This window comes from Xanthomonas sp. LMG 12460, assembly GCF_009192895.1.
Taxonomy (GTDB): domain Bacteria; phylum Pseudomonadota; class Gammaproteobacteria; order Xanthomonadales; family Xanthomonadaceae; genus Xanthomonas_A; species Xanthomonas_A sontii.
Genome location: NZ_NKUH01000032.1, coordinates 1 through 49,061, shown reverse-complemented (window position 1 = coordinate 49,061; position 49,061 = coordinate 1). Strand labels below are relative to the sequence as shown.

General features: G+C 65.9%; 43 protein-coding genes and 1 pseudogene. 20 read left to right on the top strand and 24 right to left on the bottom strand.

The features are described from left to right. Positions 1 to 91: 91 nt before the first annotated feature. The 3 genes from CEK66_RS07700 to CEK66_RS07690 are packed head-to-tail and all read right to left on the bottom strand — an operon-like array spanning position 92 to position 5,211. Positions 92 to 3,265: a multidrug efflux RND transporter permease subunit gene (locus tag CEK66_RS07700; protein WP_152236464.1), complete on the bottom strand. Its 3,174-nt coding sequence runs from the start codon at positions 3,263 to 3,265 to the stop codon at positions 92 to 94. A gap of 12 nt (positions 3,266 to 3,277) precedes the next feature. Beyond that, positions 3,278 to 4,561 carry an efflux RND transporter periplasmic adaptor subunit gene (locus CEK66_RS07695; protein ID WP_152236463.1) on the bottom strand — a complete coding sequence of 428 codons (1,284 nt, stop codon included), beginning with the start codon at positions 4,559 to 4,561 and terminating at the stop codon, positions 3,278 to 3,280. Then, complete coding sequence (locus tag CEK66_RS07690) at positions 4,558 to 5,211, bottom strand: TetR/AcrR family transcriptional regulator (protein ID WP_152236462.1); 654 nt, start codon at positions 5,209 to 5,211, stop codon at positions 4,558 to 4,560. The genes CEK66_RS07695 and CEK66_RS07690 overlap by 4 nt, the downstream gene beginning before the upstream one ends. A gap of 241 nt (positions 5,212 to 5,452) precedes the next feature. Here CEK66_RS07690 and CEK66_RS07685 point away from each other — a divergent pair, with 241 nt between their 5' ends. The 5 genes from CEK66_RS07685 to CEK66_RS07665 all read left to right on the top strand — a co-directional run bounded on the left by CEK66_RS07685 (position 5,453) and on the right by CEK66_RS07665 (position 14,353). Continuing rightward, positions 5,453 to 10,570 carry an NAD-glutamate dehydrogenase domain-containing protein gene (locus CEK66_RS07685; protein WP_226978529.1) on the top strand — a complete coding sequence of 1,706 codons (5,118 nt, stop codon included), beginning with the start codon at positions 5,453 to 5,455 and terminating at the stop codon, positions 10,568 to 10,570. 278 nt (positions 10,571 to 10,848) lie between these two features. Further along, complete coding sequence (locus CEK66_RS07680; RefSeq protein ID WP_148828601.1) at positions 10,849 to 11,475, top strand: hypothetical protein; 627 nt, start codon at positions 10,849 to 10,851, stop codon at positions 11,473 to 11,475. Positions 11,476 to 11,676: 201 nt separating this feature from the next. Continuing rightward, complete coding sequence (locus tag CEK66_RS07675; protein ID WP_026143327.1) at positions 11,677 to 12,447, top strand: NAD kinase; 771 nt, start codon at positions 11,677 to 11,679, stop codon at positions 12,445 to 12,447. 131 nt (positions 12,448 to 12,578) lie between these two features. Beyond that, the gene (locus CEK66_RS07670) at positions 12,579 to 13,544 is read left to right on the top strand and encodes a 5'-nucleotidase (RefSeq protein WP_017907609.1); all 966 of its coding nucleotides are present in this window, start codon (positions 12,579 to 12,581) and stop codon (positions 13,542 to 13,544) included. Then, positions 13,541 to 14,353: a fused MFS/spermidine synthase gene (locus CEK66_RS07665; protein WP_152236461.1), complete on the top strand. Its 813-nt coding sequence runs from the start codon at positions 13,541 to 13,543 to the stop codon at positions 14,351 to 14,353. Before CEK66_RS07670 ends, CEK66_RS07665 begins: the two co-directional genes overlap by 4 nt. Positions 14,354 to 14,493: 140 nt before the next feature. Here CEK66_RS07665 and CEK66_RS07660 read toward each other — a convergent pair whose 3' ends face one another. From CEK66_RS07660 to can, 8 genes are all read right to left on the bottom strand, one after another. Next, a complete protein-coding gene (locus CEK66_RS07660; RefSeq protein ID WP_152236460.1) occupies positions 14,494 to 15,030 on the bottom strand; it encodes a DUF2939 domain-containing protein in 537 nt (178 codons plus the stop codon). A gap of 108 nt (positions 15,031 to 15,138) precedes the next feature. Further along, positions 15,139 to 15,825 (bottom strand): DUF2461 domain-containing protein, encoded by a 687-nt coding sequence (locus CEK66_RS07655; protein ID WP_152236459.1) that lies wholly within the window; start codon positions 15,823 to 15,825, stop codon positions 15,139 to 15,141. Then, positions 15,822 to 17,261 (bottom strand): exodeoxyribonuclease I, encoded by a 1,440-nt coding sequence (gene sbcB / locus CEK66_RS07650; protein WP_152236458.1) that lies wholly within the window; start codon positions 17,259 to 17,261, stop codon positions 15,822 to 15,824. The genes CEK66_RS07655 and sbcB overlap by 4 nt, the downstream gene beginning before the upstream one ends. Before the next feature lie 83 nt (positions 17,262 to 17,344). Then, on the bottom strand, positions 17,345 to 18,709 hold the full coding sequence (locus CEK66_RS07645) for an NAD(P)/FAD-dependent oxidoreductase (RefSeq protein ID WP_152236457.1): 1,365 nt from the start codon (positions 18,707 to 18,709) through the stop codon (positions 17,345 to 17,347). A gap of 46 nt (positions 18,710 to 18,755) precedes the next feature. Next, complete coding sequence (kynU, locus tag CEK66_RS07640) at positions 18,756 to 20,027, bottom strand: kynureninase (RefSeq protein WP_152236456.1); 1,272 nt, start codon at positions 20,025 to 20,027, stop codon at positions 18,756 to 18,758. Between the two features lie 139 nt (positions 20,028 to 20,166). Beyond that, on the bottom strand, positions 20,167 to 22,311 hold the full coding sequence (locus CEK66_RS07635; RefSeq protein ID WP_152236455.1) for an FUSC family protein: 2,145 nt from the start codon (positions 22,309 to 22,311) through the stop codon (positions 20,167 to 20,169). A gap of 31 nt (positions 22,312 to 22,342) precedes the next feature. Further along, entirely contained in the window at positions 22,343 to 22,864 is a 522-nt protein-coding gene (locus CEK66_RS07630; protein ID WP_152236454.1) for a 3-hydroxyanthranilate 3,4-dioxygenase, read from the bottom strand. A gap of 37 nt (positions 22,865 to 22,901) precedes the next feature. Then, on the bottom strand, positions 22,902 to 23,564 hold the full coding sequence (gene can / locus CEK66_RS07625; RefSeq protein ID WP_017910923.1) for a carbonate dehydratase: 663 nt from the start codon (positions 23,562 to 23,564) through the stop codon (positions 22,902 to 22,904). A 194-nt stretch (positions 23,565 to 23,758) separates the two neighbouring features. On the opposite strand from can, the gene CEK66_RS07620 reads away from it, so the two are divergent. From CEK66_RS07620 to CEK66_RS07580, 9 genes are all read left to right on the top strand, one after another. Then, positions 23,759 to 24,298 (top strand): glycosyl hydrolase 108 family protein, encoded by a 540-nt coding sequence (locus CEK66_RS07620; protein WP_152236453.1) that lies wholly within the window; start codon positions 23,759 to 23,761, stop codon positions 24,296 to 24,298. A gap of 70 nt (positions 24,299 to 24,368) precedes the next feature. Further along, complete coding sequence (locus tag CEK66_RS07615) at positions 24,369 to 24,947, top strand: DUF2589 domain-containing protein (protein ID WP_173003349.1); 579 nt, start codon at positions 24,369 to 24,371, stop codon at positions 24,945 to 24,947. Between the two features lie 13 nt (positions 24,948 to 24,960). Then, positions 24,961 to 25,593 (top strand): DUF2589 domain-containing protein, encoded by a 633-nt coding sequence (locus tag CEK66_RS07610; RefSeq protein ID WP_026143450.1) that lies wholly within the window; start codon positions 24,961 to 24,963, stop codon positions 25,591 to 25,593. A gap of 46 nt (positions 25,594 to 25,639) precedes the next feature. After that, a complete protein-coding gene (locus CEK66_RS07605) occupies positions 25,640 to 25,900 on the top strand; it encodes a hypothetical protein (protein WP_017910927.1) in 261 nt (86 codons plus the stop codon). Beyond that, on the top strand, positions 25,900 to 26,358 hold the full coding sequence (locus CEK66_RS07600; protein ID WP_148828591.1) for a hypothetical protein: 459 nt from the start codon (positions 25,900 to 25,902) through the stop codon (positions 26,356 to 26,358). Before CEK66_RS07605 ends, CEK66_RS07600 begins: the two co-directional genes overlap by 1 nt. Continuing rightward, positions 26,351 to 26,539, top strand: coding sequence for a hypothetical protein (locus CEK66_RS07595; RefSeq protein WP_152236452.1), 189 nt, complete (start codon positions 26,351 to 26,353; stop codon positions 26,537 to 26,539). The genes CEK66_RS07600 and CEK66_RS07595 overlap by 8 nt, the downstream gene beginning before the upstream one ends. A gap of 41 nt (positions 26,540 to 26,580) precedes the next feature. Next, positions 26,581 to 27,363, top strand: coding sequence for a hypothetical protein (locus CEK66_RS07590; protein WP_152236451.1), 783 nt, complete (start codon positions 26,581 to 26,583; stop codon positions 27,361 to 27,363). A gap of 48 nt (positions 27,364 to 27,411) precedes the next feature. Next, positions 27,412 to 28,458 carry a hypothetical protein gene (locus CEK66_RS07585; RefSeq protein WP_152236450.1) on the top strand — a complete coding sequence of 349 codons (1,047 nt, stop codon included), beginning with the start codon at positions 27,412 to 27,414 and terminating at the stop codon, positions 28,456 to 28,458. Positions 28,459 to 28,792: 334 nt separating this feature from the next. Beyond that, positions 28,793 to 29,503 carry a response regulator transcription factor gene (locus tag CEK66_RS07580; RefSeq protein ID WP_017912470.1) on the top strand — a complete coding sequence of 237 codons (711 nt, stop codon included), beginning with the start codon at positions 28,793 to 28,795 and terminating at the stop codon, positions 29,501 to 29,503. Positions 29,504 to 29,578: 75 nt separating this feature from the next. On the opposite strand, the gene CEK66_RS07575 is transcribed toward CEK66_RS07580, so the two are convergent. Genes CEK66_RS07575 through asnS form a run of 4 tightly spaced genes read right to left on the bottom strand, consistent with a single transcriptional unit; the run spans position 29,579 to position 32,240 of the window. Next, entirely contained in the window at positions 29,579 to 30,199 is a 621-nt protein-coding gene (locus CEK66_RS07575) for an FMN-binding negative transcriptional regulator (RefSeq protein ID WP_017915420.1), read from the bottom strand. Between the two features lie 7 nt (positions 30,200 to 30,206). Beyond that, entirely contained in the window at positions 30,207 to 30,521 is a 315-nt protein-coding gene (locus tag CEK66_RS07570) for a hypothetical protein (RefSeq protein WP_017907181.1), read from the bottom strand. After that, the gene (locus tag CEK66_RS07565; RefSeq protein ID WP_017907180.1) at positions 30,518 to 30,823 is read right to left on the bottom strand and encodes a hypothetical protein; all 306 of its coding nucleotides are present in this window, start codon (positions 30,821 to 30,823) and stop codon (positions 30,518 to 30,520) included. The genes CEK66_RS07570 and CEK66_RS07565 overlap by 4 nt, the downstream gene beginning before the upstream one ends. A 22-nt stretch (positions 30,824 to 30,845) precedes the next feature. After that, positions 30,846 to 32,240 (bottom strand): asparagine--tRNA ligase, encoded by a 1,395-nt coding sequence (gene asnS / locus CEK66_RS07560; RefSeq protein ID WP_152236449.1) that lies wholly within the window; start codon positions 32,238 to 32,240, stop codon positions 30,846 to 30,848. A 137-nt stretch (positions 32,241 to 32,377) separates the two neighbouring features. Between asnS and CEK66_RS07555 the strand changes: the two genes are divergently transcribed. The 6 genes from CEK66_RS07555 to zipA all read left to right on the top strand — a co-directional run bounded on the left by CEK66_RS07555 (position 32,378) and on the right by zipA (position 39,086). Then, on the top strand, positions 32,378 to 32,725 hold the full coding sequence (locus CEK66_RS07555; protein ID WP_017907178.1) for an iron-sulfur cluster assembly accessory protein: 348 nt from the start codon (positions 32,378 to 32,380) through the stop codon (positions 32,723 to 32,725). 353 nt (positions 32,726 to 33,078) lie between these two features. Further along, on the top strand, positions 33,079 to 33,513 hold the full coding sequence (gene rpsF, locus CEK66_RS07550) for a 30S ribosomal protein S6 (RefSeq protein WP_010342529.1): 435 nt from the start codon (positions 33,079 to 33,081) through the stop codon (positions 33,511 to 33,513). 11 nt (positions 33,514 to 33,524) lie between these two features. Then, complete coding sequence (gene rpsR / locus CEK66_RS07545; RefSeq protein ID WP_002804494.1) at positions 33,525 to 33,755, top strand: 30S ribosomal protein S18; 231 nt, start codon at positions 33,525 to 33,527, stop codon at positions 33,753 to 33,755. A gap of 194 nt (positions 33,756 to 33,949) precedes the next feature. Then, positions 33,950 to 34,399 (top strand): 50S ribosomal protein L9, encoded by a 450-nt coding sequence (gene rplI, locus CEK66_RS07540; RefSeq protein ID WP_010342531.1) that lies wholly within the window; start codon positions 33,950 to 33,952, stop codon positions 34,397 to 34,399. Between the two features lie 331 nt (positions 34,400 to 34,730). Next, entirely contained in the window at positions 34,731 to 38,234 is a 3,504-nt protein-coding gene (gene smc, locus CEK66_RS07535) for a chromosome segregation protein SMC (RefSeq protein ID WP_152236448.1), read from the top strand. A gap of 114 nt (positions 38,235 to 38,348) precedes the next feature. Further along, positions 38,349 to 39,086 carry a cell division protein ZipA gene (zipA, locus tag CEK66_RS07530; protein ID WP_152236447.1) on the top strand — a complete coding sequence of 246 codons (738 nt, stop codon included), beginning with the start codon at positions 38,349 to 38,351 and terminating at the stop codon, positions 39,084 to 39,086. Between the two features lie 91 nt (positions 39,087 to 39,177). Here the strand turns inward: zipA and CEK66_RS07525 are convergent, their stop codons facing one another. From CEK66_RS07525 to CEK66_RS07495, 9 genes and pseudogenes are all read right to left on the bottom strand, one after another. Beyond that, on the bottom strand, positions 39,178 to 40,395 hold the full coding sequence (locus CEK66_RS07525; RefSeq protein WP_152236446.1) for an FtsX-like permease family protein: 1,218 nt from the start codon (positions 40,393 to 40,395) through the stop codon (positions 39,178 to 39,180). Between the two features lie 3 nt (positions 40,396 to 40,398). Then, entirely contained in the window at positions 40,399 to 41,733 is a 1,335-nt protein-coding gene (locus CEK66_RS07520) for an ABC transporter permease (RefSeq protein WP_152236445.1), read from the bottom strand. Further along, on the bottom strand, positions 41,720 to 42,742 hold the full coding sequence (gwsS, locus tag CEK66_RS07515) for a grasp-with-spasm system SPASM domain peptide maturase (protein WP_152236444.1): 1,023 nt from the start codon (positions 42,740 to 42,742) through the stop codon (positions 41,720 to 41,722). Before gwsS ends, CEK66_RS07520 begins: the two co-directional genes overlap by 14 nt. A gap of 210 nt (positions 42,743 to 42,952) precedes the next feature. After that, positions 42,953 to 43,951 carry a grasp-with-spasm system ATP-grasp peptide maturase gene (gene gwsG / locus CEK66_RS07510; protein ID WP_152236443.1) on the bottom strand — a complete coding sequence of 333 codons (999 nt, stop codon included), beginning with the start codon at positions 43,949 to 43,951 and terminating at the stop codon, positions 42,953 to 42,955. Positions 43,952 to 44,003: 52 nt separating this feature from the next. Beyond that, on the bottom strand, positions 44,004 to 44,177 hold the full coding sequence (locus tag CEK66_RS20335) for a hypothetical protein (protein ID WP_193312600.1): 174 nt from the start codon (positions 44,175 to 44,177) through the stop codon (positions 44,004 to 44,006). 65 nt (positions 44,178 to 44,242) lie between these two features. Next, entirely contained in the window at positions 44,243 to 46,318 is a 2,076-nt protein-coding gene (locus tag CEK66_RS07505; protein ID WP_226978530.1) for a peptidase domain-containing ABC transporter, read from the bottom strand. Between the two features lie 35 nt (positions 46,319 to 46,353). Beyond that, positions 46,354 to 46,614 (bottom strand): hypothetical protein, encoded by a 261-nt coding sequence (locus tag CEK66_RS07500; RefSeq protein ID WP_152236441.1) that lies wholly within the window; start codon positions 46,612 to 46,614, stop codon positions 46,354 to 46,356. A gap of 271 nt (positions 46,615 to 46,885) precedes the next feature. After that, positions 46,886 to 47,042, bottom strand: a pseudogene (locus CEK66_RS20590) (IS5/IS1182 family transposase); the annotation flags it as partial. Between the two features lie 416 nt (positions 47,043 to 47,458). Beyond that, positions 47,459 to 48,589 carry a pyridoxal phosphate-dependent aminotransferase gene (locus CEK66_RS07495; protein ID WP_152236440.1) on the bottom strand — a complete coding sequence of 377 codons (1,131 nt, stop codon included), beginning with the start codon at positions 48,587 to 48,589 and terminating at the stop codon, positions 47,459 to 47,461. Positions 48,590 to 49,061 lie beyond the last annotated feature (472 nt).

Below are 49,061 nucleotides of genomic sequence, written 5' to 3'. Positions count from 1 at the left end.
TGCCTTCAACAAAGAAGCGGCCTTGCGGCCGCTTCTTTGTTTTTGCTTCTAGCCTTTGCGGGTCCCGGGTCCCGGGTCCCGGGTCCCGGCTTTACCGGTCAGGTTGATGCCGCGCCAGGCCGGCTTCCTGCATCTGCGTGAACTCCTTCGACGGCTCGTCCAGCTTGTCGCCGAGCATGCGCCGCACCATCACGAAGAACAGCGGGATGAACAGCACGCCCAGCACGGTGGCGAACAGCATGCCGCCGATCACGCCGGTACCGATGGCGTGGCGGGCGTTGGCGCCGGCGCCGGTGGAGATCGCCATCGGCAGCACGCCGAGGATGAAGGCGAACGAGGTCATCAGGATCGGGCGGAAACGCAGGTGCGCCGCCTCGGCCGCGGCCTCGCGCAGGGTCTTGCCCATCGCCCGCTGCTCCACCGCGAACTCGACGATCAGGATCGCGTTCTTGGCGGCCAGGCCGATCACCGTGATCAGGCCGATCTTGAAGTAGATGTCGTTCGGCAGGCCACGCAGCAGCGAGAACGCCACCGCGCCGAGCACGCCGATCGGCACCACCAGCAGCACCGACACCGGGATCGACCAGCTTTCGTACAGCGCCGCCAGGCACAGGAACACCACCACGATCGACAGCACCAGCAGCAGCGTGGCGGTGTTGCCGGCGATGATTTCCTGGTACGACATGCCGCTCCAGTCGAAGCCGAAGCCCGGCGGCAGGTCGTTGTTGACGATGTCCTCCATCGCGCTCATCGCCTGGCCGGAACTGCCGCCCGGCGCCGGGTTGCCGACGATGTTGATCGCCGAGTAGCCGTTGTAGCGGCTCAGCGACGGCGAGCTGTAGATCCAGTCCGAGCTCACCACCGTGCTCAGCGGGATCATCTGCGGCAGGCCGCTGCTATCGGAGGCGGAGCTGCTGGGCACGTAGAAGTTGCGCAGCGACTCCGGACCGGTGCGGAACGGCGCGTCGGCCTGCATGTTGACGCGCTTGATGCGGCCTTCGTAGAAGAAGTCGTTGACGTACACCGGCGCCAGCATCAGCTGGATCGACTGGTAGATGTCGTTGACCGACAGGCCCATCGACTGCGCCTGCACGCGGTCCACCTTCAACTGCAGCTGCGGCGAGTTCTCCAGGCCGTTCGGACGCACGCCGGCCAGGGTGTCCTGGCGCTGCGCGGCCTTGCCGAGCACGATGTTGCGTGCCTGCAGCAGGGCTTCCTCGCCCTGGCCGCTGCGGTCCTGCAGCCACATGTCGAAGCCGCCGAACTGGCCCAGGCCGTTCACCGTGGGCAGGTTGACCACGAAGATCTGCGCGTCCTTGATGCCGTAGAACATCCCGTTCAACTGCTGGATCAGGTCGCCGGCGGCGATGTCGCGCTCGTCCCAGGGCTTGAGCCGGATGAAGCCCATGCCCACGTTCTCGCCGCGGCCAAGGAAGCTGAAGCCGGCCACCTGCAGCATGCCTTCGACTGCCTTCTGCTGCTGCAGCACGCCGCGCATCTGCGCGAACACCTCGTTGGTGCGGGTCTTGGTCGCACCCGGCGGCAGCTGCACGATCGCCAGCGCGAAGCCCTGGTCCTCTTCCGGCAGGAAGCTGCCCGGCATGCGCGTGAACAGGAAGCCGCACAGCACCACCAGCAGGGCGAACACCGCCATCCAGCGCGGCGCGCGGCGGATGGTGTTGCCCACCGCGCCGACGTAGCGGTGCGCCAGCTTGTCGTAGTACTTGTTGAAGGTGCGGTAGACCCAGTTCGGGTTGTCGTTGTGGGTGGGCTTGAGGAACGCCGCACACAGCGCCGGGGTGAAGCTCAGCGCCAGGAAGGCGGAGAACGCCATCGACATGGCGATGGTGATCGCGAACTGCTTGTAGATCGCGCCGGCCGCGCCGGGCTGCATCGCCGACGGAATGAACACCGCCGCCAGCACCACGGTGATGGCCACCACCGCGCCGGTGATCTGGGTCATCGCCTTGTGCGTGGCTGCCTTCGGCGCCAGGTGCTCCTCGGACATGATGCGTTCGACGTTCTCGATCACCACGATCGCGTCGTCGACCACGATGCCGATCGCCAGCACCATCGCGAACAGGGTCAGCTGGTTGATGGTGAAGCCGATCGCCCACATGCCCAGGAAGGTGCCCAGCAGCGCCACCGGGATGACCAGGGTGGGGATGATGGTGGCGCGGAAGTTCTGCAGGAACACCAGCATCACCAGGAACACCAGCACGATCGCCTCGGCCAGGGTCTTGACCACTTCCTCGATCGAGATCTTGACGAAGGTGGTGCTCTCGTACGGCGTGAACCAGGTGACGCCCTGCGGGAAGCTGGGCTGCAGCTCGTCCATCTTGGCCTTGACCGCCTCGGACACGCTCAGCGCATTGGCGCCCGGCAGCAGCTGGATGGCGAAGGCGCCGGTCGGCTTGCCGTTGTACTGGGTATCGAAGCCGAAGTTGGTCGGGCCGAACGCGACCCGGGCCACGTCCTTCAGCCGCACCACAGTGCCGTTGCCGTCGGCGCGCAGGATGATGTTCTCGAACTGCTCGGGCGAGGTGAAGCGGCCCTCGGCGCTGACCGTGGCGGTGAACGACTGGCCCTGCGGCGCCGGATCCGAACCGAGCGAGCCGGCGGCGAACTGCACGTTCTGCGCGCGGATCGCGTTGTACACGTCGGTGGCGGACATGTGGTAACCCTGCAGCTTCTCCGGGTTCAACCAGATGTCCATGGCGTACTCGGCACCGAACTGCTGGGTGCTGCCGACGCCGGGCACGCGCGAGATCTGTTCCAGCACCCGCGACCCGACGATGTCGTTGAGCGCGTCGCGGTCGATCGATGGGTTGTCCGAACGCAGCGCGATCACGCTGAGGAAGCCGGCGTTGGCCTTGGCCACCACCACGCCCTGCGCGGTCACTTCCGAGGGCAGGCGCGGGGTTGCCAGCGACACCTTGTTCTGCACCTGCACCTGGGCGATGTCCGGGTCGGTGCCGGTCTCGAAGGTCAGGGTGATGGTGGCGCTGCCGCTGGAGGACGACGACGAGCTGAAGTACAGCAGGTGGTCGATGCCGGTCAGCTGCTGTTCGATGACCTGGGTGACCGAGCGTTCGGTGGTGCTGGCGCTGGCGCCGGGATAGGTGGCGTTGACGGTGACCTGGGGTGGGGCGATCGAGGGATACGACTCGACCCCGAGATTGAGGATGGCGATCACGCCGCTGAGCGAGATCAGGATCGCCACCACCCAGGCGAAGACCGGGTGTTCGATGAAGAACTTAGGCATGGGGGGAGTCCGTTACTGCTTCGGCTGGTCGGAAGGCGAGGCGGCGTTCGGCGCATCGCCGTGCGCTGCGCCCTGCGCCGGGGCGGCGCCCTTGGCCGGCGCCGCGGCGCCTTGGGCGCCCTGGCCGGGAGCCGCGCCGGCAGCGGGGCCCTGGCCCTGCGCGGCGGCATTCGGATCCCACGGCTTGGCCACGGCCGGTGCGCCTTCCTTGACCTTGGGCAGGCCGCTGACCACGACCTGGTCGCCGTTCTGCAGGCCGCCGCTGACGATCCACTTGTCGCCCTGCTGGCCGACCGTGGTCAGGTCCTTGCGCACCACCTTGCTGTCTTTGCCGACGACCAAGGCATAGGCGCCCTTGGCGTCGCGCAGCACGGCCGCCTGCGGGATCAGGTACACGTCCTTGCGCTGGCCCAGGTTGGCCGAGAAGCTGACGAAGGCGCCGGGCAGCAGCACCCGGTCCGGATTGGGCAGCAGCGCGCGCAGCGTCACCGAGCCGGTGCTCGGGTCGACCGCCGCGCCGGAGAAGTCCAGGGTGCCGGCATGCGCATAGGTGCTGCCGTCGCCGAGCTTGATCTGCACGGTGGACTTGTCCTCGGCGTTGAGGGCGACGTTGCCTTCGGTCTGCGCCTGGCGCAGCTGCGCCAGTTCGTCGGAACTCATCGAGAAGTTGACGTACAGCGGGTCCAGCTGGTCGATCGTGGTCAGCAGCGTGCTGTCGCCCTGGCCGACCAGCGCGCCCTCGGTGACCTGCTGCTTGCCGGCGCGGCCGGCGATCGGCGCAGTGACGGTGGCGTAGCCGAGGTTGATGCGCGCGGTTTCCACCGCCGCACGGGCCTGCTGCACCGACGCGGCGGAGCTGCGTTCGGTGGCCTCGGCGTTGTCTAGGTCGGACTTGGACACGTAGGCCTGCGGCGCCAGGCTGCGCGCGCGGGCGGCGGCGGCCTTGGCGTTGGCGTAGGTGGCTTCGGCCGCGGCCAGCTGGCCCTGCGCCGAGGCCAGGGTCGCACGCAGCGGCGCCGGGTCGATCTGGAACAGCGGCTGGCCTTCCTTGACGTCGGTGCCTTCGGTGTACAGGCGCTTTTCCAGCACGCCGGGCACGCGGGCGCGCACATCGGCGCTGCGGAACGCGGACAGGCGGCCGACCAGTTCGCGCTCAAGCGGCACGGTCTGCGGCTGCGCCTGCAGTACGCCCACTTCCGGCGGCGGCATGGCCTGCTGTTGCTCCTGTTTCTTGCAGGACGCCAACACCACCACGACGGCGCAGGCCAGGGCGAGAGAACGCAACGGGGAGGTCATCGGGTGGTACTCCGGTCTGGTTTTGTAGAAGGAAGGAAAGGGGCGGCGGCGAACGCGCGCAAGAAGCCGTCCACGGCGAACTCGGCCCAGGCGCGCTGCGCGGCGGCGTCGCCGCGATGCGCGCTGTGGAAGCGCTGACGCTCGAAATCCATGCCGACGATCATGCTCAACAGCAGCTCGGCCATGAAGTGCGGATCGTCATGCCGGAGCTGGTCGCGCGCCATGGCGCCGCGCAAGCGCTCGCTCAGGCGCTGCATCAGCGCGCCGGCGCTGTCGCGGAACATGGCGCGCGCTTCTTCGGGGAAGTGCCGCGACTCGGCGGCGATCAGCTGGCAACTCTGCAGCACACGCGGTTCCGACAGCTGTTCCAGGTACTCGCAGGCGAAACGCAGCAGGCTGCCGCGCAGGTCGTCCTGCACCGGCTCCAGGTGCGCGGTGGCCAAGTCCAGGTGATCCTGCATCGCGCGCCGCAGCAGACCCTGCTTGCTGCGGTAGCGGCTGTACAGGGTCTGCTTGGAGCAGCCGGCACGTGCCGCCACTGCATCCATGCTCAGGCCCATGCCTTCCTCGGCCAGCAATTCGCGCACGGCAGCGTACACGCGCTGGTCGCGCGCCTGGCGCTGTGCGGCGGAGGCGAGGGGAGTGCTCATCGATTGTGGACTATACCGTCCAGTTTAGAATTAGAACAGCCTTGACACAGGGGTGTTCTTGCTGACAACAGCGTGGCTGGCAAAGCATGGTGACCGCCGCGTGATGATGGTGTTGCGGTCGCTTTGCGCGATCTGGCGCGTCGCCGCGGCCGCTCCATTGGTTTGCGATGCAGCAAGGTAGTTGAACGGAGCACCGGTACAATTCCGGCTTTCCCATCGAGCATCGTTGCTGCTCTCCGTCATGAAACCCAAACACGCCGCTTCCCGTTCCAAATCTTCGGCCGCCACCCGCACCTCCGCGACCCCGTCCGCCACCAAGCCGGCCAAGGCGCCTGCCAAGACCAAGGCGGCCGCCAAGCCTGCGGCCAAGGCCGCCGCCCCGCGCAAGGCCGCGACGCCGCCCAGGCTGGCCGCGACCGTGCCGGCGACCGCCAAGGTGATCGACGCGGCGCCGGCCGCCAGCGCCTTCAGCCTGGCCTCGGTGTTCGCGGCGCTGCGCAAGCGCTATCCGGCCGCGCGCCAGGAGGAGGCGCAGACCTTCGCCGAAGAGTTCTACAAGCGCATGGAGGAGGACGAGTTCCCCCACCACAGCGCGCAGGAGTGGGCGGCGCTGGCCGCGTCGATGCTGGAGTTCGCACGCAAGCGCAAGCCGGGCACGGTCAACGTGCGGGTGTTCAACCCGAACCTGAAGGACGACGGCTGGGAGTCCTTGCACACGGTGCTGCAGATCGTCAACGACGACATGCCGTTCCTGGTCGACTCGGTGAGCATGGCGCTGGCCGAGCTGGGCATCGGTGTGCACGTGCTCGGCCACCCGGTGCTGCGCATGCAGCGCGACAAGGGCGGCACGCTGGAGAACGTGGGCGAGGGCAAGGCGGAATCGCTGATGGCGCTGGAGATCGACCGCCAGCCGCCGGAAGACATGGCGCAGGTGGAAGCGGCGATCCGGCGCATCCTCGGCGATGTGCGCAACATCGTGCGCGACTGGGGCGGCATGCGCGAGAAGATGCTGGCGCTGGCCGACGACCTGACCACGCGGCGCCTGCCGGTGGACGACAAGGGCCGGCGCGAGGCGCAGGAATTCCTGCGCTGGGCCGCGGCCGACCATTTCACCTTCTTCGGCTACCGCGAGTACCGGGTGGAGAAGCAGGGCGGCGAAGACGTGCTGGCGCCGCTGGAAGACAGCGGCCTGGGCCTGCTGCGCGGGCAGGACAAGTCGCCGGCGCGGCCGGTGCGCACGCTGGCCGCACACGGTCTCAGCGAGTCCGGCACCAAGGAAGCGCTGATCCTGACCAAGACCAATGCGCGCTCGCGGGTGCACCGCAGCGGCTACATGGACTACATCGGCGTGCTGGAATTCGACGCCAAGGGCCGCATCGTCGCCGAACAGCGCTTCCTCGGCCTGTTCACCTCCAGCGCCTACAACCGCCGCCCGTGGGAGATCCCGCTGGTGCGCGAGCGCTTCGACTACGTGATGCGCAAGTCCGAGCTGACCCCGAGCAGCCACAGCGGCAAGGCGCTGCGCCATATCCTGGAGACGCTGCCGCGCGAGGAGTTGTTCCAGTCCAACGAGGAAGAGCTGTACCGCACCGCGATGGGCATTCTGGGCCTGCAGGAGCGGGTGCGCAGCCGCCTGTTCCTGCGCCGCGACAAGTACGGCCGCTTCATTTCCGCGCTGGTGTACATCCCGCGCGAGCGTTTCAACACCGACGTGCGCCTGCGCATTGAGGCCTTGCTGAAGGACGCGCTGCACGGCGAGTACATCGATTCCAACGTGGTGCTGGGCGAATCGCCGCTGGCGCAGCTGCACATGATCGTGCGGCCCAAGCCGGGCGAGGCGCTGGAGTTCGACACCACCGAACTGGAATCGCGCCTGGCGCACCTGCTGCGCAACTGGCACGACGACCTGCGCGAGGCGCTGGTGGCCAGCTGCGGCGAGCGCGATGGCCTGCGCCTGGCCGCCGGCTACGGCCGCGCGCTGCCGGCCGGCTACATCGAGGAGTCGACCGCGCAGATTGCCGCGCGCGACGTCGAGCGCCTGGCCGCGCTGCGCGGTCCGGAAGACCTGCACCTGAGTCTGCAGGCGCTGCGCCGCGACGGCGCCGACAGCCTGCGCCTGAAGCTGTACCGCCAGCACGACGACCTGCCGCTGTCGGACGTGCTGCCGATGATGGAGAACCTGGGCCTGCGGGTGATCTCCGAGCGTCCGTACCGGCTGGTGGTCGATGGCACGCCGCTGTCGATCCAGGACTTCGAGGTCGAGCCGCTGGCCGGCAGCATCGATGTGGCCGCGGCCGACGCGCCGCTGTGCGAGGCGTTCGTGCGGATCTGGCGCGGCGACGCCGAGAACGACGGCTTCAACCGCCTGATCGTCGGTGCCAGCCTGAGCTGGCGCCAGGTCGCGGTGCTGCGCGGCTACTGCAAATACCTGCTGCAGACCGGCGTGCCGTTCTCGCAGGCTTACGTGGAAGAGACCTGCAACCGCTATCCGCTGCTGGCGCGGCTGCTGGTGGAGCTGTTCGAGGCGCGCTTCGATCCGGCCACCGGCAACGAGAGCAAGGCACAGATCGCCGAGGGACAGGCCGCGCTGACGGCGCAACTGCACCCGCTGGCCAAGGACGATGCCGCGGCGCTGAAGGCGCTGCAGCCGGTGATCGATGCGCGCAGCGGCAGCCGCGACGCGCAGCTGGAGGCGGTCTCGGCCGCGCTGCTGAAGCTGTTCGACCAGGTGGCGAGCCTCGACGAGGACCGCATCCTGCGCAGCTTCAAGGGCGTGATCGAGGCGACCCTGCGCACCAGCCACTACCAGCGCACCGCCGATGGCGGGCTGGGTCACTGCATCAGCTTCAAGCTGGATTCGGCCAAGGTGCCGGACCTGCCCAAGCCGCGTCCGTACCGCGAGATCTTCGTGTACGGCCCGCGCGTGGAAGGCGTGCACCTGCGCTTCGGCGCGGTGGCGCGTGGCGGCCTGCGCTGGTCCGACCGGCGCGAGGACTTCCGCACCGAGGTGCTGGGCCTGGTCAAGGCGCAGATGGTCAAGAACACGGTGATCGTGCCGGTCGGCGCCAAGGGCGGCTTCTTCTGCAAGCGCCCGCCGGTCGGCGGCGACCGCGACGCGGTGCTGGCCGAAGGCATCGCCTGCTACAAGCTGTTCATCCAGGGCCTGCTGGACATCACCGACAACATCGTCGGCGGCAAGATCGTGCCGCCGCCGCAGGTGGTGCGCCACGACCAGGACGATCCGTACCTGGTGGTCGCCGCCGACAAGGGCACGGCCACCTTCTCCGACATCGCCAACGGCCTGGCGCTGGATCACGGCTTCTGGCTGGGCGACGCGTTCGCCTCCGGCGGCTCGGTCGGCTACGACCACAAGGGCATGGGCATCACCGCGCGCGGCGCCTGGGAGTCGGTCAAGCGCCACTTCCGCGCGCTGGGCCGCGACTGCCAGAGCGAGGACTTCACCTGCGTGGGCATCGGCGACATGTCCGGCGACGTGTTCGGCAACGGCATGCTGCTGTCGCGCCACATCCGCCTGCTGGCCGCGTTCGACCACCGCCACATCTTCCTCGACCCGAACCCGGACGCGGCGGCGTCCTTCGCCGAGCGCGAGCGCCTGTTCAAGCTGCCGCGCTCCAGCTGGGCCGACTACGACGCCAAGCTGATCAGCGCCGGCGGCGGCATCTACCCGCGCACGCTCAAGTCGATCGAGATCAGCGCGCCGGTGCGCGAGGCGCTGGGCCTGGAGCCGGGCGTCAAGCAACTCTCGCCGAACGACCTGATGAACGCGATCCTCAAGGCGCCGGTGGACCTGTTCTGGAACGGCGGCATCGGCACCTACGTCAAGGCCGCCAGCGAGACCCACGGCGACGTCGGCGACCGCGCCAACAACGGCCTGCGCGTCAACGGCGGCGAGCTGCGCTGCAAGGTGGTGGGCGAGGGCGGCAACCTCGGCCTGACCCAGCTCGGCCGTATCGAGGCCGCGCAGGTCGGGGTGCTGCTCAACACCGACTTCATCGACAACTCGGCCGGCGTGGATACGTCCGACCACGAGGTCAACATCAAGATCCTGCTCAACGACGTGGTGCAGGCCAAGAAGCTGACCCTGGACGCGCGCAACAAGCTGCTGGCGTCGATGACCGACGAAGTGGCCGAGCTGGTGCTGTGGGACAACATCCGCCAGAACCAGGCGCTGAGCCTGATGGAGCGGATGAGCGTCACCCGCCTGGGCTCCAAGCAGCACTTCATCCGCACCCTGGAGGCGCAGGGCCTGCTCGACCGGCAGATCGAATACCTGCCCTCGGACGCGGAAATCTCTGCGCGCAAGGCGCGTGGCCAGGGCCTGACCCGGCCGGAACTGGCGGTGCTGCTGTCCTACTCCAAGCTGGTGGCGTTCCAGCAGCTGCTGGAGTCGGACATCCCCGAGGACCCGTACCTGTCCAGGGAGCTGCAGCGCTACTTCCCGCAGCCGCTGCAGAAGAAGTACGCCGATGCGATGGAGCGGCACCGCCTCAAGCGCGAGATCATCGCCACCGCGGTGACCAACACCACCATCAACCGGATGGGCGCCACCTTCCTGATGCGCATGCAGGAAGACACCGGCCGCAGCATCGCCGAGGTCGCCAAGGCCTACACCATCAGCCGCGAGACGCTGGATGCACGCGCGCTGTGGACGCAGATCGACGCGCTGGACGGCAAGGTGCCCGAGTCGGTGCAGATCGACGCGCTGGAGGTGATCTGGACGCTGCAGCGCGCCTTCGTGCGCTGGCTGCTGTTCCGTCCGGGCCCGATGCCGGGCATCACCGCCGCGGTGGAGCGCTACTACGAGCCGTTCAACGATATCCGCGTCGCCTCCGGCGTGCTGCCCGATTCGCAGCGTCCGCGCTACGAGGCCCTGGTGCAGGAGTGGCAGGACAAGGGCCTGCCGCCGGCGCTCGCCCAGCAGCTGTCGGAACTGCGCTTCCTGGAGCCGGCGTTCGACATCATCGAGATGGCGCGCAACCGCAAGCTCAAGCCGGTGGAGGTGTCGAAGGTGCACTTCCGCCTTGGCGAGGCGCTGCAGTTGCCGTGGCTGTTCGAGCAGATCGACGCGCTGGAGGTCAACGGCCGCTGGCATGCGGTGGCCCGCGGCGTGCTGCGCGACGAACTGGCCAAGCACCACGGCGTGCTGGCCGGCCAGGCGCTGAGCCTGCCGGGCGGCACCGCCGAGGCCAAGGTGCAGCACTGGCTGCAGCGCGACGACAGCAGCCTGCGCTTCACCCTGAGCATGCTGCAGGAGCTGGCTGCGCAGAAGACGCTGGACTACCCGACGGTGTCGGTGGCGGTGCAGCGACTCGGCCAGCTTGCGGCGCACGGCGTCTGAACGATCGCGCCGATGGCCAGGCCCGCGCGCGCGGGTCTGGCCCACTGCGGTACCGCGTCGCCCGATGGCGACGCATGGCGCGTGGCAGGCGATTGCTGTCACGCGTCGGTGGCGGGGATCCGCGCTCGCCCCACGTTCTTCGTTGGAGCCAGGCCGGCGGCGCACCGCTGCGGCGACCGACCGCGTCATGCAAGGCCGCGGGATTCTGACAGCCCGCGCTGATACGATCCGCGCCATCGGGCGAGCACACGGCTGCAGCGCCGCATTTCGAGGCGTACATGCTGTACCTGGCCATCCCCGCAGTGCTCCTGTTGTTGATCGTCTTCCTGGCACTGCAGCCTCCGCTGGAGCTGCGGCTGCAGCGTGCGCTGCAGCAGGCACGGCAGGGCGACCTGCGACGCTTGCGTGCACTTGCCAGGAAATCGGTGGGCGATGCCGCGTATGCGCTGTTTCTGCAGCTGGACGCCAACGGCGAGCAGGCCGCGGCACTGGCAGCACTGAAGCGTGCGGTCTATGCGCGCACCTGGCTGGACATCCGTGGCTGCAGCGTGGCCATGCGCGCGTACGGCCGCCGTCGCTTCCTGGGCGTGGGCACCATCCCGGACCATGCCGCGCTGCTGGCCGAATGGAGCCGTCCCGGCTGGTGCTCGGGTGCCGGCTGGGAACCCGAACTGGCCTGGATCCAGGCCTGCGGCCCGGAAGCGTGCCGGGATCTGGCGCGTGCCTGGTATTGGCTGTGCCTGGCCGATGCGCGCACGCAGGAGGGGATGGGCGAGATCCGGTCCGTGGAACTGGCGCAGCAGGTGCGGGAGCATCTGGGCCCGTTGGTGCCGGCATCGGTGCGCCAGGCGATGCAGGAGCAGGCGACGGAGACTGCGTGCCGCGACTTCGTGTCCGGCAGATAAGGCGGGCGGAGCGACTCGGCCCGGTACCGGGCACCGGCCTGCAATGGCTGTCGCCGCAGGTCCCATCACAGCGCGGTGCGGACGCGGCATGCAACTGCCGCGGATTGGCCGCTGCCTCGGCTGCAAGCGCGTGCCGCCGGTTCGCCGCCGCGCGCCGGTCATGGCGCCCCGGGTATGATCGGGGCCATGAATGCTTCCGTCCTGCCGTCCTCGCCCCGCATCTGTTTCCTCGCCAGCGTCGCGCCGGAGGCGCAGCACGCGCGTACCCAACTGGTCGGGCGCTACGGCGATTGCGAGCCGGCCGACGCCGATGTGCTGTGCGCGCTCGGCGGCGACGGCTTCATGCTGCAGACCCTGCATCGCCACGGCAGCCTGGGCAAGCCGGTGTTCGGCATGAAGCTGGGCACGGTCGGCTTCCTGATGAACCAGTTCCGCGACGACGACCTGGTCGCGCGCCTGGCCCTGGCCGAGCCGGCCAAGCTGCGTCCGCTGGAAATGCTGGCGCAGACCGAATCCGGCGCCACCACCGGCTCGCTAGCCTACAACGAGGTCTCGCTGCTGCGGCAGACCCGTCAGGCCGCGCACGTGAGCATCGATCTCAACGGTCAGACCCGGGTCGATGAACTGATCTGCGACGGCGTGCTGGTGTCGACCCCGGCCGGCAGCACCGCCTACAACTCCTCCGCGCACGGACCGATCCTGCCGCTGGGCTCGCACACCCTGGCGCTGACCCCGATCGCGCCGTACCGGCCGCGGCGCTGGCGCGGCGCGATCCTCAAGGCCGACATCGAGGTGCGCTTCCGCGTGCTGGATCCGTACAAGCGCCCGGTCAGCGTCACCGCCGACTCGCACGAGACCCGCGACGTGGTCGAAGTCACCATCCGCGAATCCCGCGACCGCCTGGTCACCCTGCTGTTCGATCCGGAGCACAATCTGGAGGAGCGGATCCTGAGCGAGCAATTTATGGTGTAGGGCGGGGAGTGAGGAATCGGGAATGGGGAATCGCAAGAGCGGTTTCCGTGTCTCCCGTTTCCCCTGCTCGGTTCCTTGCCTGTAGACCGCTTTACCTATTCCCCATTCCCGATTCCCCACTCCCAGCCAAAATGTCCGACAACTCCCCCCGTCTGCTCACCGTCGCGGTCACCTCGCGCGCCCTGTTCGATCTGGAAGAGGGCCATGCCCTGTTCGAGCGCGAGGGGGTGGAGGCGTACAGCGCGTATCAGCGCGAGCGCGAGGACGATGTGCTGGCGCCCGGGGTGGCGTTCCCGGTGGTGCGCAAGCTGCTGGCGCTGAATCAGGGCACGCCGCCGGAGACGCCGCCGGTGGAGGTCATCCTGCTGTCGCGCAATTCCGCCGATACCGGGTTGCGCATCTTCAACTCGATCCAGCACTACGGGCTGGGCATCGTCCGCGCCACCTTCACCTCCGGCGAGGCGACCTGGCCCTACGTCAAGCCGTTCGGTACCGATCTGTTCCTCTCGGCCAACCCGGAGTCGGTGCGGCGCGCGCTCAGCCACGGCATCGCCGCGGCGACCATCCTGCCCAAGCCGCCCGGCGAGCATGCGCAGGAAGCGGCCGCGGCCGCCGGCGCGATCGACGCCGATCGTCTGTCCACGCAGCTGCGCATCGCCTTCGATGGCGATGCGGTGATCTTCGGCGACGAGGGCGAGCGCTTCTCGCGCGAGCAGGGCGTGGAGGCGTTCGGTCGCTACGAACGCGAGAACGCGCGCGAGCCGCTGACCGGCGGGCCGTTCCGCAATTTCCTGTCGGCGCTGCATGCGCTGCAGTCCGCCTTCCCGGCCGGCGAGGCCTCGCCGATCCGCACCGCGCTGGTCACCGCGCGCTCCGCGCCGGCGCACGAGCGGGTGATCCGCACCCTGCGCGAATGGGGCGTGCGCCTGGACGAGGCGCTGTTCCTCGGCGGCCGCCACAAGGGGCCGTTCCTGCAGGCCTTCGGCGCGGACATCTTCTTCGACGATTCGCAGCACAACATCGACAGCGCCGCCCGCGAGCGCGTCGCCGCCGGGCATGTGCCGCACGGGGTCGCCAACGACATCGCCAAGCCGTGAATGCGGCGCCCGGCGGCGGCCGCTGGGCCGCGCTGCGCCGCCTGCTGCGGCACGGAGCGGGCGTGCCCGCCGACCTGCGTCCCGGGCGGCCTTACGTGCGCCACGGCTGGCGCTACACCAGCCTGCAGTTCAAGGGCGAGGTGACCCAGAGCCGCATGTACACCTGGTGGCCGGACGTGCTGCAGGTGGGCTACACGCGCAGCATGCTCGGTGCGCTGCTGCTGCGCCCGGACCCGCGGCGGATCGGCATCGTAGGCCTCGGCGGCGGTTCGCAGGCCAAGTTCTGCTATCGGCACCTGCCGCAGGCGCGGATCGAGGCGATCGAGGCCGACGCCGACGTGCTGACCCTGCGCGCGGCCTTCCGCATCCCGGACGACGATGCGCGCTTCGAGGCCGTGCACGGCGACGGCGCGCGGTTGCTGCGGCAACGGCGCGACCGCTATGACCTGCTGTTGCTCGACGCCTACGACGCCGACGGCATCCCGGCCGCGCTGCTCAGCCGCGGCTTCTACGAGGACTGCCACGCGGCGCTGGCACCGGGCGGGGTACTGGCGGTGAACCTGTACGACACCGACACGCGCCGCCACCTGGCGCATCTGCGCGCGCTGTTCGGCGGCCGCGTGCTGCGCCTGGACGAGCCGCAGATGGACAACCAGGTGGTGTTCGCCTGGACCGGTGCACTGCCGGCGCTGGATGCGCACGCGGCCTTGGCCCGCCTGCCGTGGTCGGCGCGTTGGCAACTGCGCATGCCGTTCCGGCGCGTGCAGCAGGCGCTGGCGGGCAGGACGGGGGCGGACGGGGTGCGTTAGCCGGGGCTGCGCTGTCCGGGGATGGCTGCGTCGGCCAGACGGTTCAGTCCACGCCATGCCGCCGCCGGTGCAAGCGCGACGGGGGAGACAATGCATGCGGTCCCGGGCGACACCACGCGCCAGGACGATGGCAAGTCGCCCTACAACGGCAACAGGATGTTGCTGAGCTTCCAGCGCAGGCCCTCGCGGGTGAATACGAAGGGCACGGCGGTACCGTCGGCGGTGTGCACGGTGGCGACGAAGCGCGTGGTCGATTCGAAGCGGTGCTCGGCCTGGCGCAGTGGTTGTGGCGGGCGCGGCGCGGCGTAGGTATCGCCGCCGACGGTGTCGCCGCTGGCGCGTTTCCACAGCGCGTCGCCCTGCATCAGCGCGCCGATGCCGGTCGGGGTGACCAGCGCATCCACGCTCATGCCGCCGAGGCCGCCGGCCAGCGACAGCAGCGCCCCGCCGAACAGGCTGGACTGCAGGTCGGGGCCGGCGCGGCGCACCAGCGCATCGTCCACCTGGGCCTTGAGGTTGACCCGCAGCGTGGGAAAGTCGACGTAGCGCTCCAGTGCCGCCGCATCGCGCTCGCGCAACGCCTGGTCGATGCCGCGGATGGCCAGGTACGGCCCAGCGACGACGTAGCCGCCGAGGGCGAGCAGGGCGAGGAACAGCAAGGTCAGCCATTTCTTCATCGCATGTCTCCTTGCGTGTGGGCGTTCTGCAGGAGCGGATCAGCCGCGACGCGTGACCGGGAATGCCTGTCGCCGCTGAAGCCGTTCCGACGGGGAAGCACTGCCGTTCTAGAACTCCAGGTCCAGCGCCGCGCACAGATAGTCCACGAACGGGCCCAGCGTCTGCAGGTCGGCGGCGACCTGCGCGCGCAGCCGCGGGCCGGTCATGGTCGCGTCGTCGAGCTGGCGCCAGAACACCCAGTTCTTGTGCTTGAGGTCGTCGATGTAGTCGAAATCGGCCGGGAAACCGCGCGGCGGCCGCACCAGCATCTCGCTTTCCTCGAAGTCGAAGCGGCGGCGCAGCGCCGGCGCATGCGCGGCGGCCTTCCAGCTGCCGGGATTGTCGAAGATGAACTGGCGCACCTTGCGCTGCGTGTCCGGTTCCGGATGCCACAGCCCGGCGCCGACGAAGCTCTCGCCCGGCTGCAGGTGGATGTAGAACGAGGGGGCCGGCACCTGCTTGCGCCGCTCGTGGAACAGGCGCGCACCCTGCCAGGTCTTGTACGGCGACTTGTCGTGGGAGAAGCGCGCGTCGCGGTGGATGCGGAACAGCGAGCCGCCGACGCCGCGCGGGTCGGCGCGGAAGTGCTCGCTGACCTGGGCCAGGTCCGGCTGCAGGTCGGTGATCAGGCGCAGGAACGGCTGGCGCACGTGTTCTTCGTACTTGTGCCGGTTGTCGTTGAACCAGGCCTTGTCGTTGTGCCGTGCCAGGGCACGCAGGAACTTGAAGCTGGCGTCGCTGAAATAGCTGGTCATAGGCTGCGTTGCAGGTCGTGGCCCCAGGCGGCCAACTGGTCGAGCAGGGCTTGCTTGGTAGCATCCTGCGGGTGAGCCAGGCGTAAACCGGCCAGTTCCGCGTAGAAGGCGTCGAAGCTCAGTTCGGACAGGCCGCTGTCCTGCTGCAGGCGCTGCCGCCGGTAGTCGTCCCAGCGCGCCTGTTCGGCGATGGACAGGCTCTGCGGCCAGTTGCGCGCGCGGTAGCGGAACAGCAGCTCGGGCAGGCGCGGATCGCGGAACTGGCCTTCCAGCGCGGCCAGTTGCGCCGGCGGGGTGGCGCGGACCTGAGCCATCGTGCGCTTGTCGCCATCGGCCAGGAAGCCGTCGTACAACGAGGCGTCGACATCGGCCGGCACCGCGGCGCGCTCGCTGGCGAACACCCGCCGCACCTTCTCCGCCAGCGCCGGGCCGGCTTCGCGCAGGCGCTCTGCCTTGGCCAGGAGTTGCGCGGGGTCCAGCCGCAGCCGGGCGAAATCCGCTTCGCGCAGGTGCGCCCAGGCGACCAGCGCCGGTGCCTTGTTCAGATGCACTTCCTTGAGCGGGATACGCTGTTCGCCCTCGGGCAGGTCGGCCTGCGGGGTGTACAGGCGGTCGGCGATCTGTTCCGGCGTATAGCGCAGCAGCGGCTCGATGTCGCCTTCCAGGTCGAACACCAGCACCCGGCTGTCGATGCGCGGATGCCGCGCCAGCGGCAGCACCGGCGCCGCGCACAGGCGCGTGGCCGGATAGCGCATCGACACGTGCAGTACCGGCTGCATCGCCACCGCGTCGAGCAGGCCGCCGCAGAAGCGCTTGTCGCGCAGCTTCAGCGCGTACTCCCACAGCCGCGGCTGGCTGCGGCGGAAGTGCCGGGCCATGCCGATGGTCGCGTACACGTCGGACAGCGCCTCGTGCGCATCGCCGTCGCGCACGCCGTTGGCCAGCGCCAGTTGCTCCAGCTTGAACGAGGTGGCGCCGTCCTCGCGCTGCGGCCAGACGATGCCCTCCGGGCGCAGCGCGTGCATCAGTCGCAGCATGTCCAGCAGATCCCAGCGCGAGTTGCCGTTGCGCCACTCGCGTTCGTAGGGATCGTGGAAATTGCGGAACAGACCATGGCGCACGAACTCGTCGTCGAAGCGCAGCGAGTTGTAGCCCAGCGTGCAGGTCTGCGGCCGCGCCATCTGCTCGGCGATGCGTGCGAACGTCTCGGCTTCGCTGACGCCCTCGCGCAGTGCCTGCTGTGGGGCGATGCCGGTGATCAGGGTGGCGACCGGCGAGGGCAGCAGGTCGTCGGCCGGTTTGACGAAGAAACTGATCGGCTCCTCGATCACGTTGAGCTCGGCATCGGTGCGCACCGCGGCGAACTGCGCGATGCGCGTGCGCCGCGGATCGGCGCCGAAGGTTTCCAGGTCGTAGAAGAGGAAGCTGTCGGGCATGACGAATCGAATGGTGCGAGGCAGGCGAGTCTAGGAGCGTGGGGATGCTTGTAGGAGCGGGTGTCCGGATAGGCTACGCCGGTTCAATGCGCCCCCTCCAGCGGTGCCAGCCGTGCGTGCACGATGCGCTCCAGCCAGTGCCAGTCGATCCGCGACAGATCGCTGTGGCCCTGCGTGGCCTGGACCAGGATGTCGCGCTGCACCTCGCTGCGTTCCAGCGCCTGCGCGTACGGCGTGCGCAGGAAGGTGACCATGGTGTAGTGCGGCACGAAGCGGGTCGGATGCCGCGCCTGCAGGGCCTGGCCGAGTTCGCGCTGCAGCAGGAAGCCGGCATCGCCGACGCGGTCGCGCATTTCCACGTAGTTCTCCAGCGCCATCTGCTGGATCGCGCCGGCATTGGGCTTGCGCTCGGCCTCGAAGGCGGCATAGGCGCGCGCCAGGTCCGGCTCGCGCTGCAGGTGCGCGGCCAGCGCCGCGCAATCCTCGAACGCGCAGTTCATGCCTTGCCCGTGGAACGGCACCATCGCGTGCGCGGCGTCGCCCAGCAGTACCGCGCGGCCGTCCAGGTGCCAGCGCTCCAGGCGCAGCGTGCCGAGCAGGCCCGGCGGATGCTGCTCCCAATGCTCGGCCAGTTGCGGCATCAGCGGCAGCGCATCGGCGAAGTCGCGCGCGAACAGCGCCAGCGCCTCGTCGCCGCTGCGCACGGTGGCGAAGCTGGGCTCGCCCTTGTTGGGCAGGAACAGGGTGACGGTGAAGGTGCCCTCATCGTTGGGCAGGGCGATGCACATGTAGTGACCGCGCGGCCAGATATGCAGGGCGTTGGCTTCGATGCGGAAGCCGCCGTCGGCGCCGGGCGGGATCTCCAGTTCCTTGTACGAGTGGTCGAGGAACTCGATGTGCTCGGCCATCGGCGCCTTGCGCTGCATCGCCGCGCGCAGCGCCGAGCCGGCGCCGTCGGCGCCGATCATGCTGTCGAAGCGGATGTCGTGCGGCTGGTCGTCGCGGTCGTCGATGAAACGCGCATAGCCGGCATCGAAATCCACCGTGTGCAGGCGCCGGTAGAAATGGATGCGCGCCCCGGCCTGTTCGGCCAGTTGCAGCAGGGTGATGTTGAGGTCGTTGCGGTGCACCGACCAGATCACCTCGCTGTCGTCGCGGCCATAGCGCTGCAGCTGCTGGTGGCCGTCGGCGAAATGCACCATGCGCCCGCGCATCATCACCGCCTTGGCCATCACCGCGGCATCGGCGCCGGCCTGGCGCAGCACGTGCAGGCCGCGTTCGGCCAGGGCCAGGTTGATCGAGCGGCCGCGCTCGTAATCGTGCACGCGCGGGTCGCCACGACGCTCGTAGACGGTGACCTGCCAGCCCTGGCGCGAGAGCAGGATGGCGAGCAGGGAGCCGGCCAGGCCGGCGCCGATCAGGGTGATGCTGCGGGGGGATGCGTTCAATGCGGTGTCCGGAAGGCGCGGCAGGCCGCCGCGCGAAGAAGGCGGCTCAGACGCCGGCCCAGGTTTCCACTTCCTCGACGAAGCGGTAGACGTCGCGGTAGCGGTTGTACAGCGGCACCGGGCTGATCCGGATCACGTCCGGCTCGCGCCAGTCGCCGAGCACGCCGACCGATTGCAGGTAATCGAACAGGGCGCGACCGCGCTCCCGCCCGCCGGCCACCCGCAGCGACAACTGGCAGCCGCGTTGCGCCGGGTCGGACGGGGTGATGATCTGCAGGGTGTCGGCCAGGCGGGCGCGGATCAGCGTCTCCAGGTAGCCGGTCAGTTGCTGCGATTTCTGCCGCAGCGCGTCCAGCCCGGCACGCTCGAACAGGTCCAGCGAGGCGCGCAGCGGGGCCATGCTCAGGATCGGCGGATTGCTCAGCTGCCAGCCGTCGGCACCGGGCGCGGCGACGAATTCGGGCGCCATACGGAAACGGGTGCGCTTGTCGTGGCCCCACCACCCGGCGAAGCGCGGGGTGTCGCCGTGGCCGTGGCGTTCGTGCACGAAGGCGCCGGCGACCGCGCCGGGGCCGGCGTTGAGATATTTGTAGTGGCACCACACCGCGAAGTCCGGCGCGGCATCGTGCAGGTGCAGCGGCACGTTGCCGATCGCGTGGGCCAGGTCGAAGCCGACCGCGGCGCCGGCCGCGCGCGCCAGCCGCGCCACCGCGGCCAGGTCGAAGGCCTGGCCGGTGCGGTACTGCACGCCCGGCCACAGCACCAGCGCCAGGCGCGGGCCGTGCTCGGCGATGGCGCGCTCGATCGCCGCCAGCGACACGGTGCCATCGACGCCGTCGGGCTGCACTTCGATCAGGTCGGTGGCCGGGTCGAAGCCGTGGAAACGGATCTGCGAGGCCACCGCATGCTGGTCGGACGGGAACGCGCCGGCCTCGATCAGGATCGCAGGGCGCTCGCGGGTGGGCCGGTAGAAGCTGACCATGAGCAGGTGCAGGTTCACCGTCAGCGTGTTCATCGCCACCACTTCGTGCGGGTGCGCGCCGACCAGCCGCGCCAGCGGCGCGGCCAGCAGTTCGTGGTAGGTCATCCACTGGGTGTCGCCGTTGAAATGGCCTTCCACCGCCAGCGACGACCACTTGTCCAGCACCTCCTGCACCGCGGCGCGCGCGCTGCGCGGTTGCAGGCCCAGCGAGTTGCCGACGAAATAGGCCTGGTCGGCGCCCTGATGCTGCGGGAACAGGAACTCCTGGCGCAGGGCCCGCAGCGGATCGGCGGCGTCGAGGGCGATGGCGTGCTGGCGGGACAGGATCTCGTTCATCGGCATTGGATTCCGGGAAGCAGGGCGAGAGTCTAGAGCGTGTAGGACGACGGGAGGTGAGTGCGTGGCACGGCGCGGGGCAAGGCCGCGTGGCCCTCTGCAGCAGCGGCCGCACGGCCAGGGTGAGGCGACGGCGCGTTCACCCGCTGCGGTGCGCGGTCACCTGCGGTTGTTCCTTGGCGGCCGCGGCAGCCGGCAACAAGGCGCTGCGGACCAGGTGGGTCAGGGTACCGACGCTGTCGGCGACGCGGTCGCTGGTGTCGGCCAGTGCGGGCAGCGCGCCGCCGTCGCTGCCATCCTGCGTCTGCGCGGCCAGCGCCTCGGCCAGGCGCCGCTCGTCCGCGCGCAGGCTGGCCTGCGCGGGCGGCGTGCCGCTGCGCAGGCTGTCGGCCAGTTCGGTCAGTGCGGCATGCGCCTGTTGCCGGAACTGCTGCAGTTCCGGCAACGGCGGCAGCGGCGGCGCATCGCGCAGCACCGCCTCCAGCGCCAGCGAGGCGCGGATCAGCCGGTTGCCGTTGGCCAGCACCGATTCGGCCAGGGTCAGTTCGCGCAGGTTGCGCTTGCGCCGCGGCTCGCCGCGCAGGCGTTCGATCGAGGCCTGCGCGTTGGTGCGCGCGGTGCGCGAGGCCGCGCGGGTGTCCGGCAGCGTCTGCAGGCGGCCTTCCAGCACCGCATCGAGATGGTCGCGGTAGGCGAGCAGCAACTGCGCCAGGATCGCGCGGATGTGCTTGCGTTCCCAGGTCGGCCACAGCGCGTAGGCGGCCAGCGCCAGCGCGCTGCCGAGCACGGTGGCCTGGATGCGCTCGCCGATCGCCTCGCCCGGCGCCATGCCCTCGAACGACAGCAGCAGCACCAGCATGCCGGTCAGGCAGGCCACGCCGAGCCCGTAGTTGACCTGGGTCAGCAGGCGGAACCCCAGACAGAACACGGTCAGCAACAGCAGCCGCACCACCGCCCCGTCCATCACGAAGTGGGCCAGCACGGTGGCCAGCAGCAGCCCGCCGAAGGTGCCGGCCACGCGCAGCGCGCCGAAGCTGAGGGTGCCGCCGAAATCCGGCTTCAGCACGATCGCGGTGGTCATCGGGATCCAGTAGCCGTGCGGGATCGCCTGCCAGCGGGCGAACAGCACCGCCAGCGCCAGGCACACGCCGCAGCGCAGCGCGTGGCGGAACGCCACCGAGGACAGCTTCAGATTCGCCCTCAAGGTCTGCAGCGGCGCCAGTGGACGCAGCGCCGCCGGCAACTGCGCCTCGGCCAGTTCGGCCTGGATCTCGCCGCGGCTGCTGGCCCAGCGGCCATTGCGCGCCAGCGCGCGCAGCTGGCCGCCCAGGCCCTGCGCACGGGCCACGGCGATGCGCAGCAGGCGGCGTTCGCGGGTGTCCTCGGTCTGCGCCTGCACTTGCGCCAGCGCATCCACCAGATCGTCGAATCCGGTCATCGACGCAGTGGCCGCGTCTGGGTCCTCGGCGCTGTACAGCGCGTGCGCGAGCTGGTCCAGCACCACCGCGCTGCGTTCGAGCACGCGTTCGATCGGCAGCCGCGCGGGCGATCCTGCGTCCAGGCGTCCGTGCAGGTCGGCCAGGGTCAGCAGCTCCAGCCGCGCGCGTTCGCACAGCTCGGCGATGACCCGGAACGCCTGCACCGCACGTCCGCGCGAGCGGTGCTCGCCGTGCAGCATCACCATCGCCTCGAGCACCGCCTCGGTGGCCGGCGGCGCCGCGGTCGCGCCGGGCCGCTGGCGGGCGATGCCGGCCAGTTGCCGCATCAGGTCGGCCAGGGCGAAGCGTTCCGGGCGGTAGCGCTGCAGCGGCCAGGCGGCCAGCGCCATCAGCATCTGCAGCACGCCGCCGGCGAAGATCAGCGTGGCCACGCCGACGCTCTGCAGTGGCGGCAGGCGCACGTCGGCGCTGACCACCAGCAGGATCATGCTGGTCAGCCCGACCCGCGCCGCCACCGGGCCCAGCGCCACCAGCAGGCCGCCGCCCAGGCCGAGCAGCAGCGCGCTCAGCGCCAGCGCCACGGTGTGCGCGCCGATCAGCATGCCCAGCAGCGCGGCCACGCCTGCCGCCAGCGCGGCCATCAGCATGCGCTGCATCCGCGCCCGGTACGGGCCGGGCTGGTCGGAGAACATGGTGTTGAGCGCGCCGGTGGACACCGCCAGACCCAGCTCGGCATGGCCGGCGGCCACGCCCAGCGCCAGCGGCGCGACCACCGCGGCGGTGTTGCGCAGGGCCACGCGCACCGGCACGTCGCGCGGCTTGAGCGCGATCAGGCTGCGCAGCATCGCGAGCCGGAACGGCGCGGGGGCAGGGCGGTCACGGCGCGTCGGCCGCCGGCCGCGGATGCACGTGGCCGCAGCGGGCGCAGGTGCGCAGCGATTCGGAGGCGTAGAAGCGCGCGAACACCGGCGGGAAGTCGGTCTCGATGTCCTGCAGCGGGAAGTAGGCTTCGTACAGCAGGTGGTTGCAGCGCTCGCAGAACCACAGCAGGCCGTCCTGCTCGTGCGGCAGGCGCCGCCGCTCGATCACCAGGCCGACCGAGTTCGCGCCGCGCTGCGGCGAGTGCGGCACCTTCGGCGGCAGCAGGAAGGTCTCGCCGGCGCGGATCGGGATCTCGCGCACCGCGCCGTCTTCCTGGATCTTCAGCACCATCTCGCCTTCGAGCTGGTAGAACCACTCCGGGCCTTCGTCGTAGTGGTAGTCGCTGCGCGCGTTCGGCCCACCGACCACCATCACGATGAAGTCGCCGGCGTGGATGCACTTGTTGCCCACCGGCGGCTTCAGCAGATGCCGGTGGGCGTCGATCCAGGCGTGCAGGTTGAGCGGGCCGGGGAGCATGCGGATCCTTGATCGAGGTGGCGGAACGGCGCGCCGCTCAGCGGTCCTCGCGGTCCTGGCTGATGCGCGCCAGGGCGGCATCGTAGCGCGGCGCCAGGTCGTCGATGCGGTCGAGTTCCATGCCCAGGTCGTGCACGCGGCCGTCGCGCAGGCTGTAGACCCAGCCGTGCACGGTCAGTTCCTGGCCGCGCGCCCAGGCGTCGAGCACGATCGAAGTGCGGCTGACGTTGACCACCTGCTCGAGCACGTTGAGCTCGCACAGGCGCGCGTGCTGCACATTGAGGTCGCCGGCCTGCTGCAGGCAGTGCTCGTGCTTCTCGGCCACGTCGGTGACGTGGCGGATCCAGTTGTCGACCAGGCCCAGCCGCGCACGGGTCAGGCCCGCGTGCACGCCGCCGCAGCCGTAGTGGCCGACCACCAGGATGTGCCGCACCTTCAGCACCTCGACCGCGAACTGGATCACCGACAGGCAGTTCAGGTCGGTGTGCACGACCACGTTGGCGATGTTGCGGTGGACGAACACCTCGCCCGGCGCCATGTCGATGATCTGGTTCGCCGGCACCCGCGAGTCGGAGCAGCCGATCCACAGGTACTCCGGGGTCTGCTGCTTGGACAGGCGGCTGAAGAACTCCGGATCCTCGCGGTTGATGCGTTCGGACCAGGAGCGGTTGTTGTCCAGCAGTTGTTCGATTTTGCTCATAGCCCGGCATTATTCCAGAAGCCCGCGGCCGGTGCGCGGCGCGCGCCGACGCCGCTGCCCGGATCGCGGGGATCCGCATGCACACGGCGTCTCAGTGCGCAGCCGCCGCCGGATCGGGCTTTTGCCGATCCCGCCGATGCGGCGCGCTGCGCAGACTTCCTCCACGCCCACACCGGGCATCAGCGGAGGATCCCATGGCCGACTTCAACGCTTTCTTTCCGACCCTGCTCAAGCACGAGGGCGGCTTCGTCAACGATCCGGTAGATTCGGGCGGCGCCACCAACAAGGGCATCACCCTGGCGACGTTTCGCTTGTACGCCAAGAGCCTGCTGCAACTGGAACCGACCCTGGACAACCTGCGCGCGCTCACCGATGCGCAGGCCGGGGTGATCTACAAGACCTGCTACTGGAATGCGGTGCACGGCGACGAGATCGCGCTGCAGCCGCTGGCCAACATCCTGTTCGACTTCCAGGTCAACGCCGGCAACAACGCCATCAAGCTGCTGCAGCGCGTGCTCAACGCGCAGACGCCGGCGCTGCAGCTGCCGGAGGACGGCAAGTTCGGCCCGGCCACCCTGGCGGCGCTGAAGGCCGCCGACCAGCGCGATCTCTATGCCCGCTACAAGCAGGGCCGGCGCGATTACTACCAGCGCCTGGTCGCGGCCAGGCCGCCGCTCGCCAAGTTCCTCAAGGGCTGGCTGGCGCGCACCGACTCCTTCCCCGACCTGAGCTGAGCGCGCGCGCGGCAAGCGCCGCCGATCCGCTGCCGTCGCCGACGGCGGCCTTCTTTCTCCAGGAGCGACCATGGCTGGACCGACCGCATTGAACGACCTGATCGAAGCGCTGGCCGGCGCCGTGATCGAGGCGCAGGACCGCATCGAGCAGCACCAGATGGCCAACCTCGGCGATTACTTCGACGAGTTCCACCGGCCCAAGAGCGTGATCATCCGCCTGCCGTCGCAGCACCCGCAGGCCGCCGAAGGCGACGAGGACTACTACCGCGCGCCGCTGCTGCCGCTGGTCTCGACCAACGTGCTGCGGATCAAGGACGTGGAGATCAGCTTCGATGCGCAGCTCGGCGACCTCGGCGGCCTGCAGTCGGCCGACGGCTTCTTCGCGCCGGAGTCGCCCGGCCCGCGCGGTGCCTGGCAGGCCAAGCGCACCGCCACCCGTTCCAGCGTGCGCGTGGATACCAGCGCCAGCGCGCGGAGCCAGCGCCAGAGTGCCGTCCACGTCGTGTTGCGCGTGGAGGGGACCGAACCGACTGACGGAGCGGCCAGATTGCTGAACCATCTGGCGCAGACGCAGGGCGTGTTCAAGACGGTCATGGCCGACAAGCCGGACGTCGCGGGCACGGACGATGTAACCAATCCCACCAACTGAAGGAGTCACTGCAATGGCTGACGAACTCGTCAATATGTCAAGTCAATTCAAGGGTCTGCCGATGGGCGACCTGATCGGCGGCCCGCTCGATGCGGCCTGCGACGCGCAGGTCAAGCTGGCCCGCGCCACCGCCGATTTCATCCGCGTCATCGGCTTCCTGCCGCCGGACAACCCCGACCCGAAGAATCCGCAGGCAACCGGCGCCACCCGTACCGCCAGCTTCCGCTTCAAGCGGCCGGTCGACGACCCGGACAAGGCCGGCGGCATCGCCGAGGAGGAGGTCGAGCTGGAAGTGCCGCTGCTGGCCATCGTCAACGTGCCCAGCCTGAGCATCCAGACCGTGGACATCACCTTCGACATGGAAGTGAAGTCGTCCTTCTCCTCGAAGGAGAAGACCGATGCCTCGGCGTCGATGTCGGCGGACGTGGAATACGGCTTCGGCCTGTTCAAGGCCAAGGTGCATATCCAGGGCTCGGTCTCCACCAGCAAGGAGAACACGCGCAGCTCGGACAACTCGGCCAAGTACCACGTCTCGGTGCATGCCGCGGACAAGGGACCGCCGGAAGGTCTGGCGCGGGTGCTGGACATCCTGCAGACCTCGGTGGCGCCGCGCAAGATCGGCAAGCCCGAGCCGGTTCCCGCGTAAGTCCATAGCGGTCCGTTGAACCATCTCGTCGGGGGACTCGTCAACGATGTTCGACCTTACTGAAGTCAAGTTCGTCAAGCGGGTCGTGGTCGGCAGCGACAACCCGACGCAGATGCAATCGCCCGAGCAGATCGAAGCCGCGCGGGCCTTGCTCAACCGCTGCCTGAGCGATTCGCCGAAGGGCGCGATCATCGGCACCGAGAAGAATTTCGCCGTGCTGCAGATCGGCGAGCACCAGGTGGTGATGCAGTGGCTGTGCTACCACGTCGGCTTCCCGCGCAAGCCTGGCTGGATGAAGGACGACTGATGGCCAGCCTGCGCTGCGAGTTCGACCTGCTGCTGCAGGGGCTGTCGGCGGCCCTGCTGGATGCGCAGCGGCGCTGCCGCGCGCGTCACGCACAGGCCTTGCGCGCCTGCTTCGGCGCAGGCGAGACCCTGCCGGTGGCGACGGACGCGGCCGAGCCGCCGTCGCTGCAGATCCCGTTGTGGGAGCTGCGCGCCTGGCAATTGCCGCAGATCGGCGAACTGGCCCTGGCCTTCGACGTCGAACTGGACGTGGAGGAGGTGCCGGACGAGGCGCCGCGCCTGCTGCTGCAGGTGTTGCCGCGCCGGCCGCGGCGGCCCGGGCACCGCCTGCAGATCCTGTTCCGCGGCACCCACACCCCGGTCGGCGAGGTGCTGTTCGACGGTCAGCGGCTGAAGCTGTGGCAGCTGTCCGATGCGCCCGCCCCGCACGATCCCGCCCAGGAGACCGCACATGCGTAGACACGGCTTCATCCTGTCCCGGCACGACACCGACCTGTGGTGCCGAGAACTGCACATCGACCTGCGCTCGCTGGCCCGCGCGCAGCGGCTGCGCCGGCGTCGACGCCGGGCGCTGTGGCTGCTTGCCGTACTGTGCATGGTGGCGGCCGTGGTGGCGCTGCTCTGGTTCGGTCTGTCCTGACCGTGCCCATCGTTTCCTTTCGTATCCAACAGGAGAGTCGCATGCGTATCCGTTCGCGTGGTGTTGCGCGTTTCCCGCTCTGGCTGGCGCTGTGCCTGGCCATGCCGTTCGCCGCCGGTGCCGCACCGCAGGCGCCGACGCCTGCTGCGCCGGCCGCAGCGGCCAACGCAGACGCGCTGCCGCCCGGCGAATGGAGCGGCACCCTGGCGCTGGATGCGCAGCGCCTGGCCGCCGTGCGCCTGGTCCAGCGCGAGGGAAATGCCAGGCTGATATTCGCCTCGCCGTTGAACTGCGTGTTGCTGGTCAAGCCGCAGCCGGGTAACGGTTTCGCACTGGAGTCGATCAATGGCGGGGCCTATTGCGACAAGCTCATGGGCAAGCCGCTGCGCCTGCAGCGCAGCGGCGACGACCTGCGCTTGAACGTCGACGGCAAGGATCTGCCGGTGGTGCTGCATGGCGATCCGGGTCAGCCCAGCCCGCTGCAGGGCAAGTGGCGCGGGATGGCGCGCCCCGAGCGCGGCGATCGGGACGTTGCCGTGGACCTGAGCGTCGCCGCGACGCCGCAGGCACCGGGCAAGCCCTCGGTGCAACTGCGCTACGGCGCACCACGCGAGTGCGCAGTGCAGGCGTATTACGCCGGCATGCGCGAAGGAACGTCGGTGTATTCGCTGGATATTGCCCGTGGCGGCTATTGCGATCTGCTGAGCGACGGCCAGTTGACCCTGCGCGCCAGAACGGACGGCAATCTCGAACTGCAGGTCCTGGACCGCACCGGGACGCGTCGGGACAGCGCGCTATTGGAACGCGTCCCCGCCAACCCGTAATCCGTCGCGCAGACGCGCCGGCCGTCGTTTCCGTCCAGGAGTCGTGCGATGAACCTCGTCTGGATCAAGACGCTGGCCGGCGCCGCGTGGCGCCGGCTCACCGCGGCCCGCCGTGCCGGACCGCGGCTGCCGCCGCCTGGCATCCTGCCGCAACTGCGCGCCGAATGCGAAGCGATGGCGCGCTATGCGCTGGAGCACGGCATGGCGGTGCCGCCGGAGTTGATCGCCCGCCTGTCGGCGCTACTGGGCGCCGGCACGCCGGACGCCGATGGCGGCGACATCGAGGTGCACGCGCACGAACTGGCGGTCACCCACCGGCGGCTGGCGCAACTGATCCGCCCGGCCACGCCGCAGGCGGTGTTCCTGCTCGATGCCGAGCGTCGCCGCCCGCACTGGGCGACCCTGCTGGGCCCACTGCCGCTGGTGCGCGCGCTGACCACGACCTCGCTGCTGTTCCTGTTCGCGGTGGTGGCGACGGCCCTGTCCAGCAAGGTCAGCGCGGACAACGTGCGCCTGGGCTTCCTGGATTCCTCGGGCAGCGTGCTGCTGTGGAATGCGCTGTTCCTGCTGTTCTGCGCCGGCCTGGGCGCCTCGTTCTCCTCGCTGTTCCAGGTGCACCGCTACGTCGCCGACGCCAGCTACGACCCCAAGTACGACGCCTCCTACGGCGCGCGCATGATCCTGGGCCTGATCGCCGGGCTGATCCTGGTCGAAGTGTTGCCGCCGGATCTGTTCGAAAGCGGCAGCATGCGCAGTTTCGGCAAGCCGACCCTGGCGATGCTGGGCGGCTTCTCCGCGACCGCGGTGTACCGCCTGCTGCAGCGTCTGGTCGATCTGATGGAGACGCTGGTGCGTGGCGATACCTCGGCGCAGGCGCAGGCGTCGCTGGAAGTGCAGCGCGCCAGCAACGACAACGAGCGCATGCGCTGGCAGGGCGAGTTGGCCGCGCAGTTGATGGCCCTGCAGCAGTCGATCGAGGCCGGCACACCGCCGGCGGCGATCCAGCAGCGGCTCGCCGAGTTCGCCCGCGGGATGCTGCAGGTGGAAGCCGCGCGTCTGCCGCCGCCGCCATCGCCATCGCCGGCAGCGGAATGAACCCGCCGGCGCGGCACCGGCGTATCGCCGGTGTTTCCATCATCGTTCGTCGGCGCAGGATTTCGTTCTGCGTCACAGCGCGTGCGCGGTAGCACGGGATTCTGTCTACGAACCGAGACGAATGCGGCAATCCGCACAAGTTCAGCCGTCGTCGCCATCCATATCAGCCTGAAACCGATGGCCGCCATGACGCAGCGTGACAAGCTGAGAACGTAATGCAAGCGCAGGTTCAGCGCTGTCGCATCGATTGAAAAAGGGGCGCGTCGCGCTGCAGGGGGACGCGGGTTGCCGCGCGGTCGCGCGTTGGGAGTTCCATTGCCAACACAGGTAGAGAATGAACACACGTATCGTGATTGCCGCCGAACGCAGCATTGTGCTGGAGGGCATGGTGGCCCTGCTCAACAACACGCCGGACATCGACGTGGTCGGCCACGCGGTCGACGGACTGGAGTGCGTGCAACTGGTGACCCGACGGCAGCCGGATATCGTGCTGATGGACGTGATGCTGCCGGGCCTCAACGGCATCGAGGCCACCCGCCGGCTGCTGCAGCGCAGCCCGCGCAGCAAAGCGATCTGCATCGCCGCCTCCGATGCGGCGGCCAATGTGCGCGCAGCCATCGACGCCGGCGCCAAGGGCTACCTGGCGCGCAACAGCACCTTCCACGAATTGCTGCGCGCGATCCAGCAAGTCGGCAACGATCAGCTGTACATCAGCCCGCAACTGTCGCAGTCGCTGGTCAGCGAGTACCGCTGTCCGCCCGGCGACGCGGTCTCGGCCTACACGCTGCTGACCTCGCGCGAACGCGAGATCGTGCAGTTGCTGTCCGAGGGGCTGTCGACCAAGGAGATCGCCGCGCGCCTGCACATCAGCGTCAAGACCATCGGCACCCACCGCGAGCACATCATGCTCAAGCTGGGCATGCAGAGCATCGCGCAATTGACGCGCTACGCGATCCGCGAAGGTCTGTCGCCGCTGGAGGGAGGCAGGGCCAGTGCGCGCCATGCCGGGCACGACCGGCAGGGACCGGCCAGCCGTTGTGGGTGAGGCGGCGCGCGCCGCCGCGCGTCCCGTGGCGGTGCGCACAACTGCATGGTCGGCCGCGCTGCGTGGCGGCGTGCTTCAGTCCGGACGTCGCGCGTGCATCAGCGCCGCGACGGCCTGCGCGCCGGTGTCGGCCTGGCCCTGCAGCGCCTCGCGTACCGCGGCCTGGTTCGCCGGCGGATGGTTCTGGCTGAGCTTGAACTTCAACTCGACCCGCTCGACCTCCAGGCGGAAGCCGACGATGCCGCGCAACTGGCGCCGGTGCGCGTCGTTGTCCGGCTCGTAGCGCCAGTCGCTGCCCAGCGCGCGTTCGTGGCGTTCGCTCAGCCGCGCCACCACGTCGGCCAGCAGTGCTTCGTCGTCGCTGGGGTGCAGTTGCCCGTGCAAGTGCGCGGTGGCGTAGTTCCAGGTCGGCACCCGCGCCATCGCCTCCTTGTCCGGATACCAGCCCGGGGAGACGTAGGCATGCGGGCCGTGCACGATCAGCAAGGCCGGCCCGGCGTGTCGGGCTTGCGGGTTGGCCCGCGACCAATGGCCTTCGACCAGGATGCGTTCGCCGTCGCGCCGGTACAGCACTGGCAACGGCGTGGCGCAGGGCAGGCCGTCGGCGACGGTGACCAGGGTGGCGAACGGGTGGTCCGCGATCAGCGCATCGAGCGCGCCCAGGTCGTGTTCGGCGAAGGCGGGTGGAACGTGCATCCCCGGATCAGGCGCGCGCGCCCAGGGTCTGGGTCATGCGCCCGCGCAGGCCGGCGTCGTCGTCGGCCTGCGGCGGCGCCACCTCGCCCAACGAGAAGCCGCGCGCCCGCGCATCGTCCTCGTCCAGGCCATCGAAGGCGACGAATTCGGCATCGAACAACGCCGCGCGGGCGGTGTCCTCGCTGTCGTAGCTGAGAGTGTTGCCGTCGCTGTCCAGCACCTCGGCGGTGCCGGCGTCGCGCACGCGCAGGCGTGCCCACACCAGCAGGCGGCCGAGGCTGGCCAGGTACCACTGATCGTGGGAGGGAGAATCTGAGGTCATGGAATCACCAGGGAAAGCAGCCAGAGCAGGGCGGCCATGCCCAGGCCGAAGAAGATGGTCATCAGCGACAGCCAGGCCGGCGTGGCCAGCCCGGAGAGCCCGCGGTCGCCGAGCGGACGGTAGCGCCGCGCCAGCAGCCAGCCGAGCGCGACCGGCTTGAGGAAGGCACCCGGCCCGAACGCCGCCACCAGCGGCGGATGGCGGTCGCGGATGTGCACCAGGGTCAGCGGCCAGAAGATCAGGAACGCGCTGGCCCCGGCGATCGCCACGCCGACGAAGCACAGCGCGAAGAACAGGATCATGGCGCGCGCTCCCCGTGCCGGCTCAGAACTCGGCGCTGCCCGGCGCGCGCGGGTAGGGGATGGCGTCGCGGATGTTGCTCAGCCCGCACACGTACACCACCAGGCGCTCGAAACCCAGGCCGAAGCCGGCATGCGGCACCGTGCCGTAGCGGCGGAAGTCGCGGTACCACCCGTAGTGCTGCGGATCCAGGCCGAACTGCAGCATGCGCGCGTCGAGCACGTCCAGGCGCTCCTCGCGCTGGCTGCCGCCGATGATCTCGCCGATGCCGGGCGCCAGCACGTCCATCGCCGCGACGGTCTTGCCGTCGTCGTTCAGGCGCATGTAGAAGGCCTTGATGTGCTCGGGGTAGTTGGTCACCACCACCGGGCGGCCGACGTGCTGCTCGGTCAGCCAGCGCTCGTGCTCGGTCTGCAGGTCCAGGCCCCATTCCACCGGGAACTCGAACTTCTGCCCGGACTTCTGCAGCAGGCCGATCGCGTCGCCGTACTCGATGCGCTCGAACGGCGAGTTGATGAAGGTCTCCAGCTTGCTGATCGCGGTCTTGTCCACGCGCTCGGCGATGAACGCCAGGTCGTCGGCGCGCTCGTCCAGCACCGCGCGGAACAGATACTTGAGGAAGTCCTCGGCCACGCGCGCGTCCTCGGCCAGGTCGGCGAAGGCGATCTCCGGCTCGATCATCCAGAACTCGGCCAGGTGCCGGGTGGTGTGGCTGTTCTCGGCGCGGAAGGTGGGGCCGAAGGTGTAGACCTTGCTCAGCGCCAGGCAGTAGGCCTCGACGTTGAGCTGGCCGGACACGGTCAGGAAGGTCTCCTTGCCGAAGAAGTCGCGGCCGAAGTCGACCTGGCCCTGCGCGTCGCGCGGCAGGTTGGCCATGTCCAGGGTGGAGACGCGGAACATCTGCCCGGCGCCTTCGGCGTCGGAGGTGGTGATGATCGGCGTGCTGATCCAGTTGTAGCCGTTCTGGTGGAAATAGCGGTGCACCGCCTGCGCCAGGCAGTTGCGGATGCGGGTCACCGCGCCGAACAGGTTGGTGCGCGGACGCAGGTGCGCGACCTCGCGCAGGAACTCCGGCGACATCGGCTTGGGCTGGATCGGATAGGTCAGCGGATCCTCGACCCAGCCCACCACCTCGACCGCGCTGGCCTGGATCTCGAACGACTGGCCCTTGCCCTGCGACTTCACCAGCACGCCCTTGGCGATCAGCGCGCAACTGCCGGTGAGCCGCTTGACCTCGTCGAAGTTGGGCAGGGCATCGGTCGCCACCACCTGGATCGGGGCGAAGCAGGAGCCGTCGGACACGTTGATGAAAGCCAGTCCGGCAGATCCGCGCAGCGTGCGCACCCATCCCCGCACCGTGACTTCGCCGCCTTCCGGGATCTTCCCGGCCAGCGCATGTGCAACGCTCACCACCGTCATGACTTGAATCCTCGCCGCAGCGACTCGATATGGAAGGGGCAAGTGTACTGGCTGGAGCGCAGCGCTTGCGAGGCGTGGCGGCGATTGGCCGCCAACCTTCCTATAATGTCCGCTCGCAGTCGCCGGAGTCGTTCGTCATGGCCATCCGTCTCACCCCCGTCGCCCATGCCCGCGTGCAGCGCTTCGTCGCGCAGACGCCTGGCGCGCTGGGCTTGCGTTTCGGCGTGGAGCGCACCGGCTGTTCGGGGTGGGGCCACGTCACCGACCTGGCGCGCGAGGCGCGTGCGGACGACGCGGTGTTCGAGCAGGACGGCGTGCGCATCTATGTCGATGCCACCAGCCTGCCGCTGGTGGACGGCACCGAGATCGACTTCGCCAAGCAGGGCCTGGGCGAGACCTTCGTGTTCCGCAATCCGAATGCCACCGCCGAGTGCGGCTGTGGCGAGAGTTTCACCACCGACGCCGCGCACGCCGGCGCGGCCTGAGCGTCGCCGCTGCGGCGGCGCGACCTCCTTGTGGGATGAGCTCTAAAGCCGGGACCCGGGGCCCGGGACCGGGGGCCCGGAAGAGCGGTCCGGATGCGCTGCCTGGTGCAGGAGGGTTGAGACACGTCGCCTCGAAAGGCAGGGTGGCCTCGCTTTTCCGGGTCCCGGGTCCCGGGTCCCGGCTTCATCGAGTCAGGACACCACCCGGCCGCCCTTCACGGCACCTTGTCCGCAGCGGCACTTCTGCGCCATAATGTGCGGCTTCCTGCCTTCCCGGCAGGAGTCCTTGCCCCACCGCCGTCGCACCGCGGGGGGCTGTCCGGCCGCAAGGCCACATCCGAAAGGTACACACCATGAGTCGTCATTACGAAATCGTGTTCCTGGTCCACCCGGATCAGAGCGAGCAGGTCCCGGCCATGATCGAGCGCTACAAGTCGCTGGTCGAGAACGGCAAGGGCACCATCCACCGTCTGGAAGATTGGGGCCGTCGCCAGCTGGCGTACCCGATCCAGAACCTGGTGAAGGCCCACTACGTCATGCTGAACATCGAAGTGGACCAGGCCGTGCTGAGCGAGCTGGTCGAGAGCTTCCGCTTCAACGACGCCGTGCTGCGCCACCTGGTGATCAAGCGCGACGGCGCCGACACCGAGCAGTCGCTGATCATGAAGAGCAAGGACGAGAAGGCCGACAAGCCCGAGCGCGGTGAGCGCCGTCGTCGCGACGACGAAGAGGGCGATGCGCCCGCCGCCGCCACCGAAACCGACGGCGACGCCGCCGAAGCCGCCTAAGGAGCACGCTCATGTCCAAGTTCTTCCGTCGTCGCAAGTTCTGCAAGTTCACCGCCGAGGGCGTCAAGGAGATCGACTACAAGGATCTCAACACCCTGCGCCAGTACCTCACCGAGAACGGCAAGATCGTGCCGAGCCGCGTGACCGGCACCAAGTCCAAGTACCAGCGTCAGCTGGCCACGGCGGTCAAGCGCGCGCGTTTCCTGGCGCTGATCCCGTACACGGACAACCACGACGTTTAATTCCGGGCCTCCCGGAATGCAACACGGCCCGCACCTCCCGGTGCGGGCATTCAACTGAAGTCTGGCGATCAAAGAGTGCGGTGCCGATCGGGCGCAAATCCCGATTCCCGAATCCCCAATCCCGGCTTCTCCTATTCGGACAGCACCCGTTGCGGCGGCCGCGTGCCGACGCTAACGAATAACGGAGCAAGACCATGCAACTGATTCTTCTGCAGAAAGTGACCAACCTGGGCGGCCTCGGCGACAAGGTCGACGTCAAGCCGGGCTACGGCCGCAACTACCTGGTGCCGCAGGGCAAGGCCGTGCCGGCCACCGCCGCCAACATCGCCGAGTTCGAAGCCAAGCGCGCCGAGTACGAAGCCAAGGCCAAGTCGATCCACGACGACGCCGAAGCCCGCGCCGCCAAGCTGGAAGGTGCCAGCGTGACCGTCAAGGCCAACGCCTCCACCGAAGGCAAGCTGTACGGCTCGGTCGGCCCGCGCGACATCGCTGAGGCCTTCACCGCCGCCGGCATGCCGCTGGAGAAGGGCGAAGTGGTGCTGGGCGAAGGCGCGTTCCGCAACATTGGCGAGTACGAGGTGCTGGTGCGCCTGCACGCCGACGTGGAAACCACGGTCAAGGTCGTGGTCGAAGCCGACGCCTGATCCCTGCGTCATCGCTGTACCGACACGGGCACCGCAAGGTGCCCGTGTCGTTTTTGCCGACCGGCGCCGCCCTCGGCGGGCCATGCGGCCCTGGCCGGGCGCGGCCGGCGCAAGACCCGCCGGCTGCGAGTGCGACCGCCGTCGCATCGCCGCCGCCCGGCGCAGGCCGCCCCAGCCTCGCGCGGGGGCCGCTATACTCAGCGTCTCGTGTCCGATGTCGGCCCGGCGGTGTAGCCGCATCAATGGGTTGGAAGCAGGACCTCACCTGGATCTTCATTAGCGGCAGCGCAGCTCGGAATGCCGGCGGCGTCTGCCATGGATTGCCCGCACCATGCGCCTGTCGACCATCAAGCTGTCCGGCTTCAAGTCCTTCGTCGATCCGACCACGCTGCACCTGCCGACCAACATGACCGGCATCGTCGGTCCGAACGGTTGCGGCAAGTCGAACATCATCGACGCGGTGCGCTGGGTGATGGGCGAAAGCTCGGCCAGCCGGCTGCGCGGCGATTCGCTGACGGACGTGATCTTCTCCGGTTCCTCGGCGCGCAAGCCGGTGTCGCAGGCCACGGTGGAACTGATCTTCGACAACACCGACCACACCATCGCTGGCGAGTACGCCTCGTTCAACGAGATCTCGGTCAAGCGCCAGGTCAGCCGCGACGGCAGCAGCAGCTACTACCTCAACGGCACCAAGTGCCGGCGCCGCGACATCACCGATCTGTTCCTGGGCACCGGCCTGGGCCCGCGCAGCTACTCGATCATCGAGCAGGGCATGATCAGCCAGATCATCGAGGCGCGTCCGGAGGACCTGCGCGTGTACCTGGAGGAGGCCGCCGGCATCTCCAAGTACAAGGAGCGGCGCAAGGAGACCGAGACCCGCATCCGCCACACCCGCGAGAACCTGGAGCGCCTGGGCGACCTGCGCGAGGAGATCGGCAAGCAGCTCGAGCACCTCAAGCGGCAGGCGCGCCAGGCCGAGCAGTACCAGGCGCTGCAGGAAGAGCGGCGGATCAAGGACGCGCAGTGGAAGGCGCTGGAGTACCGCGGCCTGGACGGACGCCTGCAGGGCCTGCGCGAGGCGCTGGGCCAGGAAGAGACCCGCCTGCAGCAGCTGATCGCCGAGCAGCGCGATGCCGAGGCGCGCATCGAGACCGGCCGCGTGCGCCGCGAGGAGGCCGCCGAGGCGCTGAGCACCGCGCAGGCCGAGGTCTACAAGGTCGGCAGCACCCTGGCCCGGATCGAGCAGCAGATCCAGCACCAGCGCGATCTGTCGCAGCGCCTGCACAAGGCGCGCGACGAGGCGCAGCTGGCGCTGGCCGAGCTCGGCCAGCACATCGGCACCGACGAGGCCAAGCTGGCCCTGTTGCGCGAATCGGTGGACGTGGCCGGCCCGCAGCTGGAGCAGCTGCAGGAAGACAACGAATACAAGCAGGAAGCGCTGCGCGAGGCCGAGGCGCGCCTGGCCGACTGGCAGCAGCGCTGGGAATCGCATCAGCGCAACACCGCCGAAGCCTCGCGTGCCGGCGAAGTGGAGCGCACCCGCGTCGATTACCTGGACCGGCAGTCGCTGGAGGCCGAGCGCCGCCGCGAGGCGCTGCTGGCCGAGCGCGCCGGGCTGGACCTGGACGCGCTGGCCGAGGCGTTCGCGCAACTGGAACTGCAGCACGAGACCCAGCGCGCCGCGCTGGACGGGCTGACCGAGCAGGTCGAGGCGCGCAAGCAGGCGGTCGCGGCGCTGCAGGACCAGCAGCGCACCGCGCAGGCCGAACTGGCCGACGTGCGCAAGCAGGCGCAGGCCGCGCGCGGCCGGCTGTCGTCGTTGGAAACCTTGCAGCAGGCCGCACTCGGCCAGGAGCAGGGCGCGGCGGTGGCCTGGCTGCAGGCGCGCGGGCTGGATTCGGCGGCGCGCGTCGGCGAACGGCTCAACGTCGAGAGCGGCTGGGAGAACGCCGTCGAAGGCGCGCTCGGGCAGTTGATCGAAGGCGTGCTGGTGGAGGCGCCGGAACAACTGGTCGACGCGCTGGGCGAACTCGGCGAAGGCCGCATCGCCCTGGTCAGCGGCGAGGAGGCGGCCGAGACGTTCGCGCCGACTTCGCTGGCGGCCAAGGTGCAGGGGCCGATCGCGATTCGCCGGCTGCTGGCGCGGCTGCACGCGGCCGAGGATTTGAGTGCGGCGCGGGCGCTGCTGCCGCAGCTGGGCGAGGGCGATTCCATCGTCACCCGCGACGGCGCGCGCCTGGGCCAGGGCTGGCTGCGCGTGTCGCGGTCCGGCGCGGCCAAGCAGGGCGCACTGCTGCGCGAGCGCGAGATCCAGAGCCTGCGCGGCCAGATCGAGACGCTGCAGGAGCGCGAGGCCGATCTCGAACACCGCCTCGGCGAGATGCGCGCGCAATTGCTGGCCGGCGAGCAGCAGCGCGAGGACGCGCAGCGCCAGCTGTACCAGGCGCACCGCAGTGCCTCCGAACTGGCCGGCCAGTTGCAGAGCCAGCAGGGCAAGGTCGACGCCGCGCGCACCCGCATCGAACGCATCGAGCTGGAGGTCGCGCAGCTGCTGGAAACCCTGGACAGCAGCCGCGAGCAGGCGCGCGAGGCGCGTTCCAAGCTGGAAGACGCGGTCACCAGCATGGGCGACCTGGAATCGGTGCGGCATGCGCTGGAAAGCGAGCGCCGCCAGCTCACCGAAGCGCGCGACCTGGCCCGCGACGCCGCACGGCGGGTGCGCGAGGCCTCGCACGCCCTGGCCCTGACCCTGGAGTCGCAGCGCACCCAGATCGCCTCGCTGAGCCAGGCGCTGGAGCGGATGGGCAACCAGCGCGGGCAACTGGACGCGCGCCTGGGCGAACTCAGCGCGCAGTTGAACGAGGGCGACTCGCCGGTGCTGGCGCTGGAGGCCGAACACCAGGCCGCGCTGAGCGAGCGCGTGCGCACCGACCGCGCGCTCGGCGAGGCGCGCGCGCTGCTGGACGGCATAGACAACGAACTGCGCGCGCTGGAGCAGACCCGCCAGCAGCGCGACGAACAGGCGCTGGCGCAGCGCGAACGCATCGCCCAGCGTCGGCTCGACCAGCAGGCGCTGGTGCTCAGCGCCGAGCAGCTGTCGGCGGCGGTGGTCAAGGCCGGCTTCGTGCTCGAGGACGTGATCAACGGCCTGCCCGAACATGCCGACCCGGCCGAGTGGGAGCAGGCGGTGCAGCAGATCGATGGACGCATGCGCCGGCTGGAACCGGTCAACCTGGCGGCGATCAGCGAGTACGGCGAGGCCGCGCAGCGCGCCGAGTACCTGGAAGCGCAGGACGTCGACCTCAATACCGCGCTGGAGACCCTGGAAGACGCCATCCGCAAGATCGACCGCGAGACCCGCGGCCGCTTCAAGGACACCTTCGACCGGGTCAACTCCGGCGTGCAGGCGCTGTATCCGCGCCTGTTCGGCGGCGGCCACGCCTACCTGGAACTGACCGGCGAGGACCTGCTGGACACCGGCGTGGCGATCATGGCGCGGCCCCCGGGCAAGCGCGTGTCGAGCATCTCGCTGCTGTCCGGCGGCGAGAAGGCGATGACTGCGGTTGCCCTGGTGTTCGCGATCTTCCAGCTCAACCCGGCGCCGTTCTGCCTGCTCGACGAGGTGGACGCGCCGCTGGACGAGGCCAACGTCGGCCGCCTGGCGGCGATGGTCAAGGAAATGAGCGAGAAAGTGCAGTTCCTGTTCGTCAGCCACAACAAGGCGACGATGGAGGCGGCGCATCAGCTCAGCGGCGTCACCATGCGCGAGCCCGGCGTCAGCCGCCTGGTCAGCGTGGACCTGGAGGAGGCCGCGCGTTTGGCGGGCGCGGCCTGACGTGACATGCTAAAGGACGTGATGCGCGTCGAGGCTTGGTTCCCGTGTTGGCCGACCCGATGCGCACCCAGCAGATATTTCCCCCCTGTGTACCCTTGCCGGAGTAACCCCTGAATGTCCGACATGGCAATGCTACGCATCGGCATCCTCGCCGCCGGCTTGCTGTTGATTGCGGCGATCTTCCTGTTCGGCCGCCCGAAGAAACCGAGCCAGGGCCGGCGCGTGGAGCCGGTCGATCCGGCCGCGCCGCGCCGCGAACCCTCGCTGGGCGACGCCGCCCCGGCCGCAGGCGATGACGCGCTGGCCGCGCCGGGCGCGGACGGCGAAGTGCGCCAACCCGAACTGGGCCTGCCCGCGGCGGAGGCGCCCGGCGCCGAACTCGGCAAGCGGCCGAGCCAGGATTTCGACAAGATCGTCTCGTTGTACGTCGCCGCCCGCGCCGGGCAGGTGCTGCGCGGCGAGGACATCGTGGTGGCCGCGGAGAAGACCGGCCTGACCTTCGGTCACATGAACGTGTTCCATCGCTTGGTCGAGGGCCATCCCGAGCGCGGTCCGATCTTCAGCATGGCCAGCATCATGAAGCCGGGCAGCTTCGACATGGCGCACATCCGCGAGATGGAGACCCCGGCGATCGCCTTCTTCCTGACCCTGCCGGCGCCGCTGACCGCGCTCGACGCCTGGGAGAAGATGCTGCCGACCGTGCAGCGCATGGGCGAACTGCTCGACGGCGTGGTCCTGGACGACAGCCGCAATGCCCTGGGCCGCCAGCGCATCGCCCACATCCGCGACGACCTGCGCGCCTACGACCGCCAGCACCAGGCGCCGCCGTTGACCAAGGCACCGCGCTGGTAGTTCGACGCCCCCACGATTTTAAGTGGCGCGCAAGTTTGGATTCCAAACCGGCCTGCCACTCAGGGGGCGGGCGTCAGACATGGCGGGGCGGTTAGCTCATTGCTTCCATGGGATTTCGCCGAACAAAAGCTAAGGCTGGCGCAATTGCGGATATCAGTGTGGTTATCAGAACGACACATGCACCAAGAAACATGTGCAAAGGCTTTAAGCCCCCAAGCTGAAAGTAGCGCAGGGTTACCTGTTCTCCAGCTAAGACAATGATAAGTCCCAGCAAGGTCGCCGCGATAGCCAGGATCAAGTTCTCCAGCAAGATCAGTTTGACTATTTGACCACGCGTAGCGCCTAGCGAACGGCGAATGCCGAACGATCTTCTGCGGGAATGCACACAAAAGCTCACCAGAGTGCCGACAGAAACCGCGGAGATCAATAACATGATTGCAATCATTGTAAATAGAGACTTCACGATCTGATGATCTGCCTGGAAGTAGTCATCGATAGAACTGCTCAATAGTCCAATGCGGTTCAACGTCCGGTCCTGCCGCAAGGCTGCCAATTTCTGTTGCGCTTGCGCCTGGATTTTGCTTATATTTGCTTCCGCCGTAACGCGAAGCACATAGATTGAGTAGTCAAAACCAGGTTTGACCGCAAAGAAAACTGAGTCATTTGACGAAGCAAGATCGCCGATGGAAGATTTCGCTGCCCTATCAACTACGCCGACCACCGTCGCGCTATACGAACCACTGCCATCATGGATGACATTGCCTACTGCAGGGTTGCCGTGCCAAAGCCTTTCGGCCAAGGATTTCGTTACCAGCGCCGCTCCTCGCGGCGGGGTCTGGATCGAATAGTCAACCTCATCGTCCTGAGTTAACGCCCGCCCCGCTATGAGCGTCAGGCCGAACGCGTCCACTACATTGGATGTTGTGGGATAGAGATTGACATGGTCAATGCCTACTTCCGGTTTGCTTAGATCAGGCAAGATTCGAGCTGTCGACGCAGAGCCACTCAACGGTACTGCCTGAGCTTGAACGACGGCGCGGACGTCATTGATGCTTGCAAGTGTGCGCAAATCTGTATTTGCCTCCGCTAATTTCTGCGCGGGACTTCGTTTGTCTTCATCACCATCGGAATACTGAATCCAAATGACATGGCGGTCATCAGCACCTGAGCTTAATGTCATGCGCTCGATGCTTTGCATGATGAAAACGAAGCAGAAAGTCACCATGCAAAATGCCAGAGCCAGCTCAAGGACAAGGAAGCAAACCGCGAGCTTATAGGATCTAAAAAAAGCTTTGATAGAGGGAATCACTGATTAACCCCGCATTGCGCTTGCCGGATCCACCTTGCTCGCATTGATCGCCGGCCAGAGGCTTGACAATATTGACATGGCGATGGCGAGAATGGCTGCTATGCACAAAGAGCCAAGGTTTAAGTTGAAATAATTGGCATATGGGGGGTTGATACAGCGCATTACGAATACGCCCACGACACCAAATAAGACTCCAAGCGTTGCCCCAAATATCCCGAGTGCGCTTGACTCCGAAATGAATTCGGCGACGATCACTGAACGCGTGGCGCCCAGGGCGCGCTTGATGCCGACCTCTTTTTTTCGATGGTGGAACATTACGAATAGCAGGCCGGAGCAGTTGATAAGGCACGCTAGTAAAAAGAAGTAAGATGCGATTGTCTGAATTTTGAAAACCAGCGGTATTTTAATGTTCTGCTCAATCCACTGCTGTAGTGTGCGCAGTTGCCAGTTTTCGGGGCGATCATAGAGTCCCAATTCTCTCCTGGATTGATAGAGTGCATGCAGAACATCCTTGTAACGTGAAACGCTCGCATTGTCTGGAAGCTCGACCCAATACTGAAGCCAAGTGCATGGCGAGAAGCGAAGATCATTCTGCTGAGGTCCGAAACAGTCGATGGAGCCCGTGACAGGCATTGAGCTTTCAATTGCTAATGGTAGAGGGACGAAGATATCCTCGACATTGAAGCCAGAGCTTGCTAGATCGTAAAAACGGGGATAAATGTTCCACTCATTCAGAATGCCGACGATCTCGAAATTTTTGCCTGCGATCTGAATCAATTTCCCCAAGGCGACATTGCCGCTGTACATCTCTTCAGCCAATCTGCGACTGATGACTACTACACGATCGCGACGCGCTTCCTCTTGCTTTGTCCAAGGCCGGCCCGCCCAGATTGGCATATCAAACAAGGCAAAGGCGGCAGCGTTGAGGTAACGCGCTGTTGCGTAGCGTTTGACGGACGACATGTCGCTGCGTACCGGAACTCGTCCTTGTGCGAGCGCGGCGGCTTTCACATCAGGGCTGGTGTCTGACAGTGCCTGCGCGTCCTGCCACGTGAGTCCTGGAGGTGGCTCGACCCCTTGATGATATGCGTCACCACCCCTGTATCCACGCGCAGGCCTTGGGTCCAACTGGACATGGAAGATCTGATGACTACGCCCTGGAACTGGATCGGCCTTCAGTCCTCGCATGACGGCTTCCATGGTACTTACTCCGCCAATTGCCATTGCAATTAGTAGTATGAAAATGCTCGAGATGACCGGAGACCGCCTGATCCATTGTCTAAGCCAGAACTTTAGATTTGAAATTTCAAATAAGTTGCGCGGCTCAACACTGCACATTGGATCTCCAATTACCAGTGTAAGGATCGTAAGTGCATTTTGAGGGCTTGGCCGTTTTTACATCAGGACTATTGATAAAAACACGGCAATCAGTACATGCATAGCGGAATTCACAGTCTTTGCATCCATCGAGCGTATCTTTGGTTATCCCCCAAGTCGCCTGAAAACTTGCGCTAATCACCACTTCTTGAATAGGAGTCTGTCCAATCACGCCGAAGGATTGCCTGGAAGCGGGGCAATTGCGGATATGACCATCAGCATCAATGCCAACCTTGCCCGCGTGGCAACCATTGGATACCTTTAGTATCCTGAAATTCGATACCGTAGGTGCGCAAATTGATGCTTGTGTAATGGTTCCGCAATCTTGGCTTGAGTTTAAGCGCTTAGCGTGAAAGCGGATATTCTGCCCAGTGTCGAGTACGATGTCCCAATCCTTGGTCTGGACGGGCGCCGAATGAAAGGTGATCCCTGAAATCTGGCCGTTACTTTGAAGGCAGTTTGTAAGCCAAAAACGATCCTCAAACGAGCGAAAAGGAGCAATAATCTCAACTCCTCTTATTGAAGCCATGTGAGCTGCAGCCGAAAGTTCCAGGATTAAATCTTCTTCAAGGGGGAGCTGAAAAATCCGAAGTTGGATGAACTCGCAACCAACTTCTGAAAGTTCAAGAAAAACTTTTTGATAATTATGGTGCTTGAACGCCACATCTATTAGTGCATGGGTCGGCATGCAGGGCGTTGTTACGTCCGGCATGGCGATGTCAATCCAAGGATTTTTTCTTATGGTATATGCTGCGATGCCAAGATCAATTAGGCTGTCGGCCAATTTGTTTAGGCCTGGATGAAATTCTGAATTCTCAATCGCAGCGCGCGTTGCATTCTTTAGGATATGCAACTTTGGTATCAGCTCAGAAGAAAAGCGGATTATTGAGGATGTTCGAAAGTCATAAAATGCAGAGTGGCTAGCCCCCTCGACGAGTGGGCAATTTGGGAAGTATGAAAAGTATTCCATTAAATATCGCTGCCCCAATTGCTTATCGGGAGTTGATAAGATGTGCCAGATAACTCAAATCCGGAAAGCCTGGAATTCCAGAACTTTCCTATAAGTTTTAGTTCAGTATCACGGATGTCGCGATAAAAAATTTTGCGAAATCCTAATGGTATGCGCTCAGAGGAGTAGTGCTCTTCACCGAGCAATGCCAGATCTGACGGACTAATAGAATCAGACATATGCCGCGCCTCGCCAACTAAGCCAGAGCGCTACCCGTTGGTGAAGGTCAAACCCACATGCCTCGGATATTGCTCCGAATTGCCCGCTTGGGTTTATCTCGAGGAAGTAATAAGTACCGTCATTGCCGACGATGAAGTCTACTGATCCAGTATTCAGGTTAAGTCGCTTGAACAGCTCTCTTGTACGTGTGGCGATGTCAACAGGAAGTGTAATCGGTATGTTTCGAGTAGGGCGTGCATTGTTGTATTTGCGGTAGTCGATTGTTGTCATTGCATCTTCCTGCGACATGATCGCGCATGAAAAAAATTGACCATCCAGATAGAAGCTTCTTACCTCGTAGCTTTTTGGGACAAGATGTTGTAGGTATGACGGCGGACTACCACATTGGATGGTCGCTGCCTCTTCAGGTAGGACTAACTCTGTATAAGAGAAATAGGCGCGTCTAGTGATCTCATAGTCCCAGGCATAAAGGCAGTCACTGGTTGGCTTGCTTACACATGCTCCTTGTTGTACAAAGTCAAGCGCTCGGCCGCCATCATTTGTCACTAAATAGTCGGGGACGTTTAGTCCAGCTTCTCGCGCAATTTTACAAACGATCAGTTTATTGAGATCGCCGATCTGAGAGTGCCCGAGAATCCTGATTTTTTTGGATTTAAGTATGAAATGAAAGTAAGCCTTAACCGCGTTTGATTCGCGGGTCAGTCTGCCATCCAAAATGGCTGAAATTGATTTTGCTGTTCCTGCATCTTCAGTAGAAAAAATCTCATCGAACCAGAAACTTCCTTTTCGATACCACACAGACTTCACCATATTACTATCTATGTGGATGTTATCTATCTTGAGCTGCCAACCCGCCTGATCAGCCGTCAGGCATAGCATTGCGGTATCGTCACCTTGATTGATGCGCACAACGGGCTCTCCCTTTCGTACGAGTTCTCGCACTACTGCATTGGAAGAGGGGTCGTCACTGGTGGTAAAAATCAATATCATTGTATGAGACTTGCATTTGAGGAGGCTTTCTTAAGAAAGCCTCCCTTTATGCTTAGCGCTTGAATGACGGCGCGATGTTGCCACCGGAACCAGAACCAGAGCAGACGGCATCGTTTGTGCCGTCCATATGGCACGCGTTATGAGTATGCATGGTATGAACAACCTCACCACCAGCCACCTGGGTCAGTTCTTCTTTCTTCAAGACTCGGAAAATTTCGTTATTCATACGTTTCTCCTTGGGTTTTGCCTACTCTCTTTTGGCTTTTCGGCATTCGCCATCGTGCAGTGCAGCTACACAACTATGTTCGTTGCCTGTCTTCCTGGAATATTGATAAGTTGGCCATTCTTAACTTCAAACACTCGGTCGGCCATAGCAATAGTTTCTTTGCGATGTGCCACAATAATGCGCGTGATTCCCGTCTTTCTGATAGCCTGATCCACAATCTCTGCATTCTTCATGTCCAGGCTACTGGTGGCTTCATCCAGGAAAAGCAATTTTGGCTCTCTATATATCGCGCGTGCAATCAGAATGCGCTGTCTCTGCCCACCAGAAAGTGTACTCCCCATATCTCCAACAGGGGTGCTATATCCCATGGGCATCTCACTGATGTCTTTGTGGATTGACGCTGCCGAAGCCGCAGCAATGATTCTGTCCATCGAGAAATTTGGATCGAAGAAGCTGATGTTCTCTGCGATGCTTCCCGAAAAGATGGTATCTTCCTGGCGCACTACAGCAATGTGTTCACGAAAGTTGTTAAGGCCGAAATCGTGAATGTCCTGATCGTCGATCAAGACGTGTCCAGATGAGGGAAGCAGGCTACCTGTCATGATGTTGAAGAGCGTGCTTTTGCCACCTCCGCTATCTCCTGTGATTGCCACACACTGACCATACTCTACACGTAACGAGACATTATTCAGGACATTCGCTTCATTTCGGACATAGCCAAAACTAACGTCTCTAATTTCAAACGAAGGTTTCATGAGCGCTTCTTTAGAACTAATTTGAGTGCTCTCTGGCTGGGCTTCGGCGATGTCGTTAATGCGCTCGGAATGAACTTTAAGCAGCAGTAGCTCCTGAAGATGGCTTGCAAGTGTAGATAAGTGTGCCCCGACATACTCTGCGTATGCCATAAATGCCACAAGACCGCCAAGCGAAAGATTTTTTCCATATACTAGTACGGTGCCAAAGGCGAGAACTAGAACTCTTCTCAAGTTCTGTGTCAGTACCTGGGTAAGTTGATAGTTGCTAGTGACACGCTGTACGTGCATCTTCGCAATCTGTGCGTTGGTTAGAAGTTCAACATAACGCGACTGTCGAAGACTCTCTTTGTTTGCAAGCTTGACTGCATGCATTCCTCTGAGCGTTTCGACAAGATCAGTCTGCTGCTTAGCTGAGGTTATAATAGCTCGCGCTGACAATGGCGCTAGATGGGCGTTACCCGCAATGCTTAACAACAAGCAGGCTGCGCAAAACACGGTGACGATCAGCGTGAGCTGCAAACTGTAGGTCAGCATTACTCCAAAAGCGAAAAGGCTAATTATGCTGCTTAGGATAATTTCGCATGCGGTGGAGGTTAGCGCAGCCTGGATAGACTCCATTGATGAAAAGCGAGACAGCGTTTCCCCTAGGCTCCTTCTGGTAAAGAAATCTGCTGGCAGGAGCAGGGAGCGCTTTAGCAGTTCGCTAGACCAGGCAATATTGACTTTGCTACCAATCCAGGAAATTCCCGCACTACGACCTACTCCGAGTATAAATTGAATGATTGAGAGCGCTGCGAAAAGCCCTGCGCTAAGCACGATAATGTGGCCGTCTAAATCATTCAGCGATAGCTGGTCTATCAACATCTGCGCTTGGAAAGGCAGTGTCATTGCAATAGCTTCAATCCCTGCTGCAATGCAGATCACGAGCAGGACGCTACTAACGGAGCCAGCCGGAATGGTGAATATTTCCCTTGATTTGCTTCGAGTTTGTGCTAATCTCATTGGCGCTTGTGAAACGCTTTTTATGAGCATTGCCGCACCCGTGAATCTAATGTTGAACTCTTGGCGGCTTATTGTGTAGCGACCAATAGCTGGGTCATGCAGTTCGACGCGTTTGGTATTTAGCTTTAAAACAACGACGTAGTGGTTGTGCTCCCAGTGCGCAATAAAGGGAGCAAACTCCCTAGGAATCTTCTCTGGGTTCATGCTGACGGGTAGATGGCCCACATCTAGCGCACTTAGCAGATCAGACATTTGCGCTAGCGTCATCCCACGAGGATATGGGCCAAATTCCCTTCTTAAAGCATGCAGACTTATGGCTTGTCCGTGTAGGCGCAAAATAGTTGCAACGCATGCTAAACCGCATTCTGTTGCTTCGCTCTGCAATAACCCCGTGGGTCGCAATCTGAAGGGTATCTTTTTCAATCAATTCCCTCCCTTGTGACAATGCTTACTGAGTCTGCGCTCGGCTTATGTTGCGTGTCTTTATGGGCGGCGCGTGCATGCAAGAAGGAGTGCGCCAGTATCAGCACTGTAATAACGGATAAAATCCCAAGCAACGCAAAAAAAATAAGCCCTTTGGGTCTATCTAAATTTTGATCTGTTGGATTAATTGCCGGTGGGGGGCGCCAAAACAATGGCTCTATAAGATCAGAGTCTTGTGATGGGCGCTTTTCTTTCATTACTCGAGCCTAGTCGACTGTGAAGGCGGTGTCAAGAGGTTGTTTGCGCTTTGTGGCCATCTGGATGAGGACCTTGCTGTGCAATCTGTTTTTGTGCTTAAGTAATGATTGTAGTTGTTTTGTAATAGCTAGATAGTATATTAAATAGATTCAATTTCTCATTCTATACAATTGCGCGTTTGCCGAAGAACTCTCGCCGGCGCGCCGTGGCAGTTGCGAGCCTACTTTTTGCTGCTGACCAACCGATGGGGTGCCAGAAAGTGGCCGATAGATCGCTCAAGGCGTACCACTGCTGTAAAGATGGATCGCAGTATTGTCTCCATCAGGTACAGCTATCGCTCCGGATGCCTCGACTTTGGATGGTGCAGCTAAATCAGCATTAGCAGGTCCTTCTACCGCGCCACCTGATCCATCTCGGGCAGGAACATCTTGCGCCGCGTCTGATTGCGCTTGGCGTTGTACTCCGTATCGCCGAAGATCAGCTAGATTGAAATCGTCCGCCCGGTTCGTTGATGGATTGTTGCAGATCAGGCTACTTTGTTTAGGCCTTCCTTTTTGTTTAGGCCTTCCTTAGACGTTGGATTTCGGCGCTCTGATCCAACTCGGTATGCTGAACCTCACCAGCCTTGCCGAACCTTGTGTAGCTAGGCTTGCAGGCTGTGCGTTGTGAGACTCCTCCGCTCGGTGACTTCTGCTACCTTGCACCCAAGGCCTGTCACCTGCCGGATCGCTCGACACTGAACTCTTCCATGTACCGCTAGTTGTTCATGGACAACTCCCAATCTGCTATTTTCCATGGCCTTGAGATGTCTAGGAAACGCTGGGCGTATCATCCGGAAACGCGCTACTTGCGCGCCTTCATAAAAGCCTCCCGAAACCGCAGCATCTCCGCTTCGCTGCCGACGGTGACGCGGACCAGCTTCGGCCAGATCGGCCAGCTGCGGCCGACGATCACGCCTTGCTTGGCCATCGCCGCAGCGAAGGCGGCGCCGTCGCGCTTGACGTCGACCATGAAGCAGTTGGCCTGCGAGGGCAGGCACTTGTAGCCCTTGCTCTGCAGCCAGGCGATGGTGTCGTTGCGGATGCGCGCGTTCTCGGCGCGGCGGGTCGGCACCAGTTGCAGGTCCTGCAGGCTGGCGATGCCGGCGGCCAGCGCGGGCACCGACACCGGATTCTGGCCGAACGCGGCAAGCTTGGTTTGCAGCCCCGGCGCGGCCACCGCCAGGCCCAGGCGCAGCCCGGCCATGCCGTACAGCTTGGAGAAGGTGCGCAGCACCAGCAGGTCCTGGCGCTGGCCGATCAGGTCGATCACCGACGGCTCCTCGCTGTAGTGCAGATAGGCCTCGTCGACCAGCAGCACGCTGGAGGCGGGCTTGTTGGCCAGCAGCCATTCGATGTCGGCGCGCTTGGTGATCGAGCCGGTCGGGTTGTTCGGATTGCACAGGTAGATCAGGCCGGCGTTCGGGTCGGCGCCGGCCATGGCCTTGACGTCGTGCGCGCCGTCGGCGCGCAGCGGCACCCGCCGCACGGGCGCTCCCTGCGCGGCGGCGACATCGGCCACCGCCTCGAAGGTCGGATCGGCCACCACCACGCCGGCGCGCGGCGAGGTGAAGGCGCGCGCCGCGCGGGCGAGCGGCTCGCTGGAACCGGGATACACCGCCACGTGGTCGGCCGGCAGGCGCTGCTGGCCTACGAAAGCGGCGATCAGTTCGTCCGACAGCTCGAACAGATAGCGCCCGCTGCGCGGCAGGATCGCCTGTGCCGCCGCCAGCGCCGCGGGCGAGGGCCCCAGCGGGCATTCGTTGAAGTTCAGGTACACCGTGCCGGTTGCTGGCACTACGCCAGGTGTTGCCGCCGCAGTGTCGGCGACCTTGCGCCGCGCCGCCTCGGCGCTGGGCGCCAGGACCACGGCGCCCAGCGCCAAACCGGAGGTAGCCAGGGACAGGAAGGAACGGCGCGAGACCGGTAGCGACACGTGGCTCTCCAGAGCGGGTGGGGGAGGTCACGTTAACGAGGTGTTAATGGCGGGGCAAGGGAGTGAGGGGCCGGGATTCGGGATTTGGGATTTCGGGAGTGGCTTGAGGCTGGGATTGGGGATTAGGGCATTGGGGATTGGCAAAAGCCGGGTGGTGAGGTCGATGGCGCTGTGCGCTCCGTACCCTCACCCCAACCCCTCTCCCTTCTCCCATCGGGACCATGGCCCCCTTCTTGGGGGAAGGTGCCCCGCAGGGGCGGATGAGGATACGGGCGAAGCCTCGTATCGCAAGATCGTTGCAGGCGCTTTGCGCCTCGGACCCTCACCCCAACCCCTCTCCCGGTGGGAGAGGGGCTTTGGCTGCTTCCTTCTCCCCTCGGGAGAAGGTGCCCCGCAGGGGCGGATGAGGGTACGACCGCCAACAACGCGAGAAGTCCGAGCTTGGGCTCTTGCGAATCCCCACTCCCAAATC

Bases quoted from the DNA above. Each gene is read 5' to 3' on its own strand.
- CEK66_RS07700 (WP_152236464.1), bottom strand. From the start codon at position 3,265: ATGCCTAAGTTCTTCATCGAACACCCGGTCTTCGCCTGGGTGGTGGCG.
- CEK66_RS07695 (WP_152236463.1), bottom strand. From the start codon at position 4,561: ATGACCTCCCCGTTGCGTTCTCTCGCCCTGGCCTGCGCCGTCGTGGTG.
- CEK66_RS07690 (WP_152236462.1), bottom strand. From the start codon at position 5,211: ATGAGCACTCCCCTCGCCTCCGCCGCACAGCGCCAGGCGCGCGACCAG.
- CEK66_RS07685 (WP_226978529.1), top strand. From the start codon at position 5,453: ATGAAACCCAAACACGCCGCTTCCCGTTCCAAATCTTCGGCCGCCACC.
- CEK66_RS07680 (WP_148828601.1), top strand. From the start codon at position 10,849: ATGCTGTACCTGGCCATCCCCGCAGTGCTCCTGTTGTTGATCGTCTTC.
- CEK66_RS07670 (WP_017907609.1), top strand. From the start codon at position 12,579: ATGTCCGACAACTCCCCCCGTCTGCTCACCGTCGCGGTCACCTCGCGC.
- CEK66_RS07660 (WP_152236460.1), bottom strand. From the start codon at position 15,030: ATGAAGAAATGGCTGACCTTGCTGTTCCTCGCCCTGCTCGCCCTCGGC.
- CEK66_RS07655 (WP_152236459.1), bottom strand. From the start codon at position 15,825: ATGACCAGCTATTTCAGCGACGCCAGCTTCAAGTTCCTGCGTGCCCTG.
- sbcB (WP_152236458.1), bottom strand. From the start codon at position 17,261: ATGCCCGACAGCTTCCTCTTCTACGACCTGGAAACCTTCGGCGCCGAT.
- kynU (WP_152236456.1), bottom strand. From the start codon at position 20,027: ATGAACGAGATCCTGTCCCGCCAGCACGCCATCGCCCTCGACGCCGCC.
- CEK66_RS07635 (WP_152236455.1), bottom strand. From the start codon at position 22,311: ATGCTGCGCAGCCTGATCGCGCTCAAGCCGCGCGACGTGCCGGTGCGC.
- CEK66_RS07630 (WP_152236454.1), bottom strand. From the start codon at position 22,864: ATGCTCCCCGGCCCGCTCAACCTGCACGCCTGGATCGACGCCCACCGG.
- can (WP_017910923.1), bottom strand. From the start codon at position 23,564: ATGAGCAAAATCGAACAACTGCTGGACAACAACCGCTCCTGGTCCGAA.
- CEK66_RS07620 (WP_152236453.1), top strand. From the start codon at position 23,759: ATGGCCGACTTCAACGCTTTCTTTCCGACCCTGCTCAAGCACGAGGGC.
- CEK66_RS07615 (WP_173003349.1), top strand. From the start codon at position 24,369: ATGGCTGGACCGACCGCATTGAACGACCTGATCGAAGCGCTGGCCGGC.
- CEK66_RS07610 (WP_026143450.1), top strand. From the start codon at position 24,961: ATGGCTGACGAACTCGTCAATATGTCAAGTCAATTCAAGGGTCTGCCG.
- CEK66_RS07605 (WP_017910927.1), top strand. From the start codon at position 25,640: ATGTTCGACCTTACTGAAGTCAAGTTCGTCAAGCGGGTCGTGGTCGGC.
- CEK66_RS07600 (WP_148828591.1), top strand. From the start codon at position 25,900: ATGGCCAGCCTGCGCTGCGAGTTCGACCTGCTGCTGCAGGGGCTGTCG.
- CEK66_RS07595 (WP_152236452.1), top strand. From the start codon at position 26,351: ATGCGTAGACACGGCTTCATCCTGTCCCGGCACGACACCGACCTGTGG.
- CEK66_RS07590 (WP_152236451.1), top strand. From the start codon at position 26,581: ATGCGTATCCGTTCGCGTGGTGTTGCGCGTTTCCCGCTCTGGCTGGCG.
- CEK66_RS07585 (WP_152236450.1), top strand. From the start codon at position 27,412: ATGAACCTCGTCTGGATCAAGACGCTGGCCGGCGCCGCGTGGCGCCGG.
- CEK66_RS07580 (WP_017912470.1), top strand. From the start codon at position 28,793: ATGAACACACGTATCGTGATTGCCGCCGAACGCAGCATTGTGCTGGAG.
- CEK66_RS07575 (WP_017915420.1), bottom strand. From the start codon at position 30,199: ATGCACGTTCCACCCGCCTTCGCCGAACACGACCTGGGCGCGCTCGAT.
- CEK66_RS07570 (WP_017907181.1), bottom strand. From the start codon at position 30,521: ATGACCTCAGATTCTCCCTCCCACGATCAGTGGTACCTGGCCAGCCTC.
- CEK66_RS07565 (WP_017907180.1), bottom strand. From the start codon at position 30,823: ATGATCCTGTTCTTCGCGCTGTGCTTCGTCGGCGTGGCGATCGCCGGG.
- asnS (WP_152236449.1), bottom strand. From the start codon at position 32,240: ATGACGGTGGTGAGCGTTGCACATGCGCTGGCCGGGAAGATCCCGGAA.
- CEK66_RS07555 (WP_017907178.1), top strand. From the start codon at position 32,378: ATGGCCATCCGTCTCACCCCCGTCGCCCATGCCCGCGTGCAGCGCTTC.
- rpsF (WP_010342529.1), top strand. From the start codon at position 33,079: ATGAGTCGTCATTACGAAATCGTGTTCCTGGTCCACCCGGATCAGAGC.
- rpsR (WP_002804494.1), top strand. From the start codon at position 33,525: ATGTCCAAGTTCTTCCGTCGTCGCAAGTTCTGCAAGTTCACCGCCGAG.
- rplI (WP_010342531.1), top strand. From the start codon at position 33,950: ATGCAACTGATTCTTCTGCAGAAAGTGACCAACCTGGGCGGCCTCGGC.
- smc (WP_152236448.1), top strand. From the start codon at position 34,731: ATGCGCCTGTCGACCATCAAGCTGTCCGGCTTCAAGTCCTTCGTCGAT.
- zipA (WP_152236447.1), top strand. From the start codon at position 38,349: ATGTCCGACATGGCAATGCTACGCATCGGCATCCTCGCCGCCGGCTTG.
- CEK66_RS07520 (WP_152236445.1), bottom strand. From the start codon at position 41,733: ATGTGCAGTGTTGAGCCGCGCAACTTATTTGAAATTTCAAATCTAAAG.
- gwsS (WP_152236444.1), bottom strand. From the start codon at position 42,742: ATGGAATACTTTTCATACTTCCCAAATTGCCCACTCGTCGAGGGGGCT.
- gwsG (WP_152236443.1), bottom strand. From the start codon at position 43,951: ATGATATTGATTTTTACCACCAGTGACGACCCCTCTTCCAATGCAGTA.
- CEK66_RS20335 (WP_193312600.1), bottom strand. From the start codon at position 44,177: ATGAATAACGAAATTTTCCGAGTCTTGAAGAAAGAAGAACTGACCCAG.
- CEK66_RS07500 (WP_152236441.1), bottom strand. From the start codon at position 46,614: ATGAAAGAAAAGCGCCCATCACAAGACTCTGATCTTATAGAGCCATTG.